Origin of the sequence: Phytoactinopolyspora halotolerans (assembly GCF_010550675.1) — a bacterium.
Taxonomy (GTDB): Bacteria; Actinomycetota; Actinomycetes; order Jiangellales; family Jiangellaceae; genus Phytoactinopolyspora; species Phytoactinopolyspora halotolerans.
Genome location: NZ_JAAGOA010000011.1, coordinates 1 through 57,671 on the forward strand (window position 1 = coordinate 1; position 57,671 = coordinate 57,671).

A 57,671-nucleotide genomic window follows, 5' to 3' on the forward strand; every position below is an offset into this window, starting at 1 on the left:
ACACCGGCAAGAAGAACGCCGAACGCAACGCCGCCTGCCGGGCCACCAGCTTGGACTGCAACACCGCCGCCAACACGAACGGCACCGGAACCAACACCAACAACGTCCCCGCCGTATACAACGCCGTATTCCGCAACGCAGTGAAGAACGTGCTATCAGAGAACAACCGGCGATAATTACTGAACCCGCTCCACTCACTGACACCAATACCCTCGATGTCCTGGAAACTCAGCACCACGGCATAACCCACCGCATAAACCCGGAACACCCCGAACAACACCAAAAACGGCAACATGAACACCAACGCCACCACCCACCGGCGATGGAAAAACGGCGTCTTGGGGCGCTTCGGACGATTGTGCTGCAGAGCTTGCTGCGTCGTGATTGTCGACATCGTGTGCTCGCTTATTCGTCGATCGACCGTACCGAATCGGTGGCGCGCTCCAGCGCTTCCTGGGGATCGGCTCCCTCTTCGATCACCTCGTACGCGACGTTCTCGCCGAGCTCGGTTGTCGCCTCCGGGTAGCGCGGGCCGGTGTACTCAGGCGCCAGCCGGTCGAACATGTCCAGCAGGTTTGTCATGACCGGCTCGTTGTTGAACCACGGGTCGGGCTCGGTCAGTGCCGGGTCGTCGTAGACGTCGTTGCGGAACGGGTCGAATCCGAGGTCGGTCCACAGCGCGACCTGCGCCTCCTCGGTGAGCTTCGCGAACCCCAGGAACTGCTTCGCCGCGTCGAGCTTGTCCTCATCGATCTGCGTGGTGATCGCCGTGCCGGTGCCACCGCCCATCGTGCTGATGTTCCCCCCGGGCTCGAACTCCGGCAGCGGACGGACCAGGATGTCGCCCTCGGTGTCCGGCATGAAGTCCTTGAAGCGGATCATGTACCACTGCGGCATCCACACCGAGGCGTATTCACCGTTGTTGAACGCCTCGTAATAGGTGGGTTCGTGGTTCTCACCGCCCGGCGTGGGTTCGGCGATGCCGTGCTCGTGCACCATGTCGGAGATCAACTGAACAGCCTCGACGTTCTGGGGGCTGTCCAGGATCAGCTCGTTGTTCTCGTCGTAGACACCGCCGCCGTTCTGCTTCATCAATCCCAGCAGCGTGCTGGCGGACGCCGGCTCCACCGAGGTCATCATCGCGTCCGTGTTCTCCACCACCTGCTTGCCGGCCTCGATGTAGTCGTCCCAGGTGACGATCTCATCGGCGTCGACGCCGGCCTCGTCGAGAACGGCCTTGTTGTAGTACATGACATACGTGCCGAGGTGGTAGTCGATCCCGTACTCCACGCCATCGGACTGGTAGGGCGCGAGTCGCTCCTCCACCAGCTGATCGCGATGTTCGTCCACGACGTCGGTGAGCGGATGCAGCTGCACGTCACCGCGGACGAAGGTGCCGAACCTGCCGATCTCGATATCCACGATGTCCGGCGCGCCGGCACCGGACTGCAGCGCGACCAGCAGCCGGTCGTGCATCTCCCCGAAATCGGCGATGGATGAGTTGATGACGATGTTGTAATCCGAGTTCTCCGCGTTGAACTCCTCCGCCCGCTCCTTCATGAAGTCGGCATGGGCGTCGACGAAGGTCCAGAACTCGAGCTCGATCTCCTCACCCTCATGCTCCGGGTCGGCCTCCATCGTGTCTTGTTCGCCTCCGCCGTCTTCGAGATCGGAGACGCTTCCGCCGCTGTCACATGCCGCGGCCAGCGTCGCCGTCGCGGTGAGGATGCCCAGCAAGGAGAGCTTCATCCTGCGTCGATGATTGGCGGTTCGGGTGAGCTGTGTTCCGGTACGTGTGGTCATCGCCTTTGAATCCCTTCGTCTGTGGCGCATGCGCGGAGCATGCAGATAGTGGGTCAATGAGTAGTGGCCTTCGGAGTGGTCGTCGGCCCGGAGATCTCCAGACCGACGACCGTCCGCGTCGCCGGTGCTAGCCCTGCTTGAACAGAAGCGGAGCGAAGTCGACGAGGTTCTTCTGCCACACATCCCAGCCGTGCGGGCCAGGAGTCGGACCGTCGAACTCGTACTCGATTCCGAGTTGGTCCATGGTCTCCAGCGAGGTCATGAACCCCGGATACACGAAGTCCGTGACATCGCCGACGTACAGCTTCAACAGGGTGGTGCCGTCGTTGATGGCGTCCGCGTCGACCCCTTCAGCGCTGCCGAAACCGGCTGAGAACACTCCGATGTACGCGAACTCGCCTGGATGCGACTTGAGCACGCCGTACGTCTGTCCACCGCCCATCGAGAGTCCGGCAAGGGCTCGCCGCGACGGGTCGTCGGAGACGTTGTAGTTCTCGTGTGTCGCCGGAACGATGTTGTCGAGTAGCTCGGCGGTGAAATTCGAGACGTTGCCGTTGCTCATCACGACCACCATCGGCTCGAGGTTTCCATCGAGGAAGTGGTTGTCGAGGATCTGCTTGGCACGTCCCATCTCGATCCAATCGGTGTAGTTCTGGCCGCCGCCGTGCTGCAGGAAGAAGACCGGGTAGGGCTCGTCGCGTCCGGGATCGTAGCCGGGCGGGGTCCACACGTAGGAGGTGCGCTCCCCGCCGGCGACGGAGCTGTGATAGGTCATCTCGTGCACGTCGCCACCCTGACCGTCGGGAACGTCGGTGAGCATGCGCGCCGATTCGCCAGGTACGAGGAAGGTGCTCCATGTCGGCTCCGACGTGATGCTCGTCGGATTCCCCGTGTCCTTGACCGCTTGCATGTCAACGATGAGGCGGTAGTGGTAGAAACCCGGTTCGAGCGGGCCCATGGTGCCACGCCACCGGTCACCCGCGCGGGACAACTCCACGCGAGTCCAGCTTCCTCCCGGCGCCCAGTTGCCCCATACGGTGACGTGCTCGGCGTCGGCGAACTCGGTAGTGGTCTCGAATGTGACGAACGTGTTGCCTTCGGCGTCCTCGCTGAGCCACGGTGTCGGGGTCGTGCCGGCCGGGGGAGTGGTGAACTCACTGTCCAGCGGCAGATGACCGGGGCTGGGGCCGTGGTCCGGCACCTCCCGGAACAGCCGTTGTGCGAAGTCGATCAGGTTCTCCTGCCACGCATCCCAGTTGTGACCGGCGTCCGGGTTGACCCCATCGAACTCGTACTCGACCCCGGCCTCGTCGAGCTCGTTCATGAGCCGGTAGTTCGCGTTGTACGCGAGATCGGTGACGTTGCCGGTGTACAGGCGGAGCAGTGTGGTGCCCTGGTTGATCGCGTTAGCGTTAACATCGCTGGCGTCGCCGAAGCCCGCGAACGAGCCCACGTAGGCGAACCTGCCAGGGCGATCGAAGAGGGTGCTCAGGGTCTGGTAGCCACCCATGGACAAGCCGGCGAGCGCCTGCTGGGAAGGCTTGTGAGAGATGTTGTACTCGTGGCGGGCCGCCCGCATGATGTTCTGGAACAGTTCCTTCTGGAAATCCTGCACGTTGCCGTTGCCCATCACCACGACCATGGGCTCCATGTCACCGCGGATCGTGAGATTGTCGAAGATCTGCTGTGCTCGCCCGACCTCGACCCAGTCGCGGTAGCTTTGACCACCGCCGTGCTGCAGATAGAGCACCGGGTAGGGCTCCTTGCGGGCGGGATCGTAACCCGGCGGAGTCCACACCAATGCGGACCGCGTCTCGCGCGCGCCCTTGCTCCGGTAGGTCATGGTCTCGACTGTGCCGCCTTGGCCGTCCGGAACGTCGGCCAGAAGCTCCGCGGAGTCACCGGCGATCAAGAATGTGCTCCACTCCGGCTCGGACTCCACGGTCGTGGGGTTGGTCGGATCCTTGAAGGTCTTCGTGTCGTCTGCTGTGATCTGGTAGTAGTACAGGCCTGGCTCGAGCGGGCCGATCACCGCCGTCCACGCGCCACCCCGTCGCGCGAGCCCCAGTTCCGCCCAGTTGGATCCCGGGCCGAAATTCCCCTCGGCGACGACCTGCGATGCGTCTCCGACAGTGTCCTGGACATAATCCGCGGGAACGCTGAATGTCGCGAAGCCGTCATCACTCACGCTGAGCCATGGCGTATCCGCCGCAGCCGGCCGCACTGCGATCAAGGTCGCGGCGATCACCAAGGCGGTGACGAAGAACGCTGCGACGCGCCGGTGCACAGCCGGCCGGCGTAATGGTCTTTGACGAGATGCGATCACCATTGACTTCTCTCCTTCTTCGTCCACCGTCGCGCGGCTGAACACGCCGTGCGCGGTGGGTACTTCTCGCCGAGAGAACAGTTCCCGGGCGAGCGGAACCGATCGGAGTGCCCGCGATGTTCAGGTGGTCCTTTCCATATCGGCTATGCAGGTCGTGTCGCGGGCGCGGTCGAGCTTTGGTGCGGCATTGCGGTTGTATTGCGTTACCTGCCCGGAGGTGCGGTTGAATCGCGAACCACGAGCTCGGTTGGAACGAATCGCTGCAGCGGTTGCTCGGCGGATCCGGCGACCAGCTCCTGTAGCAAGCGGGCCGCCTCGTATCCAAGTTGGTGCATGGATTGATCGATGGTGGTCAACGCCGGTTGTGCCAGCGCTGACTCCGGGATGTTGTCGAAGCCGACGACCGAGAGGTCGCCGGGGACGTCAAGGCCGAGGTCCCCGGCGACCTCGAGGACCTTCAACGCCATTCCGTCGCTTGCCGTGAAGATCGCCGTGGGACGGTCGTCCGAGTCGAGGAGCGTACGGGCTGGTGCAATCGCCGTCTCGGGGTGGAAGTCGCCTCTGCCGATGAGTGTCGGGTCGACGGTCAGACCCGCGTCGGCGAGGGCCGCGCGATAGCCTTCCTCGCGTGCCCAGGCCGCTGCGAGGCTCGATCGGCCGCCGATGAAGCCGATGCGGCGATGTCCGAGGGTCAGCAAGTGATTCACCGCGGTGACCGCGCCGGCGAGGTTGTCGGCGGCGACCGACGGCATGGTCGAATCACGTACTGGGTCGATGGCGACGACAGGCGTCCTGCTCTTGACCTCGGTCCACGGCGTGACCACGATGCACCCGTCGGTGAGTGTCCCCGACAAGCGGGTGAGATTCCGCTGTTCCCAGCCATGTGAGCGTGTTCCGTATGTGTCGCTGTTGGCGTAGACGATCAAGTCCAGGCCGGTACCGCTGAGCGCCTCCATGACGCCCTTGAGGACCTCGGCGGTATACGACTCGAAACTGTGGGTGACCAGCCCGAAGACGTTGGTACGGTTCCGCCGAAGGCTCGTCGCGACCAGGCTCGACTCGTAGCCCAGCTCCTCGATGGCGGCGCGGACCTGCTCCACCGTGCGGGAGCTGACGCCGTAGTGACCGTTAACAACCCGGGACACGGTGGCGATGGAGACGCCGGCCGATCGTGCGACGTCGCGCACCGTCACCGGACCTCGGACTTCGGTCATGTCACCACCCGTATGTAAACGTTACCGATTACGTTTTCATTGGATTTAACGTTCAACGTAGTGGGTAGCGTTTACATCGGTCAAGACCCTGCGGGGAATCAGCACGCCTGTGCTGGCCATGCTGGTCCGTCGCTCCGTCCTGGTACGACGGTGGCCGCAGATCGACGTCCCTCAGAACCTATCCGAGGGAGGCTTCGTAGGCCTCCTGGTGGAGCTCGAGGTAGCGTTCCAGGCCTAGTCCGTCGAGGTTCTGCAGGTAGCTCTCCCACTCTGCGTCGCTGTCGATGTCGTTGTCTCCGGTGATGAACTGCAGACTGGACTGGTTGACGAAGTCTTCGATATTCGTCTGCAAAGTGGCCAGTTCGCTGCTGACGTCAGGATCGAACCAGACGTTCCAGTACGGGTAGACCTGGTCCTCTGCCTCCTTGCCCTCGTACAGCTTCGTGGCCTCGAAGAGGCGACGTTCGAAACCGTCAGCCGTGTACACGTCCGTGTCGGCAACCTGCGAGTTGCGGAATTCCTCCGTGTCGTTGTACTGAGCCATCGGCCCCCATCCACCGGCTTCATTCGGCTCATCCGGATCCGGCGGAATGTACCTGAACGTCGGCTCCAGGCTTTCGTCGAGAGCGACCTCGCCCTCGGCTGCCGGCTCCCAGCCGATGCCTTCCTGGCCGAACTGCGCGAGAATGTGGCCTTCCTCGCTGAACATGTAGTCGAGGAGCTCGATCGCGGCGACTTGGGTTTCCTCGCTGGCCTCGCTCGTGATCACGAATGTCGCGCCGGCGATGCTGGGCAGGTTGTACGCCGCGTACTGTGCTCCGTCAGGGCCGGTCAGCGGTGGAACGGGGTCGTAGTCCTTGTCGCGGCCGTCCTCCTGATTGAGGGTGACGACGAGGCCGGGATGCTGCACGGTGGCGGCGCCGACGATGGGCGCGTCGGCGTTGTCGCCCTTGGCCAGGAGCGCGTCCCGGTTGTCGGTGAACGCGCCGGGGTCGATGAGGCCCTCGTCGAAGAGGGACGCGAGGTAGCGTAGCCCTTCCCGCCAGCCTTCCTGGCTAGCCTGCAGCTGTACGGAGCCGTCGTTGAGAGCGAGGGTCGACGAGTAGACGTCGGACGCCTGCGGGTTGTACAGGAATGCGTTCATGAAGTAGGGCAGCACGAGGTCCGACGTGCTGCCGGAGAGTGGGATCTCGTCGGCCTTGCCGTTGCCGTTGGGGTCCTCCGTCTTGAACGCCCGCAGCACATCGCGCATCTCTTCGGTCGTGGTCGGAACGTCCAGGCCGAGCTCGTCGAGCCAGTCGGATCTCATCCACAGCTTGGCGTTGTACGAGCAGTGGTAGCAGTCGTTCCACTGAGGCAAGCCGTAAATGCTGCCGTCCGGAGCCGTGGCGAGCTGCTCGAGCTCAGGTGTCCGCTCGAACTCCGCGGTGATGTTCGGGGCGTGTTCGGCGATCAGGTCGTTGAGCGGCACGATCACGCCTTGCTGGCCGAGCCGCTGCAACTCGGTCTTGGAGAACTGATCGACCCATGGGACCAGCATGTAGACATCCGGCAGGTCGCCGCTGGCGAGGGAGATCTGCCGTTTCTCTCTCGCCGCGTTGCCGTCGTATGTAGTGGTCTCGAACGATAACTCGACGTCTAATGTCTCCTCCACATGCTGGGTGAACCAGGCATCCTCTAGATCTCCGTTGGCTCCTTCAGGCGCGAATATCGTTATGGTGCCGTCGTCGGACCCTGCGCCGTCGCCGGAGCAGGCGGCCGGTAGGACGCCGACGAGCAGTGCGGCGAGTGCGACGATCGGTCTTCTGATGGTCGGGATCATGGTGGCACCTCGTTGTTCTGGACGGGACGGGGTGAGTGGTGAATCAGGGCCTCGCGTGCATGGCGAGAACCGGGTGTCGTGGTCAGCCCTTGATCGCGCCCATCGTCGCTCCCTTGGTGAAGTGGCGGGCGATGAAGGGATAGATGAGCAGGACCGGCACGGTGGAGATCACGATGAGTGAGTATTTAAGGAGGTCAGCCAGCTGGCGTCGTTCCATCATCGTGGTCGTGTCGGTACCGCCTTCGGTATTCAGGATCAGGATGTTGCGCAGTACGAGCTGCAGCGGGTAGAGGTCATCGCTCTTGAGGTAGAGCAGCGCATCGAAGTACGAGTTCCACTGGTAGATCGCGTACATGAGTGCGATGACCGCAAGCATCGGCTTGGCGAGCGGGAGAACGACCGACCACAACACCCGCAGGTCGCTGGCGCCGTCGATCTCAGCGGCCTCGAACAGCTCCTCGGGTATCGAATGCCGCAGGTAGGTCCGCGCGATGATCACCTGCCAGACACCTACGGCCTGGGGGAGGATCATCGCCCATCGGGTGTCGAGCATGCCGAGGGACTGGACCACCAGGTACGTCGGGATGACGCCGCCCGCGAACAGCATGGTGAACACGATGATGCGGGTGATGATGCCGCCGCCGACGAAGTCCCGGCGGGAGAGTGGGTAGGCGATCGCGACGGTCAGGCTGACGCTGATGAACGTGCCCACGCTCGTGTAGAAGAGCGAGTTCGCGAAACCGGTGATGACCTGGCTGTTGGACAGCGCCACTTCGTAACCGCGGATGGAGAATTCGACCGGCCACAGCGTGACCCGTCCGGACGAGACCGCGTTCGGACTGCTGAACGAGCTGGCCAGGATATGCAGTAGCGGGATCAGGACCACCGCGAGGAATGTCGACAGGAGCAGGTAGACCCCGAGCATGAACACGCGGTCGACGTTGCTCTCCCGGATCCGGCGACCGGACCGCCGGCGCCTCTTCCCCGTCGACACCATCGTCGGAGTGATCGCGCCGGAGCCGCGGGAGTTGCCGGTGCCGTCGTTCTGCACTGCGGTGGGATCGGCCATCACGGGTCCCCTCCTTTCGTCGGTTTCGATCACCACAGGCCGTGGCCGGACACGCGCTTGGCGATGAAATTGACCGCCACGAGCAGCACGAGATTGATCACCGAGTTGAACAGGCCGACTGCTGCGGCGAGGCTGAAGTCGGCGTTGAGCAGGCCGGTCTTGTAGACGTAGGTCGGGATGATCTCCGAATGGCTCAGATTCAACGGATTCTGGAGCAGGAACGCCTTCTCGAACCCGATGGCCATGATGTTGCCGACCCCGAGAATCAACAGGATGGCGGCCGTGGGCATGATGCCCGGGAGATCGACGTGGATGATCTTCTGTATCCGGGAGGCTCCGTCCACCTTGGCGGCTTCGTACAGTGAGGGATCGATCGCTGCGAGAGCGGCCATGTAGATCACTGCCGAATAGCCGGCGGTCTGCCAGACATCGCTCCATACGTAGATGTGCCGGAAGTAGTCCGGATTGCCGAGGAAGTCGATCGATCCGATGCCGAACAGGCCGAGCGCGTCACTGGCGAGTCCGATGCGCGGGGAGAGGAAGAGGATCGTCATCGACACGACGATCACGGTCGAGATGAAGTACGGCGCGAACGTCACCATCTGAACCGTCCGCTTGAACAGTCTGTGCCGTACCTCGTTGAGCGCGAGGGCCAAGATGATCGGGATCGGGAAGGCCGCGATGACGACGTATGCCGACAGGATGAAGGTGTTGCGGACGATCCTCCAGAACGCCGGGTTCTCGACGAACGATTGGAAGTTGTCCAGGCCGACCCAGGGGCTGCCCCATATCCCGTCCACGACGTTGTAGTCCTTGAACGCGATGACGCCGTTCACCATCGGCACGTACTTGAAGATGAGGAAGTACACGAGGGGCGCGAGGGCGAGCAGGTACAGCTGCCAATGCCGACGGATCTTGCGTATCGCCACACTCCGGCTTGATCGGTGTCCATTCGGCCGCAGTGGCTCAGACGTGGTCCCCACGTCGATGCGCGGGGTCACGGGTGCACCGGACGCCATTGAAGGCACCTCCTGGAGTTTCCTCAGTGCCGCTGCGGCATGGCGAACCGATGCCTGGCGGCGGTCCTGCGGGTCATCGGTGATCACCGCGCCAGCGGTACGCGTCGACGGATTCGGGTTTCATCTGCGCACCGATTCCAGGTCCAGTGGGGGCGAGGTACCTGCCATCGCGGATCATGACCGGCTGCACGAAGTGTTCGTGCAGGTGATCGATGTACTCGATGGCCCGTCCGTCGGTGCTGCCGCTGACCGCGACATAGTCGAACATGGCCAGGTGCTGCACCATCTCGCACAGGCCGACACCGCCGGCGTGTGGGCATATGGGCACCCCGTACTTGGCGGCGAGCAGTATGATCGCCACGTTCTCGGTGACGCCGGCCACTCGGCATGCGTCCAACTGGACGACGTCGAGGGCTCCTGCCTGCAGGAACTGCTTGAACATGACCTGGTTGTGGATGTGTTCGCCGGCGGCCACCTTGATGGGTGCCACCGCGTTCCGGATCGTCGCGTGGCCGAGCACGTCGTCCGGCGACGTGGGCTCCTCGATCCAGTAGGGCTCGAAGCGTGCCAACGGTTGGAGCCATTCGATCGCCTGCTGGACGCCCCAAGCCTGGTTCGCATCGATGGCGATCCGGGCGTCCGGCCCGAGTGTCTCGCGGGCCAGCCTCAACCGTCGTATGTCGGTGTCGAGGTCGGCGCCGACCTTGAGCTTGATGTGGCCGAATCCGTCCGAGACGGCCTCCTTCGAGAGCCGGACGAGCTTGTCGTCGGTGTAGCCCAGCCAGCCAGGCGTGGTCGTGTAGGCCGGATAACCCCGGGCGAGCAGGTCAGCCTGGCGGGCGGTGCGACCGGGCAGCGCGCGTTCCAGGATCTGCCGCGCCTCGGCGGGCGTCAGCGCATCCTCGAGGTATCGGAAGTCCACGAGGTCGACCAGTTGCTGTGGAGACATCTCGGCCAGCAAGCGCCACACCGGCTTGCCTTCGATACGGCCGAACAGGTCCCAGGTCGCGTTGACGATCGCGGCGGCCGCCATGTGGATGACACCCTTGTTCGGGCCCAGCCAGCGCAGCTGGCTGTCACCGGTGAGCATCCGGGAGAACCCGCCCAAATCAGAGAGCACGTCCGCCACACGTAGCCCGACGATCAGTGGTGCGAGTGCCTCGATGGCGGCCACCTGGGCGTCGTTGCCGCGGCCCACGGTGAAAGCGAGCCCGAAACCCTGCCGGTCGGCGCTGGTCCGGATCACCACGTAAGCCGCCGAGTAGTCCGGCTCCGGGTTCATCGCGTCCGAGCCGTCCAGGTCGCGTGACGTGGGAAAGCGGACATCGACCGCGTCGAGTGCACTGATGACCTCAGCCACGATCACACGCTCCTCGTAGGTCTGGACCCTGGTCGCCGCTGGTGCTGTGCCACGGTTCAGGTCTCCGATCTGTCATGCGGAGGACATCCCAAAGTAATGGGATGTATTTATAATGCTAGATCGCGGTCGTGTCTATACCTCGGAGGCAAGAACGCCACTGACCTGCATATATCGCCCATGATTGACGTTTGTATGTGGGGACTCAAGGACGTCGATTCTTCAAGACATGGGATGACGCCGGTCAGGCTTGCCGTATCGGATCGCCGGCCGGATGTGCTCCCGTTCTGTGCTGTTCCGCGCGAGGCGGCGATCTGAGTGCGTCGCTTCAGGCCAGGTCGATGGCCAGGCAGTTGAGGTCACCGGCCGGACCGGCGTCTGGTAGCCGGACATGCAGGCCTTGCGCGGACTGTTCCCACGGCACCGGGTCGGAGCCGAGGAGGCGAACCGATCGGACGTCGTCGGACGAGGTGAAGGAGCGGATCAAGGCCGAGCCGTCGGACGGCCAGCGCATCAGGAAGGCGTAGACGGTGCGGTCGCGCTGAGTGAACCGAACGTCCCGCGCCGTCCAGTCGACCCGGTCTTCTCTGAAGTGGTCGATGACCACACTGCTGGGCCCTTCTCCGAAGACCCGGAACGGCCGGGTGCCGAAGATGCCCTCCCCGCAGATCGCGACCCATCGTGCCATCTCGTCGAGCAGGTAACGGCATTCGTCGTCGATCGAGCCATCCGGACGCTGCGGGATGTTCAGCAACAGATTTCCGTTCTTGGCGACGATGTCGACGAGGATCTCCAGCACGTGCCCAGGGCGCTTGTACGTGGCACGCACGTCATAGAACCATCCGCCGACACAGGTATCGGTCTGCCACGGCTCCGGGCGGATGTCCGGCTCCTGGCTGCGCTCGATGTCCAGCACCCCCACGCGCGCCACCTGCGGTTCGCGCATCTTCTGGGTGTACACCGCATGGTTGACGCCGCCATGCGCGCGGGCACTCGTGTTGTACAGGTGAGCCACCGCCCGCGCTCCGGCCGCGCGGCCGTCGCTGTCGAAAGGTAAGGCGCCGTCGGTGTAGAGGAGATCCGGCTGGAACGTGTCGATCATCTCGGTGACCAGCTCGAGCCAGCGGCTGTGCCACTGCGGATCCGTCGTGTACCACGGTTCCGGGACACCACGACGAGAATCGGCTACGTGCTCGTGGTTGGGGAGGTAGAAGTCGAGGTGATCGGGGTCGGTCCCGTCGTACGGCACGCCCGCGTACGGGCCGGCGCTATCGGCGCCCTTGTTCACCGCCCACCACGTGAACGTGGCGCCGAGGTGTTCGCTCAGTCCGATCGGAAGGCCTCGCGCGACGGCGGCTTGTCGCCAGGCCGCGACGATGTCGAGGCCTGGCCCGACGTTGACCGAGTTCCAGCGGTGCAGCGCCGAACCATAGTTGAGGAAGTTGTCATGATGGACCGCTTGAGCGACGAAGTACTTCGCGCCGGCCGCGACGTAGCGATCCATCAGTTCCTCGGGGTCGAAGCGCTCCGCCTTCCACAAGGCCACCAGGTCCTTGTAACCGAATCGCGAGGGATGCCCGTAGGTGCGTAGGTGGTAGTTGTACTGGTCGGTGCCCTCGCGGTACATGTTGCGGGCGTACCAATCGCCGAAACGGGGGACCGACTGCGGGCCCCAGTGCGACCAGATGCCGAGTTTTGCGTCGCGGAACCAGTCCGGTACCTCGAAGCCGGCCAGCGAATCGACGGTGGGCTCGAACGGTGCTGTGCGTGGCGAAGTCACGGGCGGAGATCCTCCGATACGTCGGGAAGCTGCGGACGTCGGCTGCCGGCGCGTGCCGGTCATGGGATGTCTTTATACGTGGCGGTGGTGACCTTGTCCAGGGATGTGATGCAGCTCGTCAAGTATGCGCATGTAAAAGCATGCTCGAGCGGAGAGGTGTAGTGGGCGGTGTCGACTGATGGTCATAGACATGGGATGGCTTTAGGATGGTGCCGGATATCGACTCGCTTTCCCCGCCCTGACCACCCGGGGCTGACCAGGCAGGGGCGCCAATGTCGCTGACCAACAAGGCCATCGCGCGAATCCGTGAGCTCATCCAGTCCGGCGAGCTCGAACCCGGATCGAAACTGCCGCCCGAGCAGGAGCTGGCGGCTGAGCTCGGTTTGGGGCGCAACCTGCTGCGCGAGGCCGTTCAGGCGCTGGTAGCGATGCGCGTCCTGGAGGTGAGACGCGGCAGCGGCACCTACGTGACCAGCCTGGAGCCGAAGGAGTTGCTGCATGGCGTCGGCGGGGCTGTGGAGCTTCTCCGAGGGGACACGCTCCTCGAGGTCATCGAGGTGCGCCGCCTGTTCGAGCCGGTCGCCACCGCACTCGCAGCCACCCGTATCTCGCAGCAGCAGCTGGCCTCGGTCAAGGAACACCTCGATGCCATGCGTGCCGCGGCAGACGATGTCGAGTTACTCAACCGCCATGACGCGGCCTTCCATCGAGAAGTGATCGCGGCCACCGGAAACGAGACCCTGTCCGCCGTGCTGGAGGGTATCGCCGGAAGGACGGTGCGCGCCCGGGTCTGGCGAGGGCTGGTCGATGATCGCGCCGCCGGACGGACACTGGCTGAGCATGAGGCGATTTACAACGCGCTCGCCGCCGGTGATGCCTTCCTGGCCCAATCCGCGGCCATGATGCATGTCAATACGACCGAGACCTGGCTACGCGCACATCTCTGATCTTGATCAACCCTTCACGCATCCGTATCCGACCCCGCAGGCCAGCGGCCTCACGAGGTCAGGTGTCGGCGGGGTGCCCGAGTATCGCGCGCACCTGAAGATGGACATCGGGAAAGTCGCTCTCGAGCGTGTCCCAGACGATCTCGTAGTCGGTCACGTCATAGACATGGGTGAGGTGGTTCCGCATGTCCGACATCAGCGTCCACGGGATCTCGGGGTGCTGTTCACGCAGCGCGACGGGAATACGGGTGGCGGCGTCTCCGACCTTGATGATCAATGCCTCACACGCCAGCCGCGGGACCTCGTCCACATCAGCGTCATACCAGTCACGCCCTCGAGCCACGAGCCGGGCAGTCCTGGTCATGAACGTATCGATATGGACGAGCGCCTCCAGCACCCGCTCGCCGTGCTCGCGCGCGATCGTAGCTTGCGTCGCGAACGCCAGATCCTGGCCCGTCACACCGGCACCGCGTCCCGACGGATACCGGCATGACCCTCGCCGAGCCCGCGTTCAGACACAACATCGACGCGGACGCCGAGCACATCCTCGACTGCGCGCGCGAAGCCCATCAGCGCGAGCAGACCCTTCCCTCGCGGTACGCGAACCAGCAGATCGAGGTCACTTCCGGGACTATCGTCGCCGCGAGCGGCAGAGCCGAACACTCGCGGGTTCTCCATCCCGAAATCCCGCGCCAGCCGACGGACCTCGTCCCTGTGCGCAGCCAGGGCCGAGCTCGGCCTCGGCTTGATCGCCTCGAGAAGCCGCCGCACCATCGCTCGCGACGGCATGCGAGCGCCCGACTCGTAAGCGGCGATGTTGGGCCGCGCCACGCCCGAGACCTCAGCGAGCTCAGCCTGCGTCAGCCCTGCGCTTTCACGCGCCCTCCTGATTCCGTCAACCTCGTCAATGTATCATTTGATACATCTGTGCGTCGATGGAGAAGGTCAGCACCGCGCCACCGGCCCCGGGTAGCCCGGCGTTCGGCATCAGCGCGCGGCCGGAGCCGGGAATCACCGCGCGAGCGCGGCCGGCATCCATGCGCTGAGGGCGTGGCGGTGGCTCGCCGCGCGACGCGCAGCGAGCCACCGCCGGTCGGATGCTAGGGGATCCGAATCGGAGCGATCTCGAACTTGTCGAGGTACGGTGCCCATTCGCTGTCGAGTACGGGCATGCACGGCGACGGGCAACCCTCCGCCGTCGCGCTTTGGGCGGGGTCGTTGTAAAGGACCAGCGTGTTGGTGCCCTCCTGCAGGGTCACCGGGACGCCTCTGGCCCACCAGTTGCCCCAGGACCAGGTGTTCTTGAACCAGTGCCGGGTCGGTTCGTCGCCGTTGACTGAGATGTCGATCGGGCGGGAGATGATGTCGGCGTTGTACGGATGGCCGGTGTCCCGCTCGTCGTTGGCGTAATGGACGACAAGCAGATGCTCGCCGGCCTCCTCCGCCTCGACATCGAACGTCACGCGATTGTCCGGCCCTTGGCCCACCGATCCGACGTACTCGCCGCCGGACGCGTACCCGTGGCTCTCGACCTCCGCGCTGCCGCTCAGCATCGCGGCCTCCGCTTCCACCTCTTGGACCGGCATCGAGCCAGACGTGGCACGGGTCGCGGACACGTGATCGAGGCGTAGCGGGGCGCGGCCGGTCTGCTCCACCGTCACCCGGTTCACACCGGCGGAGAGGAACAGCCGCTCGGTCTGGGTGTGCCAGAACTCACCTCCCGGTGCGGCCCGCAGCATCGCGCCTTCGACCGGCCTACGGTCCAGGCTGATCTGGCCCACCTCCGAGCCGGGCCGTCCCGGTGCGGAGTAGCGGAAGTCCAGGTCGTAGTAGCCGTCTTGCTCCGCGTAGACGACGAACGTCGACTCGGCGCCGCGGCGCAGCGAGATGTGCCCGGCACCGGACTGCTGTGGGTGGTCGTAGCCGAGCTCGACCGCGCCGTCGTACTGTGCCAGTTCCGCCTCGTAGTGCCGCGTCACGGGGCCGTCGCCGGTGATGCGTTCGAGGTCTATCCGGTCCAGGGTCGCCTGCCCCTCGGCGGTGCCGAGGTCGGGGTGCGACTTCGCGAGCCGGATCTCGTTGTTCCCCTGATCCAATTCCACGACGACGTCCGTGCGGGTACGCCACGCCCAGTTCATTGTCGCCTGGTAGTCGACGAACTGGGCATCGTCGCCGTTGACGGTGAGTATCTGCTGGGACGGTTGACCGGTTTGGTTGGCGTACATGATGCTCAGCCGGTATTCGCCTGCCTCCGGTACTTCGACGTCGAACGTCACGGCGCTATCCGGCTGGTCGAGGGCGCCGACGTCCTGGTTGCCCGAGGCGGCGGGCGCGTTCCAGTTCTGCGGCGTGCCCCGGGTGTTCACCTGGCCGGCCGTGATGGTGGCGTCCTCGGCCTCATAGGCGGCCCGCCATGGCCGGTCCACCGTCTCTCGTCGGCCGGTGCCGCCCGGGGAGAGCACGATCTCGTACGCGGCCATCCGGTCGACGTTGGTTCCGCCGTCGCCGTGGACGTCGTGCCCGCGTACCGGCACGGTCACCGACCCATCATCATCGACCGCGACGTCCTCTTCCAGCAACACCTCGGGCGGCGGCGCGTCGGAGTTCTGCCCACTCCATGTGCTCGCCGCAAGGCGAACGTGCACCGTGTCGCCGAAGGTCTCGGGGTCGACGTTCTCGACCACGACGTCGAACGGATCCGCCGTACCGCCGGCGACGATGCGCGCCTGCCGGCGCTCGTCGTCGATCACCGCGATGGCCTCGAGTGCGTCCACACCGGCGACGGTGGCGATCGTCGCGTCGTTGCCGTTTCCGGAGGAGTCCAGCGCGGCAGCGCCGCCTGTTTCGTCGAACTGATACCAGGCCACATTGCCACCACCGGTCGTGCCGCCTGGCGAGTCGAGCAGCGAGGCGATCTCGTCCTGGGTCAGAGCCCGGTCGTAGATCTGGAACTCGTCCACCGCCCCATTGAAGAGCGGATCGGAGTACTGCGACCGGCCGATGTAGTTCTGCGTGGTGGTGCCCAGGTCGGCGGGGTCGAGGGTGACGTTGTCCGAGCTGGCCAGTTCTTCGCCGTTGAGCCAGATCGTGGCCGTGTCGCCCTGGAGCGTGACGGCGACATGCTGCCATCCGGACGGCAACGCCTCGGACGAGGTGACCCGCTGCTCACCGCCGGCGCCGTTGGTGGTGATCGCTAGCCGCAGCCCGTCGGGGCCGCCGACGTCGGGTGTCAGGAACATGTTGACGCTGGTGCCGGAGCCGAAGTCGAAGATCCTGGACCAGTTCTGGTTGCCGTTCCAGTTGACCCAGGTGGCGATCGTCATGTCGGTGAGCTCGTTCAGGACACCGTCGGGCATCTCGACGTACTGGTTGGGTTCTGGCCCCTGCGGCGCTATGGCGTTGCCGAACTGTCCCGGTACCCGGCTGACGGCGTGCCCGCCCTCGGTTGTCTCTACCGTGACGGTGTCGCCGCCGTGCATGTCGGCGTACATCTTGTAGAACCACCAGCCGGCGCCCGGCTTGTTGGTCTCGACCACGTCGCCGCCCAGCAGGCCGGCCGCGGTCCAGTAGGCCTTGCCGCCGGCGTCGACCTTCTTCTCCTCGAGCATCGACGTCCACTGCACGAGCTGCCCGGGCACCGTGAGGTCGCGGTTGCCGCCGTACTCGTTGATGTTGATCGGGATGGGGTCGATTCCCCGCTCCTGCTCCAGTGCCCGGTACTCCTCATAGTTGTCCCGGAAGTAGTTCGGGCTCGACGAGTCCAGGCTGTCGGAGTGCAGCTGGTGCCACGAGACGAAGTCCGGCAACACGTCGTTGTCCCGGGCGAAGGTGAGGAAATCGCCGTAGTTGCGGGTCCGGAAGGTGGCGTCGTTCGTCCCCATGACCCGGGCGCCTTCGTGATGCTCCCTGATGTACTCCACGGCGGTCTTCCAGTGGCTGAGGAAGGTGGCCATGTTCTGCTCGTAAGCGGCCTGGTTGCCGGTGCCCAGGTTGTACCAGATGCCGTCTGGCTCGTTGAACGGGACGTAGACGATGCGGTCGGCGTAGGAGCTGTTCGATACCTGGTCGACGACCCATGCCAGCTTCTCCATGTAGTCGTCGAAGCCGAGGTCCTCGTAGGTCCACTGCGCGTACATGTCTTGCACGTTGATCTGGATGTACTCACCGCCGGTGCGGAAGAACGAGTCCGCCACCACCAGCGCGTCGCCGTTCGGGTGCTGTGCGCCCGCGGGTGGCTTCTGATTCACGGTCGTCATGCGCAGCGGCTCGAGCGTGTTGTCGCTGGGGACTCCCTCGTCACTGAGCCCGTACAGCGCGCCGCTCGCGGCGCCACGGAACTCGCCGGTCCGCTCGCCGAGGTCGACGACGAGTTCCTGGACGTCTTGGTCCTGTGCGGTGGCGTCCTGGTCCTGGGCGCTCGTGGGAAGCAGAGCGCCGACGGTGAGCGCGGTGGCACTCAGGGCGCTGAGAGATACCGTCGACCACGGTAGCTTTCTCGATCTGTGTACTGTCGCCATGCCTAGTCTCCTCGTTGGTCTGAGGCTGGGAGGACAGGGACCGACGCCGGGCACGAATCCGGGGGAGGTCTCATGCCGGACGCCGTTCAGCTCGCGTGCGATTCACCTCCTCGACAGCGTCGTGATCAGTCGAACGAGCGTCGGCCTGGGTCGTCAGTCTTGGCCGACGTTCGGTATAAGTCCGCTTCGATCGAGCCCCTGAGAATGGCCGGCGGCTCGGGTCACGGGCGTCAACGCGATGATTCGCGCCGCAGGCGCGGCTCCCGGGCTGGTCACCGTGAGCAGGCCGTCCTCCGCTGTCCATGCCAGCTGCCAGGGTTCGAGCCCGGTCGGGTAGACCAGCGATGGCCGGACCGCCAGGCCGGCCAGGTGCGGGAACGCGAGCGACAACTCCGGGCCGGCACCCGGCCGGCGCCACATCATCAGATACGTCGGTTGGTCAAGGTCGTCGCTCGAAGGGCGTAATCCGAGGGCCACCCACGGGTCGGTCCAGCCGGGCAGACCGGCCGGCCAGAACGGCACGGCCCGAGGAAGAGCAGCGCGGAAGCCCCGGTATGCAGCAACCCCTTCGGTCACCAGCCGGAGCTCGTCGGCGGTCATCTTGTCCAGGTGTCCGGACAGGATCATGTGCCCGGTCATGCCGGTGACCATGCAGAAGGCGATCTCTTCGGCGGACATGCCAGGCTGGGGATATGCCCAGTTGCCCGCCTGCTCGGGGAGCACCGCCAACGGCGCGGCCGCGGTGATCGGCGGGTATCGCAGCGGGTTCTGCTGGTCGCTCGTGGACTGCACCTGGAGGCGGCCGAGCATCGCGTAGTCCATCCGCATCGCTCCGGAGGCACAGTTCTCGATCACCAGGCCGGGATGCCGCTGCAGCAGCCGGTCCAGCCATGCGAGGTGTGCCCGGTTGTGCTCGAGCAACCCGTCACCCGGAGCCGCTGCGCTCACATCGGTGCCGGGCCCGAAGTCCGCGTTGTAGTCGAATTTGAAGTAACCCACTCCGAACTCCCGGACCAGGCGGTCGATCACTCCGTCGAGGTGGGCGACGGCCGCCGGGTGACGCAGGTCAAGGTGGTAACGTCCGTCCTCGACCTGGCGCCGGCCGTCGCGCTGGAAGAACGCCGCGTCTGGCAGGTCGCGCGCCACCGGGCTGCGCACGCCGACCACCTCCGGTTCCAACCAGAGCCCGGGCACCATTCCGGCGGCGCGGATCCGTGCGAGGATCCCGGCCAGGCCGTCGGTGAAACGGGTGGTGGACGGCTCCCACGCACCGATCTCTCGGTACCAGTCGTGTGCTCGGGAGTCGTCATGCCAGCCGGCGTCGATGCAGAAGTACTCCGCGCCGGCCGTGGCCGCCGCATCGATCAGCGGCTCCAGAGCGTCGCTGGTCGGATCTCCCATGAGGGTGTTCATATAGTCGTTGAAGATCACCGGCAGGGCAGCGGTGCGGCCGGATGGCGGTCGGACGAGACACCGGCGGTATCGGGTCAGGGCAGCGGCGGCACCGGCGAGACCGTCGTCGGCGACCGCTATGCCCACCGGCACCGACGAGAACTCGCTGCCCGGAGCAAGCATGTGGCGCCATTGGTGATCGGTATCCGACGGACCGGCCGCGCTGAGGTATACACCGTCGCGGGACTCGCCGATCTCCCATCGCCAGCTGCCGTTGTGTTCGATCTGCCACGCCCAGGATCGGCCGGTCGGGCGATGGACGAGAGCACCGACCGGCAGCGCGTCCTTGGTCGACCAGGTGCCGGTGTTGGTGACCGCAAAGCAGCCTCGGGACCGGTAGCCGTGCCCGGCGAAGTCCAGGTCGGGCAGCCCGGCGTCGCGAAGCGGAGCAGCCCGCCACCGGCTCTCTGACAACCAGCCGCTGGGCGCCCAGTACAGGTCGACGTCGTCGACGCTGCCGCCGCCATGGAGGAACGCGCCGGAGGCGAAGGAACTCACCGCGTGTACGACGATCGGCTCGCGGTGTTCGTTGCGGATCCGGGTCCAGGTCCGGACGGCGGGCACGCCGTCCTGGGACTGGAAGACGACCTCGACCCGGAGGCCGGTCTCGACGTCGGTCGCGTCGATCCGCAACTGCCGCCACTGTCCCTCGTTGTCCTCGGCGTGGCCCGCGTAGCGCAGACGGCCGCCGACGCCGGTGCCGATGGAACGAGTCCCCGACCACGCACGCCCGTGGCCGGCCACCAGGATCTCCGCCATGGGCTGTGGTCCTGGAGCGGTGCTGGCCCGCGTGGTATCGACCGCATGGTCCGCGGCGACGTCGGTGCCATCGAGCTTGATCAGAGCGGGCGGCGCATCCACCGGGAGGTCGACCACCAGGGTGAGGGCGCTGTGTCCCCATCGCAGAAGTCGGTCGGTGGTGTGCGTGGAGCCGGCTGCCGGTCCCGTACGCTCAGTCGCGGTCACACCGTCATGATAAGGTTTTCAAAACTGCCGTCAATACCCGCTTTCGATCCGGCCTCGACGCCTCGAACTGGCTGAATCCGCCGGTGATCAGGGATGATGAGTGTATGTCTAACGCCGCCCGACGCGGCCGGGTCACCACCCGGGGACCGGCCATCACCGATGTCGCCCGGGTCGCAGGTGTGTCGGTGCCGACCGTGTCGCGCGTGATCACGGGCTCGACGCCGGTGCGGGCGGAGAAGCGGGAGCGCGTACTGGCGGCGATCGCACAATTGGGCTACCGGCCGAACGGTGCGGCGCGGGCTCTGGTGGCGGGGCATCAGAAGGCGATCGCTGTGCTCACCGGGGGGACCACCCGGTACGGGTACGCCAGCACCCTGCAGGGGATCGAAGAGGCCGCGCGGCTGGCCGGATACATCGTGATGATCACGGTGATCGACTCCGAGGAGCCCGCACTGATCTCGTCCACCGTCGACCTGGCACTGGCCCATCCGGTGGCAGGTGTCATCGTGCTGAAGTTCGACGCGGCGTCGGTCAAGGCGCTGCACCAGCTGCCGGCCGGGCTGCCCGTGGTGGCCGCATCCGGAGGGCGCAGCAGCGGCGTGCCGCATGCGGTTCTCGACGACACCGCCGCGGCTTCCCAGGCCACGGAGTACTTGCTGTCCTTGGGGCACCGCACTGTCCACCACGTTGCCATTCCGGCCGCCGGGCGCCGCAGCGGGCGGGTCGTGGGCTGGCGGAAGGCGCTTGAGCGGGCGGGGGCCGAGGTCCCAGAGGTATTGCAGTCGGACTGGGATCCGATCACCGGCTACCGGCTGGGCCAGCAGCTGGCGCGGCGGGAACGCGTGACCGCGGTGCTCTGCGGCAACGACGAGATCGCGATGGGCGTGATGCGCGGACTGCACGAGCAGGGACGCCGGGTACCCGACGACGTCAGCGTGGTCGGATTCGACGGCCACCCGCTTGCTGCGGTGGCCACGCCCGCACTCACCACGGTCGAGCAGGACTTCGTCGGGCTCGGCCGGCGCGCGTTCGACCTGCTGGCCGGTTTGGTCAACGACCAGCACCCCCCGCAGAACTCGCTGGCCACACCACGATTGGTGATCCGCGAGTCTAGCGGGCCACCGTCGGTCAGGTAACTATCCCGAAACTGTGGCGACGCAAACCGTTGACAGCGCGCTTGAAAACGTTATCATCCTGACACGCAGGTAAGTCGGCCTCCACCCCGTACGGAAGGAAGCCTGCCGATGGCGATCGTCTCCGCCCGCGCTGCACGTCAACACCAGCACAGAGCGTCGTCAGGCTGGCGGCGCCTGCGCCGGAGCCAGGGTTGGGTCGCGGCGCTGTTCCTGCTCCCGGCGGGTTTCGGCTTCGCGCTGTTCTACCTGTGGCCGGCTCTGCGGGCGCTGTGGATGAGTTTCACCGACTACAACCTGCTCCGCCGCTCGGGAGACTTCACCGGGCTGGAGAACTACCGGCAGCTCGTGGATGACCAGCTGTTCTGGCACTCGATGTGGGTGACGGTGCAGTACGTCGTCATCAACATCGGGATGCAGACCGTGCTGGCGCTTGCGATGGCCGTGATGATGGACCGGCTGACCCGATCGGTCATCGTTCGCGGCGTGCTCGTACTGCCCTGGCTGATACCGCAGGTCGTGGTCGGCCTGCTGTGGCTGTGGATGCTCGATCCACGACTGGGGCTCGTCAACCACCTGCTGGAGATGGTCGGCATCGGGGGCCAGGCGTTCCTAGGGTCGCCAGACCAAGCGGTTCCCACTCTGGCCGCCATCAACACCTGGAGGTTTGTGGGTTACACGGCTCTGCTGCTCTTCGCCGGTCTGCAGATGATCCCCAAGCAGCTCTACGAGGCGGCAGCCATGGACGGTGCTGGGGAGTGGCGGATGTTCTGGCGGGTCACGTTGCCGCTGCTGCGGCCAGTACTGGCGCTTGTGCTGGTGCTGTCCGTCGTGGGCTCCTTCCAGGTCTTTGACCTGGTGCAGGTCGCCACCGGCGGAATCGGTGGGCAGCCTGGCGGGCCGGCCAACTCGACCTTGGTGATCTACGTCTACATCTTCCGGCAGGCGTTCAACTTCAACCAAGCCGGCTACGCGGCCGCCATGTCGGCGGTGCTGTTCGTCCTGCTGGCGTGCGTCACGTTCCTCATCATGCGGTCCCTGCGGGGCTCGCGATCGGACCTGGCCTGACAAGGGGGGCTCATGTCGAAATCGCATCCGCCTGCCGCTCCGGCCGCACGGGGCCGGTCGACGGCCACACAACGTCGGTCGGCGGTCCCACCGCGTCGGCTGGCAGTTCCGTGGCGTCGGTGGCGGCCGTCCCGAGCGGCCGCCTGGCTGATCCTGATCGTCCTGATGCTGGTGACGCTACTGCCGTTCTACTGGATCGTGCGCACCGCCGCGACGACCAACAGCTCTCTGTTCACCGGCGACCAGTCGTTCCTCCCGCCCGAGCCCACCTGGGTCAACTTCGAGCGGGTGCTCGGCTTGAGCAGCACCGAGGAGGCCATGGCCGCGGGCGGCTCCGGTGCGGAGTTCGACTTCTTGCTGTACCTGCGCAATTCGGTGATCGTGTCGGTCCTGATCACGGTCGGGCAGGTCACGTTCTGCGCGATGGCGGCCTATGCGTTCGCCCGGCTGCAGTGGCGCGGTCGGGAGGCGGTCTTCTATGTGTTCCTCGCTGCGCTGCTGATCCCGCCGGTCTTCATCGTGATCCCGAACTTCGTCCTGCTCAATCAGCTCGGCCTGCTCGACACTTTCGCCGCATTGGCGGCGCCGTACTTCTTCGTCACTCCGTTCATGGTCTTCTTCCTGCGCCAGTTCTTCCTCGGTATCAGCACCGAAATGGAGGAGGCGGCCAGGATCGACGGGGCCGGCCATCCGCGGATCTTCCTGCAGATCGACGTACCGATCATGTCAGCACCCCTGTCCACGGCGGCGATCCTCGCCTACGTGATCGCGTGGAACGAGTTCATGTGGCCGCTCGTCGCCGGCTCCGACGAGAGCGTGCGGGTGCTGACGGTGGGGCTGTCGCTGTTCCGGGCCGGCCAGCCTCAAGCCGGCCCGGATTGGACCGGACTGATGGCGGCCACCTGCCTGGGTGCGGTCCCGGTGATCTTGCTCTTCCTAGTCATGGGTCGACGGATCGTCGACTCGATTCAGTTCACGGGCCTGCGATGACACGCCGACCCGAAATCGAGACATCACCACCCACACGAGAGAGGGAGACGATTGCGATGAGGCATCGAACCACGGGGCTCGCGGCGGCATCGACGTGTGCCGTGCTGCTGGTCGCCGCATGCGGCGACGGCGGTGGGAGCGACGGCAACAACGGCGGTGACACCGACGCCGCGGGCGTGACCATCGAGTACTGGCTGTGGGACTCCAACCAGCGGCCGCAATACGAGCAGTGCGCGGAGGCGTTCACCGCGGAGACCGGCATCGAGATCGAGTTCTCGGTCTTCGCGTGGGAGGAGTACTGGTCCAACCTCAACACGCAGTTCACGGCCGGCCGCGCACCGGACGTGTTCACCGATCACCTGGCGTTCTACCCGACGTTCGTCCAGGACCAGGTGCTGCTCCCGCTGGACGAGTACATCGCAGCGGACGACGTCGACATGGATAAGTATCTGCCCGGGCTCGCCGACCTCTGGGTGGGCCAGGACGGCAGCACGTACGGGTTGCCGAAGGACTGGGACACCATCGCCATGGCCTACAACTCCGCCATGGTCGACGATGCCGGGCTGAGTGCCGATGACATCAATACCGCCACCTGGAACCCGGACGACGGCGGCACGTTCGAGGACATCATCGCCCGCCTGAGCGTGGACGAGAACGGAGTGCGCGGCGACGAGCCCGGGTTCGACCCGAACAACGTGGCGGTGTACGGGCTGAGCTTCGAGAACCCGTCCAACTCCGCCTCCGGCCAGACCAGCTGGGGCAACTTCGCCCGCAGCCTTGGCTTCGAGCTGCTTGCAGACGGCAACCCGTGGGGCACCGATTACCAGTTCGACGACCCCAGACTCGCAGACACGCTGGACTGGTTCGCCCGGATGATCGAGGCGGGATACATCACTCCGCTAGGTGATCTTCAGGGCGTCGGCTTCACCGAGCTGTTCAACGCCGGTGACGTGGCCATGGTGACCAACGGATCCTGGGCGATCAGCGGACTGGTCGGCAACGAATCCATCGACGTCGAGTTCGCGCCGCTGCCGGAAGGTCCCGAGGGCCGATGGAGCATGTACAACGGGCTGGCGGACTCGATCACGGCCGATAGCGAGCACCCGGACGAGGCCTGGCAATGGGTGAATTACCTCGGCTCTGCCGAGTGCCAGGACGTCGTGGGTGAGCACGCCGTGGTGTTCCCGGCCGTCGAGTCGTCGTTGGAGATCGGCGAACAGGCCCGGGAGGACGCAGGCATCGATGTGAGCGCGTTCCTCACGTACATCGAAAACGACTCGACGTTCCTCTATCCGGTCACGACCAACTTCGACCAGGTCACGCAGGCGGTCGGCGCGGCAATCGACGAGATCCTGCTCGGCCAGCGCGACGCCGCCGAGGCGCTGACCGGCGCCCAGACACAGGTCGACCAGATCATGGGCCGCTGATAGTACCCGCGGGGCGGTGCGGAGACCCGTCGCTCAGGCTCTCCGCACCGCCCCCTCACTGGGGGCCGGCAGGTTCAACTCAGCGTGAGCCTGCCCGCAGGTCCAGCTCAGGGTGAACTTCGCCCTGGTTCGGCGACGTCGCGCGCTCATGTCCACCCGCGCGGGTAGGGAGGACGAGCTGGCCTGTAAGCCGGATTCTGTGCCTCCCGGCTTTCGCCGGGAGCGGCGACCATCCATCTGGGGCCGCCGTTACCGACGGCCTCGTGCGGTCTACCCGGGAACTCGGGCGGGCGACCCTCGAACGTTCCCTGTCTGACCTTGCTCCGGGTGGGGTTTACCTAGCCGTCCTGGTCACCCAGGACGCTGGTGGTCTCTTACACCACCGTTTCACCCTTACCCGCGCACCGTGGCACGCGGGCGGTTTGCTTTCTGTGGCACTGTCCCGCGGGTTGCCCCGGGTGGGCGTTACCCACCACCCTGCCCTGTGGAGTCCGGACTTTCCTCGGCGGCACGCATGGTGCCGACGCGGCCGCCCGGCCAGCTCATCCTCGTGTCTCGAGGATACCTTGGCTGAGATCACAGGTTGATGGTGACCTCGGCGTCCTCGCGGAGCTTGCCGACCAGTTCTTCCGCGGCGGCGGACTCCTTCTCCGCCTTGGCCTGCTCTTCAAGCTGCGGCTTGACCTCTTCGAACGGAGGCATCTCGGGTGCTTCCTCGCCCGCCTGCCCCTGCTGAGCCTCGGCCTGCTCGTAAAGCTCGCGCAATTCCTTCTCGGTCGGCTCCGTGTCGCCGGCCTCGTCGGCGATGAGCTCGTCGAGCTTGACCTGATTCTCAAGCTGAGCCATCACCTCGTCCTCGGCCATGCCCTGCTCTTCCAGCGCGGCGATGAACTCGTCCGCCGACTCGAGCCCGTTCTGCGTAGCGAGATCGTTCAACGTCTGGTCGATCTCCTCCTGCGAGGCGTCGACGTTGCGGTTGTCCGCTTCCTGGAGCAGCAGCTCGTTGCTGACCATGTTGTCGGCTGTCTGCTGCTTGAGTTGTTCCTCGTCGACGTCTTCGCCGGTCGCCTGCGCCTGCATAGCGAATTGCTGGAATTGGCTTTCGTAAGCGGGAACGAAATCCTCTTTGAGGATTTCTTCGCCGTTCACGACGGCGACAACGTCGGGAATGCTCTCCAAATCGGGTTCAGGCGCGGCGGGTTCCTGCTCTGCGCTGTTCTCGTCAGCGCTCTCGTCTGCGTCATCGTCGCTGCATGCCGCCAGGAAAGGTAGCGAGACAACCAAGCCGAGGCTAATGAGGAGTTTCTTATTCACCAGGGGGCCCTTCACTTCTCGTGCATAACCCCGGCCACGCTAGCACGGCGACCTCTGCGGTTGCCATGTTGCGTCATGCGAGACGCAATTCGATCGGTGGCCAGGGATAATGAGATGATTGCTCAGGCAATTGGTGCATGAAGGGCGAAGCTATTCGCGCCGTACATTCTGTCCGAACGGCTCACTGCGGGTGCGTCTCGGCGGCCAGCAGTGCAGCGCCGATGATGCCGCCGTCGTTGCGGAGCGCCGCGGGCACGATCGGCGTCTCCAGCTTCAGCCGCGGCAGGAACCGCTCCGATTTCTTGCTGATCCCGCCGCCGACGACGAACAGGTCGGGGGAGAAGAGGAACTCCAGATAGGAGTAGACCAGCTGCAGCCGGTCCGCCCAGTCCTCCCACGAGAGGTCTTCGCGCTCCCGGACCGACGACGCCGCGTAGTGCTCGGCTTCCAGGCCGTTCTCCAGGTAGAGGTGTCCGAACTCCGTATTCGGCTGCAGCACGCCTCGGTGCAGCAGCGCGCTGCCGATGCCGGTGCCGAGCGTGGTCACGATGACCACACCGTCGACCTCGGCACCGGCACCCAGGCGCGCCTCGGCCAGCCCGGCGGCATCGGCGTCGTTGATGGCGGTGACCGGCTGGCCGGTACGTTCGGTCAGCTCCTTCTCCAGGTTCACGCCGACCCACGCGTCGTCGACGTTCGCGGCCGAGCCGACCACGCCCCGCCGGACGACACCCGGAAAGGTGCAGCCGAACGGCTGCTTCCAATCGAAGGCCTCCAGTACCTGGAGCACCACCTCGATGACGTTCTGCGGCGTGGATTCGTCCGGCGTCTCGATCCGCACCCGCTCCTCGGTGAACTCACCGCGGCGCAGGTCGACGGGTGCTCCTTTGATTCCGCTGCCGCCGATGTCGATGCCGAAGCCGATCTCGTTCGTGGTCGCCACGCCACTAGCTTGGCCGATCCTCGCCGTCCTCGCCAGCGCGACGCAGCAGTATCGCGACCAGCGCGGCCATCGCCACCATGAGGGCGAGGTTGACCGCGCCGGCCACCTGCAAGCCCCGGGAGAACGCATCCCGTGCGACCTCCAGCAACTCCGAACCCGTCGGCGCCGGAAGACCGGCTGCCACGTCGAGAGCAGCGGGCAGCGTGTCGCCGGCCAGGTCGTGGGCGCTGGACTCGAGTCCGTCGGGCAGCGCATCGCCGGAGGTGCGGCCTCGGTAGACCGCCGTCGCGATACTCCCGCTGGCTGCGACACCCATCGCCAAGCCGAGTTCGGACGATGTCTCGGCCATGCCCGAGGCGGAACCGGCTCGCTCGGGCGGAGCGCTGCCGATGACGAGATCGTACGTGAGAGCGACGGCCGGATTGATCGCCAGCGAGATGATCGTGAACCCGAGCACCGCCGGGATGACACTGCTGTCCGGACCCGCCTGGGTGACGGCGACCAGGCCCAGGCCGCTGACCAGCATGCTCACCGCGATGACGGGCGCATGCCGCCACCGCCTCGCCAGCGCCGGTGCGACCAGGCTGGTGCCGATCGCGACGACCATGCCCGGGATGATCAGCAGCCCCGCGGTGCGGGCCGAGACGTCCAGGACGAGTTGCAGGTACTGGATGATCAGGAACTGCATGCCTGCGATCACGAGCAGCCCGGCGAGCTGCGCGCCGAGCGCCGTACTGAAGCGCCGGTCGCCCAGCAGCTTCAGATCCATCAGCGGTTCGGTCAGCCTGCGCTGCCGGCGGACGAACACCGCACCGACGACGAGCCCACCACCCAGGACGGCCAGGGCCGTCGATATCGATCCGCCCTTGGCGATCTCCTTCACGCCATAGACCACCGCGAGGATCGCCGCCAGGGACAATGCGACGCTGGCCATGTCGAGCCGTCCCGCGCCCGCGTTCCGGTACTCGGGCAACAGCGCGCGGCCCAGCACCAACAGAATCGCCATCGCGGGCGCACTGATGAGAAAGACCGAACCCCACCAGAAGTGCTCCAAGAGCAGGCCACCGATCAGCGGGCCGACGGCACCGCCGACCATGAAGTTGATCATCCAGACCGCGATCGCGAACGAGCGCTGACGCGGGTCCTGGAACATGTTGCTGATCAGCGAGAGGGTCGACGGCATCAACGTCGCCCCGGTGATACCGAGTAATGCGCGGGCGGCGATCAGCATCTCCGCGCTGGTCGAGTAGGCGGCCAGTACCGACGCGAGGCCGAACGCGGCCGCGCCGATCAGCAGCAGGCGTCGACGGCCGATCCGGTCCCCGAGGGTGCCCATCGTGATCAGGAAACCGGCGATGAGGAAGCCGTAGATGTCCGTGATCCACAGCAACTGCGAGCTGCTCGGTCGCAGGTCGGAGCTGAGCTCCGGCACGGCGAGATGCAGCACCGTCATGTCCAGCCCGATCAGCATCGTCGGAATGGCGAGTGTCGCCAGGCCGAGCCACTCGCGGCGTCCCGCCTTGGCCGGCGCGGAGGTGGTTGTCGTGTCCATGTCTCCCCTCGGAGTGTCGAACGTGTCGTCACCACAGGGGCGCTAGGTCGGATCTGGCCGTCGCCAGTTCCGACCTAGCGGATCGCCGGAGCTGTCCAGAGCGAACTTCGTCAGGGAGCTCAGTCAGCCGCGCCCGTCTCCGCTGTCTCCGTCCTCTCCGCCGGCTCAGTCGCCAAGCCGGACAAGCATCTTGCCGACGTTCGAGCCGTTGAGTACGCCGAGCAGGGCGGCAGGGGCCTGGTCCAGCCCTGTGTACACGGTCGTCTCAGTCCGCAGGCTCCCATCGACCAGCCAGGGCGCAGCCATCGCGACGTACTCGGGAAGGAGATGCAGATAGTCGGTGACGATCATGCCGCGCAAGGTGAGGCTCTTGAACTGCGCACGGAAGAAGTCGCGCGGGCCGGGGACCGGTCCGGTGGCGTTGTATCCGCTGATGGATCCCACCATCGCGATCCTCCCGCCGGCTCGCATAGCGCCGATAGCCGCCTCCAGGTGGTCGCCGCCGACGTTGTCCACGTAGAGGTCGATACCGTCGGGCGCGAGCTCGGCGAGCTGCTTCTCGATCGACCCGGCGCGGTAATCGATGGCCGCGTCGAAACCGAACTGCTCCACCAGCTTGGTGGTTTTCGCGGGGCCGCCTGCCGAACCGATGACTCGGGAGGCGCCGAACGTGCGTGCCAGCTGCCCGGCGATGCTCCCCACGGCGCCGGCGGCCGCCGAGACGAAGACGACGTCTCCGGAGCGGACCGGGGTGACCTCGGTGACGGCGGCGTAGGCGGTGAGCCCGGTCAGGCCGAGTGCGCCGAGATAGGCTTCGGCCGGCGCGATGGTCGTATCCAGCACTGTCGCGTCGGCGGCGTCGACGACGGCGAAATCTCGCCAGCCGAGGAAATGCGACACGGTGGCGCCGGCGGGTACGGCGTCGGACCTGGAAGCCACGACTTCACCGACCGCGCCACCTTCGAGCGGGGCGTCGAGCTGGAACGGCGGAAGATACGATTCGACATCGTTCATCCTGCCGCGCATGTACGGGTCGACGGACATCCATGTGTTGCGGACCAGAACCTGTTCGTCACCGATCGTGGGAATGTCGATGTCGGCGAGTTCAAAGTTGGCGAGCTCCGGTTCGCCCACCGGCCTGGATGCAAGCCGGATCTCTCTGCCAGCGGTCTGGGTGGTGCCGTCGGCGCTCAATGCCATGGCTGTTCTCGCTCCTTCGTAGACGGAAATCGAGCTGGGGGACGACAGTGCGGACGGTGCGTCGCGGACAGGGCGTCGTCCCGGTATGCCTCTAGCCAACCGTGGAATGTGCGACGGTGAAATGTCCTCGAGGCTCATCGAGATGTTCGCTCGTCTAAGATGGCGGCGTGGATGCGCTTGCCGGCATGATGCACGAGGTTCGATCGAGCGGATCCTTGTTCGGTCGCACGATCATGGGGGCGCCCTGGGCGATCCGGTTCGAAGACGGTGCACCGCTCACTCTCGTGACGATGGTGCGCGGGAACGCGTGGATAGTCCCGGACGGCGGCGAACCGGTACAGATCCGGCCGAAGGACACGGCGATCGTCGTCGGGCCGGAACCGTTCACCGTCACCGACGACCCATCCCGGCGCACGGTGCCGCTCTACGTGGTCCTGGCGCCTGACCAGTGCGTGACAGCATCCGGGAAGCCGGTCGAGGACGCGCTCGGGCTGACCACGCGGACCTGCGGTGACAGCCTGGACAGTCCGAACGTGCTGCTCACCGGAACCTACCAGGTCGCCGGACAGATCCCCGGCCGGCTGCTGAGCGCGTTGCCCCAGGTCCTGGTGGTGCCCGACGACGGCGGCCCGTGCCCGATCTTCGACCTGACGGTCGAGGAGATCGCCCGCGAGGACCCTGGCCAGCAAGCCGTACTGGACAGGTTGCTGGACCTGATCCTGCTGTCGACGCTGCGGGAGTGGTTCGCCCGGCCGGGGTCCTGTCCGCCGCCGTGGTACCGCGCGAGCAGCGATCCGACCGTCGGACCCGCGTTGCGTGCCATGCATGACGAGCCGACCCGGACATGGACGGTCGAGACGCTTGCCCGAGAGGCAGGGGTGTCACGAGCCACGTTCGCGCGGCGCTTCACCGAGCTGCTCGGTGAGCCGCCCATGGCCTACCTGACGGGCTGGCGACTGAGCATGGCGGCGGACCTGCTGCAACGCACCGACGCGACCGTGGAGTCCATTGCGCGCAAGGTCGGATACTCCAACGCCTATGCGCTCAGCGTGGCGTTCAAGCGCCACTTCGGGATCCGGCCGAGTGGGTATCGCGCCGGCGTCTCGGCCACCTTCGTCCCCGCCGCCTGACACCACCCCATGATCATGAACACTTTCCGTGCTATGTGCACGGTTAGTGTTCATGATCATGGGGTGGTGAGGATCTCCGCGCCGCTTTCGGTGATGAGGATGGTGTGCTCGAACTGGGCGGAGCGGCGCAGGTCCTTGGTGACGACCGTCCACCCGTCGTCCCACATCCGCCACTCGTGCGTACCGAGGTTGATCATCGGCTCGATCGTGAAGACCATGCCGGCCTCGATGAGCGTAGTGGAACCCGGGTCGTCGTAGTGCGGGATGACCAATCCGGAGTGGAACGCCTCGCCGACGCCGTGCCCGGTGAACTCGCGCACGACGCCGTAGCCGAAGCGCTTCGCGTAGGACTCGATCACCCGGCCGATCACGTTGATCGCGCGTCCCGGCTTGGCCGCCTTGATACCCCGCATCAGCGCCTCGTGCGTCCGTTCCACCAGCAGCCGGCTCTCCTCGTCGACGTCCCCGGCGAAGAACGTGGCGTTGTTGTCGCCGTGCACACCGCCGATGTAGGCGGTGATGTCGACGTTGACGATGTCGCCGTCGGCAATGACCGTCGAGTCCGGGATGCCGTGGCAGATGACCTCGTTCACACTCGTGCACAGTGACTTCGGGAAGCCACGGTAGCCGAGCGTCGACGGGTACGCGCCGTGGTCACAGAGGAACTCATGACCGATCCGGTCCAGCTCATCGGTGGTGACGCCGGGGGCGACGTGCTTGCCGACCTCCTGGAGCGCTCGCGCGGCGAGCTGTGCGGCCACACGGATGCGCTCGATGGTCTCGGCGTCCTTCACCTCTGACCCGGTGAACCTGGCCGGCTGCGGCTTGTCGACGTACTCGGGGCGGGCGATCGACTGCGGGACGGGTCGTCGGGGCGACACGGTGCCGGGAACGAGGTGACTCACAACAGGCCAGTCTAATTGCGTCAGTTGTGTGATCCACGTCCGTGCCCGGAACCGTGGGCGTCGGTGGGGTATGTGCACCTATCGTGGTCTTAGATCGGAAGGAGCCCGGGCATGAGCGGACCGTGGTATTGGTGCCTGATTCACGCACGCGTCGAGCCGGAGGCCGGTTGTCCGAACGATCGACGGCTCGGACCGTACGAGACGGAAGAGGAGGCGGCCCAGGCGATCGCCCGGACCCGCGAACGCACCGCCCAGATGGACGAGGCCGACCGGCGCGAACGTGAGTGGGGCAAAGGCTGGGAGGAGGGCCGCTAGGTCAGCCGGCCCGGCGAGCGCCTCAGGCGAGCGTCTCGGGCGAGCGCCTCGGGCAGCGGCCTGGCGGCGACCCCCGTTCGGTCCTCACGACGGCGTGGGTCGCGGGCTCGCACCTGACATGCCCGAACTCGGCCGGTGTTTCGGGCCGATGGCGTCGGCGACGGCCTCATGCAGGATGTCGTAGTCGGGATCAGCGGACGTCGAGCCCATGGTCGTCTGGAAGAAGTCATAGGTGAGCGGCATCGTCTCGATAGCGCCGTCCTGCACGTCGAACATCAGCTGGATCAGCGCCGGAAACAGCTGCTCGGGGATGTCGGTCTCGACGATGTCCCTGGTCGCCGTGGCGATACTCTGATACTGGGTCAGCATGGTCTGTGGATCCACCTGGTGTGCGATGGCGTTCAGCACGTACTGCTGGCGGACCATGCGGTCGTTGTCGTCAGAACCGCACCGAGATCGGGCGAACCACAGCGCCTGCGATCCGTCGAGATGCTGGTTCTCGCCTGCCTTGATGTATCCCCGAGGCTCGGTGCAGCCGGTGCCGTCTTCCTTGTTCTTGTTGCCGATCGGGATGTCGCGCGGCACATCGAGCGTCACGCCCCCGATCGCGTCGACGAGCACCTGGAACCCCTCGAGATTGACCATGACGAAGTAGTCGAGGTCGATGTCGAGCGCGCCCTCGACCGCGGCCTTCGTCGCGTCCGCGCCGGGGTTGTCGATCCCGTCGAAGACGTCGGCGTGGTCGCGGGGGACGAAGTCGTAAACGGCGTTGATCATCCAATCACGTGGATCTCCGGGACCGGTGAAGCCGTCCGGGTAGCGCTCGTGCAACGGGCTGCCGGCCGGGAACTCGAAGCCCACGAGGTTCCTCGGCACCGAGATCATAACCGTGTCACCGCTGTCGGTATCGACGCTGGCCACGATCAGGGTGTCCGGTCGATCGCCGGTTCGTCCATCGCCGGCGTCGCTGCCGAGCAACAGGAGATTGAGCCGGGACAGATCGGCCCATGGATCGTTGTGGTCCGCGATCTCGGGTGCGGTGAGGCTCTCGCCGCCCGAGATCGCTCCGATGAGACTGCGTTGAGTGAAGACGTTGTGTGCGGCCAGCGTGAGCGGTCCCACCACCAGGGACGCCGCGACGGTCACGGTGAGGACACCACCGAGCCGCTTCCGCACCGGCAATCCCACGGGCTCCAGCAATCGATGGCTGACCAGCGCGATCATCAGCCAGATCGCTGCAACCGAGATCAGGCCGACGCCGACGAGCAACAGCGCACTGCGATCACCGCCGTAGGCGAGCAGCCGCCGGTTCGGGATGAGGATGACCAGGAGCACCACGGTGAAGGCGCCGAGAAGGGTTGTGCCGAGCAGAAGGCCGCCGATGCGCCGCCTGCCTGCCGCCATGAGGCCGAGGCCGGGAAGAAGCGTGCCGGCCGCCGTCCGGACCAGGAACCGGCCGTATCGCTGCCGCCGCCGACTGCGCCGGGCGTGCCGGCGTGCGCCGCGGGGGCCGTGCTGGTGTCCGTGCGTGGCCACGACATGCACCTTTCGTCCGTCGTCGCTGGGCCACGGACGAGCTTAAGCGGTGAAGCTCCCGGCGGCGGACATCGGCTGTCATCGGTACGACGAGTCGCGAGAAAGCGCCGCCGTGCGGCGCCGGGTCGGTCCGGCCCGACGCCGCCCCGCGAGGCATCGACTGTGCCGCATCGCGATCAGCGGCTCAGTCGATCAGCGGCTCATTGTCTCGGCGACTCAGTGGTAGGTGTGCTCGTCGGCCGGGAACCGTCCGGCGACAACCTCGTCGGCGAACGCGTGTGTCGCCGCCGCGAGATCGCGGCGGAGATGGCCGAATGCCTTGACGAATCGGGGCGTCGGCGCCTCGTCCGGCCGCATGCCGGCCATGTCCTGCCAGACCAGCACCTGTGCATCGCAGTCCGGGCCCGCGCCGATGCCGATCACCGGGATGGACAGGCGCTTGGTGACCTCGGCTGCGACCTGCGCGGTGACCATCTCCAGGACGATGGAGAACGCGCCGGCCTCTTCCAGCGCCAGGGCGGACTCGATCAGCTCGTCCGCCTGAGCCCCGCGGCCCTGCACCCGGTACCCGCCGAGCGCGTTGACGCTCTGCGGGGTGAAGCCGGTATGCGCCATCACCGGAATGCCGGCCTCGACGATCCGGCGCACCGACTCGACCACGGTGCGGCCGCCCTCGAGCTTGACCGCTTGGACCCCGGTCTCCTTCATGACCTGGATCGACGTGGCCAGCGCCTGTTCCGGCCCGAGCTGGTACGAGCCGAAGGGCAGGTCGCAGACGATCAGTGCGCGCTTGGTGGAGCGTACGACGGCGCGCGCGAGCGGAACCATCTCCTCCACTGTCACCGGCACGGTGTCCGCATGCGCGTACACGTTGTTTCCGGCCGAGTCGCCGACGAGCAGCACGGGGATCCCCGCCTCGTCGAAGATCTCCGCCGTGTACATGTCGTACGAGGTGAGCATCGGCCAGCGCTCGCCGTTCTCCTTCGCGACGCGGAGGTCGCGGATGGTGATGCGCCTGCTCCGTTCACCGCCGTACAGCGGTGCCGTCTCAACGGCCATGGCAAGACTCCTTACGTCGTCTCGAGGCCCGCTTCTCGGGTCCCCTGACACCAGGAATTCTCCCACGCCTGCCGAGATCCATGCCTGCCATACGAACGAACACGTCCGGACCTCGGTGCGTGGCACGCAGGTGGGTATCCGAGAGCGCGGAGGAGTACGTGTCGGAAGGCGGAAGAGGGATTCGATGCCGCAGGTATGGGCCCGGAACGCGGTAGCCGAAGCGCTAGGCGCATTCGTGCTGACGTTCGTCGCGATCCTGACCGCGAGCACGGATGGCACGCTCACGCCGTACGCGTTGTCTCAGGGATTGGCGATCGCCGTGCTGGTAGCCGCGCTGGGGCACATCTCCGGCGGGCACTTCAACCCCGCTGTCACGCTGGCGATCCTGCTGAACCGCCGGATCGACCTGGTCGGGGCGTCGGTGTACTGGGCCGCACAGCTTGCCGGCGGACTGCTTGCCGCTCTGGCCGTGCTGGGCATTCTCAGTCAGGACGCGGTCGCCGCGGCGGCGCCTGATCCGAGCACAGGCGGGGACCTCAACCTGGCCGGGGCGGTTGCGTTGGAGGCGCTCGCCGTCCTGCTGGTGGTCGTGGCGGTGTTCGGCACCATCGTTGATCAGCGAGCACCGTTCTCGGCGTATCCACTGGCGATCGGATTCAGTTACGTCGCGGGCATCTACGCCATCGGCGGGCTGACCGGAGGTGCGCTCAATCCGGCTCGCGCGCTCGGACCGGCGCTCGTCGGCGCCGAGTGGGCCGGCACGGTGGCATGGCTGGCAGGCCCGCTGATCGGTGCGGTCGCGGCATGGGCCGTGTATGAGTTCGTCATCGGCGCGGGCATGAGCGAACCCGCCGCGGAACGGGAACCGGCGCCGGACGTCGCGGACGAGGAGGAGCTCGTCGCGGAGGAAGAGGAACTGGTCATTGAGCAAGCGGATCGGGGTCGGACCTCGGACGGGGCCCGGCTCTCGGAAGGGGACGGGGAGCCGGAGGGGGACCAAGGACCGGAGGAGGAGCCCGATCACGACCCCCTCGACGAGCCGGAGAAGCTGCCGGACGGGGAACCGGAACCGGATCGTGAACCGGAAACGGAGGGGGAACCGGAACCGGATCGTGAACCGGAACCGGGCCGTGAACCGCAACCACCGCCGGCGCCGGCATCACCCGGGGCGCCGACAGCACCTGGAGTACCGCCCCCGCCGCCTCCTCCACCGCGAGAGTGATCGGGCGCGCCCGTGCCCCGGCGCGACATGGCGTGTCAGGCCGCCACTCGGCGTGTCAGGACGGTGGCGGCGGTGGTGGCTGCTCGGCCGTGCCCAGCTCGTCCGCGGTCGGTGCGTGTTCGCGCCAAGTCGTAGTGATCGGCAGCCGCCGGTCCCGCCCGAAGTTGCGCTGCGTGATCTTCGGTCCCGGCGGGTACTGCCGGCGCTTGTATTCCGCCGCGTCCACCATCCGCAGCACCTTGGTGACCAGCTCCGGTGCGAAACCGGCCTGGAGCAGCTCGCTGCTGCCCCGATCCTGCTCGACGTAGTGGTCCAGGATCTCGTCGAGGAGCGAGTAATCGGGCAACGAGTCGGTGTCCAGCTGCCCCGGACGCAGCTCGGCGCTCGGCGGTTTGTCGATCGAGTTCTCTGGGATCGGCGGTTGCTGGTCGCGTTCCACGGCGACGGCGTTCCGCCAGCGGGCCAACTCCCACACCAGGGTCTTCGGCACATCCTTGAGCGGTGCGTAGCCGCCCACGGCGTCGCCGTAGATGGTCGAGTAGCCCACCGCCAGCTCGCTCTTGTTGCCGGTGGCCAGCACGAGGTGGCCCTCCTGATTGGACAGTCCCATCAGGGCCATCCCGCGCACCCTGGCCTGCAGGTTCTCCTCGGCCAGGCCGGTGAGCGGGAGATTGTCCAGGAATGACTGCACCATCGGCGCGATCGGAACGACGCGGTAGCGCAACCCGGTCCGCTCGGCCAGCTCGTGCGCGTCGTTCTTGGAATGCTCCGACGAGTACGAGCTGGGCATGGAGACGCCGTGCACGTTCTCCGCCCCGATGGCGTCGACGGCGACGGCGGCGCAGAGCGCGGAGTCGATCCCCCCGGACAGCCCGAGCACCACGGACGTGAACCCGTTCTTCCGGACATAGTCCCGCAGCCCTGTGACGACGGCCGCGTACACCTCGGCCGGATCGGACAGGACCGGCGCGATAGCGCCCGGCTCGGGCGTGTATGCGGGAAGGGCCTCCGTGGACAATGTGGTGCGCCGGACACGGAAACCCGCGATGTGTTCGTCCACCACCCCCCATGGCTCCGGGGCGGCCGCCGTCGCCGGAGGCAGGTCGAGATCGACGACGAGGCACCCCTCCTCGAACTGAGGCGCACGTGCCAGCAGCTCGCCGTTGGCGTCGACCACCAGGGAGTCGCCGTCGAACACCAGCTCGTCCTGGCCGCCCACCATGTTCACGTAGGCCAGCGTGGCCCGGGAGTCGGCGGCGCGCCGGCGCGCCAGCTCCAGCCGCGAGTCGTCCTTGTGGCGTTCGTAGGGTGAGCCGTTGATCACCAGCAGCAGGCTCGCGTCCGCCTCTCGCGCCACCGCCACCGGGCCGCCGTCCTGCCACAGGTCTTCGCAGATGGCGAGGGCGATGTCGATACCGTGCAGCCGGACGACGCCGAGGTGGTCGCCCTGCACGAAATAGCGGAACTCGTCGAACACGCCATAGTTCGGCAGGTGGTGCTTGGCCTGCCGGCCCAGCACGTGCCCGCCGTACAGCACCGCGACGGCGTTCTGCGGCGAACCCTTGGGGCGGCCCAGCTGCACGGTGTCGGCGGTGGCGTCATCGCGACCCAGGTACCCCACGACGACGGCGATGGATCCGAGGCCCTCGTCGTGGAGCCGTACCGCGAGCTTCTCCAGTGCGCCCCGCGACGCATCCACGAACGAGCGGCGCAGCGCCAGGTCCTCGATCGGATAACCGGTCAGCACCATCTCCGGGAACGCCACCAGGTGCGCGTGCTGGCCGGCGGCATGCCGGGTCATGCGGACGACGAGATCCGCGTTGGCGTCCAGCGCACCGACCGTCGGGTTCACTTGGGCGAGGGCGAGTCTGATCTGCGGCACATCAACGAGCGTATCTTGCGACCCGAGCAGTCGCTGGGAAGGCAAGCGTGAGGCACGAGCCGGGCCGGGGCGGCGATCTCGGGCACGCACTGGGCCGGGTCGGCGATCCCGGGCGCGCGCCGGGTCGCGGCACACGGCATGCGGCCGTCGTGCGCAACTGGCGCGCAACACGCGGAGCCGGTGCTGGCTATACGCCCGACACATGCGTGCGGCAGACTGGGGTGTCGTGGAGAAGCAGCAGGAGTTCGTCCTGAGGACGCTGGAAGAGCGCGAGATCCGGTTCGTGCGGTTGTGGTTCACCGACGTGCTCGGGTATCTCAAGTCGGTCGCCGTCGCACCGGCGGAGCTGGAGAACGCCTTCGAGGAAGGCATCGGCTTCGACGGCTCGGCCATCGAGGGCTTCGCGCGTGTCTACGAGGCGGACATGCTGGCCAAGCCGGACCCGTCCACGTTCCAGGTGCTGCCGTGGCGCGGCGGTACGGCCCGGATGTTCTGCGACATCCTGATGCCGGACGGCTCCCCGTCGTACGCGGACCCCCGCTACGTGCTGAAACGGGCACTGCGGCGGGCCGCGGATCTGGGCTTGACCTTCTACGCCCATCCCGAGGTGGAGTTCTTCGTCTTCGAGGAGCGGCCGGAGCCGGGCAAGGAGCCGGTCCCGGTGGACGCCAGCGGCTTCTTCGACCACACTGCGCACGGCGTGGCGCAGGACTTCCGGCGCGATGCCATCACCATGCTCGAGGAGATGAGCATCTCGGTGGAGTTCAGCCACCACGAGAACGCTCCCGGCCAGCAGGAGATCGACCTGCGATACGCGGACGCACTGGCCACGTCGGACAACCTGATGACGTTCCGGGCGGTGGTCAAGGAGGTCGCGCTGTCGCAGGGACTGTACGCGTCGTTCATGCCGAAGCCGTTCACCGAGCACCCGGGTTCCGGCATGCACACGCACGTCTCGTTGTTCGAGGGGGACCGCAACGTCTTCTTCGAGGCGGGCGCCGAATACCAGCTGTCCAAGACCGGGCGGGCGTTCATCGCCGGCCTGCTCAAGCACTCGCCGGAGATCACCGCGGTCACCAACCAGTGGGTGAACTCGTACAAGCGGCTGCAGGGCGGGGGAGAGGCGCCGGCATACATCTGCTGGGGGCACAACAACCGCTCCGCACTGGTGCGGGTGCCCATGTACAAGCCGGGCAAGGCGCAGTCGGTCCGGGTGGAGTTCCGATCGCTGGACTCCGCGTGCAACCCGTACCTGGCGTACGCGGTCATCCTCGCGGCCGGGTTGAAGGGGATCGAGGAGGGCTACGAGCTGCCGCCGGAGGCGGAGGACGACGTCTGGGCGCTGACCGACCGAGAGCGGCGCGCCCTGGGCATCGACCCGTTGCCGGCCTCGCTCGACGAAGCGATCCGTGCCATGGAGAGCTCCGAGCTGGTCGCGGAGACGCTGGGCGAACATGTCTTCGAGTTCTTCCTGCGCAACAAGCGTCAGGAATGGGAGATCTACCGTCGCCAGGTCACCCCGTACGAGCGGGAGACGATGCTGCCCGTGCTGTAGGAGGTGGCCCGCCCCGCGGGCGGGCGCGTGGACCAGCACGAGGTGCCGTCGCGATGTGTCGACATTGTCAAGGTCCTGGCTTAGACGATGTCGATAAGTCCGCGGATCACCGGAGCTACATCTCGAACAGTTTCGGCGACGCAGGGCCGCGGCGGTTCTGACGGCTATCGTGGGTTCGTGCGAGCGGTGTGGAAGCGTCGAGCTCAGGTGCTGGGAGCCATCGCCGCCGGCGGTGTCGTGGGTGCCGAGGCGCGGTACGCGCTGACCCTCCTCGGCGGCGATGACCCGCGGTTTCCGTGGGCGACGCTGGCCGAGAACATCACGGGCTGTTTCCTGATCGGTGTGCTCATGGCGGTGATCCTTCAGCTGACGGCTCCACACCGGCTGGTGCGGCCGTTCCTGGGCGTCGGGATGCTCGGCGGATACACCACCTTCTCTGCATACGCCGTCGAGGTGCGGGAGCTGATCGCCGACGACCGGGCCGCGGCGGCGCTGAGTTACCTGGTGATCACGCCGCTGGCAGCGTTGACAGCGGTCTGGCTCGGCGTACGTGGAACCGGGGCGGCGCTCGGCCGGCTGCGGCACCGTGGAACGTGACAGAGGAGACGACGATGACGCTGCGAGGGCCCGCGCGCAAGCTGACGATCGTCGTCGGCGAGTCCGACACGTGGCACGGCAAGCCGTTGTCCGCCGAGATCGTTCACCGCGCGCATGCCGCCGGACTGGCCGGGGCGAGTGTGTTCCGCGGCGTCGAGGGATACGGCGCGTCGAACCACATCCACACCACGCGGATCTTCAGTCTCTCCGAGGACCTTCCGATGAAGGTGGAGATCGTGGACACCGCGGAGAAGGTCGACGCCTTCGTCGCCGAGATCGAGCCGCTGATCGACGAGGGACTGATCACGCTCGCGGATGTCGACGTCGTCCGATACGCCGGCCGTCGTGGCGATCCGCACGGCGCGGACGACGACGCGGCGGACGGAACCGGGAACGACGCATCAACTCCGGACGGAACTACGGACGACGACGCGGCGGAGGGCCGGTGACGGTACTCCTGGTCGCGCTCGGTGCGGCCGTGGGTGCGCCGCTGCGCTACCTCGCCGACCGCTTCATCCAGTCCCGGATCGACGCCGTGTTCCCCTGGGGCACGTTGGCGGTCAACGTCGTCGGCTCGTTCGTTCTCGGCGTCGTCATGGCGTTGTCGGCCGACGGCGGCCTGGGCGACGACACCGTCGCCCTGGTGGGGGTGGGCTTCTGCGGCGCGCTCACCACGTACAGTACGTTCAGCTACGAGACGCTGCGACTGCTCGAGGACGGTGCCCGCTGGTACGCGCTCGGCAACGTGGCGGGCAGCGTCATTGCCGGCGTCGCCGCGGCGGCCGCCGGGTGGGCGCTGGCCTCGTAGCTCCTAGCGGCGCAGCGCTCCGTCCACCCGGCGCGGAATGCCCAGCGGGTTGCCGTCCTGCAGCGCCTGCGGAAGCAGGTCGTGCGGGAACGACTGGTACGTCACCGGCCGCAGCCACCGTCGGACCGCGGTCGGCCCGACGGAGGTGTGCAGGGAGTTGGTGGTGGACGGCCACGGTCCGCCGTGCTGCATGGCCCAGGCCACGGCGACGCCGGTCGGCCACCCGTTCCAGATCAGCCGCCCCGCCCGCGGCCGGAGCACGTCCAGCACGGGGGTGATGTTCTGCAGGTCCGACTGTTCGCCGTGGACGGTGGCGGTGAGGCTGCCTTCGACCGACTGCAGCGCGTTGATGAGCTCGTGCGTGCTGGCGTATTCGATGATCAGCGAGCTCGGGCCGAAGCACTCGGTGGCGAGCGTCTCGGCGGCCTCCGTGAACTTCTCCGCGGTGGTGACGAAGAGGGCCGGCACACCCCAGGCGCCTGGCTCGGTGTGCAGCCGCGGCGTGACGATGCTCCGCACCGCCGGGTACGCGGCGAGCTCGGCGCTGAACTTCGCGTACGACTCGGCGATGCGCGCGTTCAGCATCGGGGTCGGCTCCACGGCTCCGATCGCCTCCGCGAGCGCGGTGTCCAGGTTGTGCCCGGCGGGCAGGAACAGCAGCCCCGGCTTGGTGCAGAACTGGCCCGTGCCGAGGGTGAAGGAGTTCACGAAGCCGGAGGCGATCTCGGATCCGCGGGCGCGCACCGCGGCCTTGGTGACCACCGTCGGGTTGACGCTGCCGAGCTCGCCGTAGAACGGGATCGGGTCGACCCGGCCCGAGGCGAGGTCGAACAACGCGCGGCCGCCGGTGGTAGAGCCGGTGAAGCCGGCCGCCTTGATCCGATGGTCGACGACGGCATCCCGTCCAGCCTGCTGGCCGAAGATGACGGTGAAGATGCCGGCGGGCAGGTTGTGCTCGGCGATCACCGAACTGACGATCTCACCGGTACGGCGGGACAGCTCCGGATGGCCCTCGTGCGCCTTCACCACGACGGGACACCCGGCGGCCAACGCCGAAGCCGTGTCACCGCCGACGACGCTGAAGGCGAACGGAAAGTTGCTGGCCGCGAAGACCAGCACGGGGCCGAGCGGCTCGAGGACGCGGCGCAGATCCGGCCGTGGCACCGGCTTCGCGTCCGGCGCGGGCGTGTCCAAGGTGGCTTCCAGGAACGAACCCTCGTCGATCACCTGCGCGAACAGGCGCAGTTGGAAGGTGGTGCGGGCCAATTCCGAGGTCAGCCGCGGCTTGCCCAGGCCGGTTTCGGAGTCGGCGAGCGGGACGAGTTCTTCGGCGCGGTCGTCGAGCTTGTCGGCGATCGCCCGGAGCAGCGCGGAACGTTCGGTCAGCGGCTCGGTGGCGAACCGGCGGGCGGCCGATTTCGCCAACGAGAGGGTGGAACTCAGCTCAGCCGCGGGCGTCTCCGACACACCGGCACCGGCGGGCTCGCCTGTGCGTGGGTTCATGCTTTCTATCAGCTTCATCGAGTACTCCCCGTACCGGATCCAGAGCGGATCGAGCCGCCGACGATGTGTGGTTGGACGGCGGCTGTGGCGCAGGCCGGCGTCATCGTCGCGCCGACCATACTCAAATACATTCTGCCAGTCATGCGAAGCATGATCTTAATCGGTATAGCGTGCGCGCACTATGGTGCGTTCGGCTGAGTATCTCCCAGAATGCCCCTCGTTACTCGGTCCGGCCGCATGACCGGGCGATATGACCCTGCCGCGTGACCGCGTCGTGTGACCGGCCGGGTGACCGGTCGCGCTGCCTGGGCGTGTGCACGGGGCGCGCGACCGGGCCGCGTGACCGGGGCGCGTGACCGGGGCGCGTGGCCGGTCGTCCTGACCGGTCGTCCTGGCCGGTCACGGACGATCGACCTGGAGGCGGTAAGTTCGAAGGCGTGTATGCGCGACCTCCACGTCGTACTCAGAGCCGAGGCGCTGAGCTGGCGCGCTCTGGGTTCACCGACACGGAGGCGGCCATGCGTGAACTCGACCACCCACCGCTGAACGCCTTGGGCGAAGGTGAGCTCGTCGCCGCGCTCGCCCGGGTAGCCGATCCAGATCTGGCCCTGAGCGGACTGTCCCGGCTGCTCGGTTCCCTGGATGCGCCGTCGGACCGCGACGAGCTGGTGGACGCCGTCAAGCGTGGCGGTCCATGGGCCGAGCGGATCCTGGCGGTCCTCGGCTTCAGCTCGCCGTTCGTCGACCACCTCGTGCGTCACCCCGCGGACGTCCGTCGCCTGGCCGACCTCACACCCAGCCCGCGGCCGGACGCGGCTGAGCTGCGCCGCCGCATGCTGCGCGCGGTGGGCGCGGATCCGATGGCGGCTGCGCCGGTGGCCGACGGGGAGCATCGCCGGCTCCTGGACGATCTGCGGGTCGCGTACCGGCGACAATTGCTGGACCTGGCCGCGCTCGACCTCACCTGGGAGCTCGACATGCCCGCCGTCGGCACGGAGCTGGCGGACCTGGCCGGGGCGACGCTGGAGGCGGCGCTGGCCATCGCCCGCTCGCACCTGCCGGACGGGGCCGCTCCGTGCCGGCTGGCCGTCATCGGGATGGGCAAGTGCGGCGGTCACGAGCTCAACTACGTCTCGGACGTGGACGTGATGTTCGTCGCGGAGCCGGAGGACACCGACGCCACGGGCGACGTCACCGGCGATGTCGACGGCGACGCGGCCCTGCAGACGGCGGCACAGCTGGCGAACTTGACGATGCGTGCCTGTTCCGAGCGGACCGCGGAGGGGACGATCTGGCCGGTCGACGCGGCGCTGCGCCCGGAGGGCAAGGCCGGTCCGCTGGTGCGGACGACAGCGAGTTACCTGAAGTACTACGAGACATGGGCGAAGACCTGGGAGTTCCAGGCGCTGCTGAAGGCGCGACAGGTGGCCGGCGATCACGCCCTGGGCGCCGCGTTCGTCGAGGCGATCCAGCCGAAGGTGTGGAACGCCTCCTGCCGTGACGGTTTCGTCACCGAGGTGCAGGCGATGCGCCGCCGGGTGGAGGACAACATCCGGAGCCGGCACGCCGACCGAGAACTCAAACTCGGCCCCGGCGGCCTGCGCGACATCGAGTTCGCCGTGCAGCTGTTGCAGCTGGTGCACGGTCGAGCGGACGACGCGTTGCACCATCGCTCCACCCTGAACGCGCTGACCGCGCTGATCGACGGGGGATACGTCGGGCGTGACGACGGCGCCGTCCTGGATCAGGCGTACCGGTTCCTGCGGACGCTGGAACACCGCATCCAGCTGCGCCAGCTGCGTCGCACCCACGTGTTGCCGCAGGATGAAGCCGACCTGCGCGTGCTCGGCCGCGTGCTGGGCCTGCGCGGGGCCGACGAGCTCACCAGACGGTGGCGCGGCGAGACCCGCGAGGTCCGGCGGTTGCACGAGAAGCTGTTCTACCGTCCGCTGCTCTCGGCGGTGGCCGGCCTCCCCGGGGAAGGGGTGCGGCTCAGCCCCGAAGCGGCGCTGGCCAGGCTGGAGGCGCTCGGTTACACCGATCCGTCCGGTGCGCTGCGCCACATCGAGGCGCTGACCAAGGGGGTCTCTCGCCGGGCGGCCATCCAGCGGACGTTGCTGCCGGTCTTGCTGGCCTGGTTCGCCGACGGCCCGCAGCCCGACACCGGACTCTCCGGGTTCCGGCACATCAGCGACGCCCTGGGCGAGACGCCGTGGTACCTGCGCCTGCTGCGCGACGACGGGGCCGCCGCGGAACGGATGGCCAAGGTGCTGGCGTCCGGACGGTACGCCACCGAGATGCTCCAGCGGGCGCCCGAAGCGGTGACGATGCTCAGCGGCGACGCGGAGCTGGTTCCACGGGAGCGGGAACAGCTGACGTCGGAGGTACTGGCCGGGACTGCCCGGCACGAGGATCCCACCGCGGCGATCGGTGTCGTCCGGGCCATGCGCCGCCGGGAACTGTTCCGGACCGCCGTCGCCGATCTGGTGGGCCGGCTACCGGTACGCGGGGTCGGCGAAGCACTGACCGATATCGCCGACGCCACGCTGGCGGGAGCACTCGCCACGGCGGTCCGCGCCGTCGAGGCACAGCGCGGAACGGCGTTGCCGACCCGGATGGCTGTGGTGGCGATGGGGCGGCTCGGCGGCCGCGAGATGGGTTACGCCTCGGACGCGGACGTCCTGTTCGTGCACGCGCCGTTGCCGAGCGCGACCGATGAGGAGGCGGCGTCGGCGGCGACCGCGGTGGCGAACGAGATGCGACGGCTGCTGGCGCTGCCGTCTCCGGAGCCGGCGTTCACCGTGGACGCCGCGCTGCGACCGGAAGGCAAGGCCGGTCCGCTGGCACGCACGCTCACCTCGTACGCCGCCTACTACGAGCGGTGGGGTGAGGTGTGGGAACGGCAGGCGCTGCTCCGTGCCGCGCCGTGTTGCGGCGACCCTGAGCTGCTGCGCCGGTTCACCGCCCTGATCGATCCGTTGCGCTGGCCCTCAGGCGGGTTGACGTCGGCCCAGGTCCTTCAGGTGCGCCGGATGAAGGCCCGGGTGGAGGGGGAGCGGCTGCCGCGCGGCGCGGACCGTTCCATCCACCTGAAGCTGGGTCCCGGCGGCCTCTCCGACGTCGAGTGGTGCGCGCAGTTGATCCAGCTGCAGCACGCGGGCCGGATCGAGGAGTTGCGGACGACGGCGACCCTCGACGTGCTGGACGTCGCCGTGGAAGCGGGCCTGCTCAGCGACGCCGACCGGGGTGTGCTGCGCGACGCCTGGTGCCGCGCGTCCACCATCCGCAACGCCACGGTGCTGGTCACCGGGCGCGCGTCGGACGTCATTCCGGTGGATCCGCAGACGCTGTCCGCGGTCTCCAAGGTGATGGGGTACGCACCCGGCGAGAGCGCGGCCTTTCTCGACGACTATCGGCGCAGTTCCCGGCACGCCCGGGCGGTGGTCGAGCGGGTCTTCTACGACGACCCCCGCTAACTTCCCATGATCATGAACATTTCCCGTGCGATATGAACGGGAAATGTTCATGATCATGGGGCGGGTGGGGCGGGTGGGGCGGTCGAGTCGCGCACCACGGGCGTGCCGCTCAGGGTGACCGTCTCTGCTGCGATGCCCGGGTTCGCGATCCGGTGATGCAGCAACGTGATGGCGGTGTCGCCGAGCGCGGCCATCGGCGCCGCCACGGTGGTGAGGCTCGGGGTCACCATCCGCGCGAGCAGCACGTCGTCGCAGCCGACGACGCTCCGCTGCATCGGCACCTGGACATCGCGGGCGTCCAGTTCGGCGAGCACCCCGCACGCCATCACGTCGTCGAAAGCGAAGGCGGCCGTCGCCGCGGTGTCCAGCAGCGCTGCGCCGGCCCGGCGGCCGCCGTCGTAGGACGCGTCGAACGGGCCCAGTTCGACCAGCGAGACGCCGGCGTCCTCCTTGCGGTTCGCCCAGGCGCGTATCGCACGTGCTCGCTGTTTCGCCGCCCACGACGCCGACGGCCCGGACAACAGGGCGAACGTGCGGTGCCCGTGGCCGGCCAAACGGTCGCCGAGGTGGGCGAGCGCACCGCTGTTGTCGCACACCACGCTGGGCAACTCCTTGACCACGCGATTCACCAGCACACATGGCAGCTCGTCGATCGCTTCCGCCAGCGCCCGGGAGGAGGCCCGCGGGGACGCCAGGATCAGCCCGTCGACCTGCCCGTGCAGCTGGCCGATCAGCTGAGTCTCCGCGCCGGCGCTCTCCTCGGCGTCCATCAACGTGACCGAGCATCCGATGTCCGCGGCGGCCCGCTGCACCGCGCGGACCAGGGGCGGCATGAACGGGTTGGTGATGTCCGGCACCACGAGGCCCAGCATCGCGGTGCGGCCGGTGGCGGTGGCGCGGGCGGACCTGTTCGGCCGGTAACCCATGGCGGCGGCCGTGCTCAGGATGCGTTCCCGCACGTCGTCGCGGACCAGATCAGGCCGGGTGAACGCACGGGAGACGGTCGAAGAGGAGACGCCGCACGCCTGGGCGACCGAGTAGATCGTGCTCCGTCGCCCGGACGGATGAGTGTGTGCGGCCATCGGAGAAATCTAGAGCATGCCGGTCTGCTCGCGGGCGCGTTCGATGACCTCGATCTGGCGGCGAACCGAATCTGGGGTGACGAACAGCTCGGCGCCGTCGCGCAGTGTGGCCGCCAGGTGCTGGTAGTAAAGGACGGTGCGCCGGCCGCCGGGAGGATCGACCTGGATGGTCTCCTCCTGCCAGGCGATCTGTTCGCCGGTGCCGTACGCGCGCCCGGCCGCCGGGCCTTCGTCGGCGGCGAGTTCGGGCAGCGATACCGGATCGCACCAGCGCACCCGCAGCCCGCCGTCGTCGGTGCTGACCAGGCTGCCCGCCGTGCCGGCGACGAGCCAGGTAGGCTGCGGGAACGCGACGGCGGAACTGGACTCGATGTCGGCGGTGAGACCGGTCTTGGTCTTCAGCACGAGCTTGACGTGGTCCTCGGCGTCGCCGGCGGAGACCGTGCGGCGTAGGTCCGCGAACAGGTCCAGGGGCCCGTCGCCGAGCAGCAGCAACACCTGGTCGAGGAAGTGCGACGCCGTGTTCGGCAGCTCACCTCCGCCGAACTTGCGCAGCGTCTGCCAGTCCGCCCGGCGGGCGAATCGATGATGGGTGCGCCGGATCATGACCAGCTCGCCGAGGCGTCCGGAGTCCATCAGCTCGCGGATGGCCATGAAGGCCGGGTCGAACCGGCTGTTCTGAAAGCAGGTGAGGACCCGGCCGGACCGCTGCGCGGCCTCGGTCATGGTGTCGACCTCTGTGACGCTCTGCGCCATCGGCTTCTCGGCGACGACGTGCTTGCCGGCTTCCAGTGCGGCGACGGCGAGCGGCACGTGGGTGTGGGACGGCGTGGCGACGATGACCAGCTCGACCTGCGGGTCGACGATGGCGTCAGCCGGCTCCGGATAGGTGACGCAACCGAACCGGGCCTCGGCCTCCGAGCGGCGCTCCGCATCCGGGTCGGCGGCGGCGACGATGCGGTATTCGCCGGTCAGTTCCGCCAGGCCCGCCGCGTGGATGTTCCACCCGGAGCGGCCCAGCCCGAGGATGCCTACGCGGATCGGTTCGTTCGCCATGTCGATCGCTCTCCTTCTCGAGTGGTCTCCCATTGTCTCGGCCCGGCGTGCGGCCGGCTGCCCAGGGCCGGTCACAGCTGGGCGACGACGGTCTCCAGCAGCTGTACCGGCGGCAGTAGCTGCTCGTACGGCATCGGCGGGACGCCGCTGAGGGCAGCGTCGATGAACCGGGCGAGACCGCGGGCGTTGTAGTCGGCGCCGAGCTCAAGCTCCCGTGCGACGAGACCATGCCGGCCGGCGACCACCATGTGCCACGGCACCCGGCCGTGCGTGTCCGGGCGGACGAAGGAGAGCGACAGCTGAACGTCGCCGGCCCGAGCCGTGGCGGTCACGGAGTCTGCGGCGCCGAGCGTGTGCACGTCGGTGACGTCGGGGTTGCCGAGCAGTTCGAGCGCGGGCTCCACCACGTGCGAGCCGTAGAAGAACAGCCCGGCGTGCGGATCGTCGCGATCGGCCGGGCCCGTCACCGCCACTGTCTGGATATCGCCGAGGCCGGACGTGGCGGCGCGGATCTCGTCGACGGTGGGGGACAGGCGCACCGCCGACCACGACCCGAGCACGCCGCCGCCGCGCTCGGCGGCCGCGATGATCGCCTTCGTGTCGGCGACGGTCAAAGCGGTGGGTTTGTCGACGAAGACATGCTTGCCGGCATCCAGCAGGGGTTCCGCGTGTGAGCGGTGCAGGCCTCCGTGCCGGTCGGCGACGATCGCCGCGTCCACCCGATCGACCAGGTCCTCGGCGGTCTCGACGATGTCGTCGATCTGTCCCGCGACGGCGAGCTGACGGTTCTTCTCGGTGTCTCCGCCGGCGAGGACGACCACCCGGCAGCCCTCGTGTCGGCCTTCCACGTTCAGATGCCGCACGAAGTGATCGGTATGTGAGTTCTCTGTTCCGATGACGCCTATACGCAACACGGGACCGTCCTCAATGCAAGCGGTTGCAATCTTGGCATCCACTCTACACGCCGTGCTATCGGGAGAGCAGGCGACGTGCGATACTGGGATGCATGTGGGGAATCGTGCTGCTGCTCCTGGCGCTCTGGCTTGCCGTCTCCCTCATCGGCCTGCTGATCAAGGGCCTGATCTGGCTCTTTGTCATCGGTCTGGCGCTGTTCATCGGGACGTCGATCTGGGGTTGGATCAAGCGGGAGAGCGGCGGTTAGTTCTCCGCAACGCTGCCCAGGCCGAGCACGTCGGACATCAGCGCAGCCAGTTCCCGGTCGCGCCCGTGCGGGCTGGCGGCGAAGCTGTCGTGCACACGGTGCTGGATCTCGGCCGGCTTCTCCTGGCTCAGCTTGAACTGGCTGTCGACGCGTTCCGCCGTGATCTCGAATGCGGCGATGCCGGGGAGTATGCGTTCGATGTAATCCATCGATCCGGAGGGATCCCAGGCCGTGGGCGTGTGTGCCTCGGTGACGTCGATGGTCGCCATGATGGTGCGCAGAGCGTCGTCGGCGTCCTCGATGAGCCGGACCGGCCCGGTGATGTGCACGGCTGCATAGTTCCAGGTGGGGGCGGCAGGCGTGACCTGGTAGACGGTCGGCGAGACGTAGCCGTCCGGCCCGGAGAAGACCGCCAGCACCTGGCCGCCGTCGGTGAAGGACTTCCATTGCGGATTCACCCGGGCCATGTGCCCGATGATCCTCGACCCCTCCAGTGGCACGTCGTCGCTTGGCGGGCCGGCAGGTGTCGGCGAGCGAAGCATCGGAACATGGGTGGCCAGCGGTACTCCGTCGCCGTTCGCGCTGACGATCAGCCCGAACGGATTCTCCCTGATCAACCGGGAGATGCGCGAGGGTGCGCCGGCCTGATAGTGACGAGGCGTATGCATCCGCTCTCCTTACTGTATTAGTACAGATCGCCTACTGTAACGTAACGCTACGACGACGAGAACCGGCGAGTCGCGCAGAGGGCCCGTGCGCCACGCCGGTCGCAGGAGGGAAGGGGAATGCCGTGCAGCTGGATCTGCTGATCACCGGGTGTCGGGCGCTGACCATGGATCCCAGCCGGCCGACGGCGTCGTCGATCGGCATCTGGCGCGGACGCATCATCGGCTTCGACGACGAGCTCGGTGACCTGCCCGCGGCCCACGTCGTCCACGCGTCCGGCGCGGTCGTGCTGCCCGGCTTCATCGACGCCCACACCCACCTGACCTGGACCGGAGCCGCGAGTCAGCAGGTCGACCTGGCCGGCTGCCGCACCCGGGAGGCCATTCTGACCGCGGTGGCGGAAGCGGTCGCGGCGACGCCGGACGGACGCTGGGTCGACCTCGCGGGCTACGATCAGCGGCCGCTCGGCGCCCATCTGAGCTGGCGTGACCTGGAGGTCGTGGCCGCCGGGCGCAAGGTCTACATCACCCATGCCTCGGGGCATGCCTGTCTGGTCTCGCGGGCCGTGCTGGACATGATCGGCGACGACGAGCTGGCGGCCGCCGACGCCGGTGTGCTCACCGACGACGACGGCCGTCCCAGCGGCGTGTTCGTCGAGGAGGCGATGGACCTGGCCCGGTCCCGGCGGATGCCGTATCGGATGGAGGAGATCGCCGACGCGATCGAGATCGCTGCCCGGCAGGCGGCGAGCGAGGGCGTCACGATGTGTGCGGATGCCGGCATCGCGGTCGGGCTCGGTGGGTACTCACCCGTCGAGCTCGCGGCCTATCAGAGCGCGGTGGAACAGGGGCGGCTCCCGGTGCGGATGCAGACGATGGTTCCGGCCGCGATGCTGCATGCCTCCGGAGCCGACCCGGCAGACGGCATCCCGCGCTCGATCGACCTGGGCCTGCGGACGGGGCTGGGCGGTGACCGGCTGTCCGTGGGAGCGCTGAAGATGTGGCTCGACGGCGGGATGATGGCGCGGACCGCGGCGCTGACCGAGCCCTATGCCGACGGCGGGCTCGGCCAGCTCACCTATGACGACGAGGAGCTGGCCGAGCTGGTCCGGGACGCGCACCGGGCTGGCTGGCAGCTGGCGATCCACGCCATCGGCGACCGTGCCGTCGACCAGGCGCTGGACGCGGTGGCCCTTGCACAGCGCGAGACCCCGCGTCCCGACGCGCGGCATCGGATCGAGCACGCCGGCCTGGTCCGGCCCGACCAGCTGCCCAGGATGGCGGAGCTGGGCCTGACCGCCGTGATCCAGCCGACCTTCCTGCACGCGTTCGGCGACGACTACTCGCGGATCATGGGCGAGGAACGCAGCGCGTGGATGTACCGGGGGCGTGGCTTCGCCGACCACGGCATCGGTCTCGCCGGCAGTTCGGATCGGCCGGTCGCCGACGGGGCACCGCTGCGCGCGATTCAGTTCATGGTGGAGCGGAAGAGCTCGGGCGGATTGTCCGTGGGCGCGGGCGAGGCGTTGACCGTGAAGGAGGCGCTGGCGGCGTACACGACGGGGAGCGCGCGGGCTTGCCGGGTGGAGGAGAAGCAGGGCAGCCTGAGCCCGGGGAAACTCGCGGACCTGACGGTGCTGGCAGCGAACCCGCGGGACGTGCCGGTGTCCGAGCTGGCCGACATCCCGGTGCTGGCGACCGTCGTGGGCGGTGAGTTCGTGCACGGGAATCTCTGAAACGGGACCTCTGAAAACGCGCTCAACGGGTCTACAATCGACGCACACAACCGGGCCAGGCCTCGACATTCACCGCGATTCCTGGTCGTGAAGCGATCTGGAGCGCTGCGCATGCGGGCATGACCATGTCCGATCGGAGAGCCCGATGGCTGGACCGCACACGATCGAGCACGTGCCGACCTTCTGCCCCCTGTGTGTGTCGCGGTGCGGCGCGACGGCGACCGTCGCCGACGGCACGTTCACGGCGCTCGAGCCGGACCCCTCGCACCCGACCGGCCAGGCGTTGTGCATCAAGGGTAAGGCCGCGCCGGAGATCGTCTACCACTCGGAGCGTCTGCTGCATCCGTTGCGACGGGTCAGCCCGAAGGGCGCGGCGCGGCCTCGGTTCGCCCGCATCAGCTGGGACGAGGCTGAGGAAACGGTAGCCGAGCGGTTGACCGGGATCGCGCGGGAGAGCGGGCCGGAGTCGGTCGTGTTCGCCTCCGCCTCGCCGTCCACGTCGGCCATGTCCGACTCGGTGGACTGGGTGATGCGCCTGCGCCGGGCCTTCGGCAGCCCGAACTTCTGCGTGTACATGGAACTGTGCGGATGGGGCCGTTACCTCGCCCCGCTGTACACCTTCGGCGCACCCGTGCCGGGCGTCTACATGCCGGATCTGGAGCGGGCGGGCTGCATCCTGTATTGGGGATACAACCCGTCGGTCTCCCGGCTGGTCCATGCGACCAGTACGGTGGCCGCGCTGCGGCGGGGTGCCCGGCTGGTCGTCGTCGACCCGCGTCGTGCCGGCTTGGCCGGCAGGGCCGACCACTGGCTGCGGGTGCGTCCGGGCACGGACGGTGCGCTGGCACTCGCGCTGACTCATGTGATGATCGAACAGGGCTGGTTCGACCGCGAGTTCGTCGGTCGCTGGACCAACGCCCCGTTCCTCGTACGGTCCGACGACGGGCGGCTGCTGCGCGCGTCCGCGCTGGGGGCCGGAGCAGACACCGACGCGTCCGTGGCGTGGGACCGGATCGCCGGCGGGCCGGTCGTCGTCGATCGGGTGCGCGGCGGGGCCGCTGCGGACCACACCCGGCTTGCGCTGTCCGGCACGGTCGAGGTCATGACCGTCGACGGCCCGATCCGGTGCCGCCCGGTGTTCGACCTGGTCGCGGAGCGATGCCGCGCCATGGCCCCGGCTATCGCGAGCGAGATCACCGGAGTGCCCGCGCTCGACATCGAGCGTGCGGCGCGAACCTTATGGGAGTCGCGTCCGCTGGCGTTCTACACCTGGAGTGGGCTCGAGCAGCACGGCAACGTCACCCAGACGGTTCGTGCGATCCACCAGCTCTACGCGCTCACCGGATGCCTCGACGCGCCGGGAGGGAATGTCGCGTTCGCCGGCGTGCCGACCAACCGGATCGACGGCGTCGAGCTGCTCGCCCCCGAACAGCGGGCGAAGGCCCTCGGGGTGGCCGAACGGCCGCTCGGGCCGGCCCGGTTCGAGTTCATCACCGGTGAGGACTTCTACGCCGCCGCTCTGGACGGCCGTCCCTATCGTGCGCGTGCACTGGTCGCGTTCGGTGCGAACCTGATGATGGCGCACGGCCAGAGCGCCCGCGGGCGGGGCGCCCTGGCTGCGCTCGACTTCTTCGTCCACGCCGATATGTTCATGAACGCCACTGCCGAGCAGGCTGACATCGTGCTCCCCGTGACCAGCGCGTTCGAGTCCGAGGCGCTGCGGGTCGGGTTCGAGGTCAGTCAGGAGGCGCAGTCGCTGGTGCAGCTGCGCCGGCCGGTGGCGCCGCCGCGCGGTGAAGCACGGTCGGACATGCAGATCATCTTCGCGTTGGCGAGGCGGCTCGGGCTCGGCGACCACTTCTTCGGCGGCGATATCGAGGTGGCGTGGCGCTATCAGCTAGCGCCAAGCGGAGTGACCGTCGAGCAGTTGCGTGCTCAGCCGGAGGGAGTCCGGGTGCCGCTGCGGACCGTGCACCGCACGTACGCGATGGACACTGGCGGAGTGCCGCGGGGATTCGACACGCCATCCGGCGTGGTCGAGCTGTTCTCGGAGGAACTTGCCGACCACGGATACGCGCCGATTCCGGAGTTCACCGAGCCCGGTATCAGCACCCGGTCTCGCCCCGATCTCGCGTCGCGGTTCCCGTTGACGCTGTCCTGCGCCAAGTCACTGTGGTTCTGCGAGACTCAGCATCGCAACCTGCCGGGCCTGCGCAGCCGTGCGCCGGATCCACAGGTGGAGATCCATCCCGACACGGCGGCGAGCCGGGGGATCGCCGCGGGGGATTGGGTACGGATCGACACCCCGGTGGGTAGCGCGCTCGCCCGCGCCAAGCTCACCGCCGGTCTCGATCCGCAAGTGGTGTTCGGCCAGCACGGCTGGTGGCAAGGGTGCGCCGACGGCGGCTTTCCGGGGTATCCACCCGTGGGGCAGGGGAGCGCGAACCTCAATGCGGTGCTGAGCCTGACACCGAGTGATCCGATCAGCGGCAGTTCGCCGCTGCGAGCGTCCGTGTGCGAGGTGCGGCCGGCGGATCCGGTAGGCGCGTGAGGACTGCTCGCACGCCGTCGGCGTGTCATTTGGCGTTCGAACACAGTTTCGGTATAGCGTGGCGGTTGTCGAGACGGAGCAAAGTTATCCACAGGTTGAGGATTGATCTCGACCTTGTCGGTGGCACGGCGTAACGTCTCGATCGATGACGAAGAAAGCTCAGGGCCGCGGCGCGGCCCGTCAACCCCAGGCGGTAACCATGGCAGCTCCCGCAGACCGCGAGAAAGCCCTTGAGACGGCGCTGGCGCAGATCGAGCGCGCGCACGGCAAGGGCTCGGTAATGCGCTTGGGCGAGGAAGCCCGTGCGCCGATCGAGGTCATCCCTACCGGATCGATCTCGCTGGATGTCGCACTCGGCATCGGCGGCTTGCCCCGAGGCCGGGTCATCGAGATTTACGGCCCAGAGAGTTCGGGTAAGACCTCGATCGCTCTCCATGCAGTGGCCAATGCACAGAAGGCCGGAGGCGTGGCGGGTTTCATCGACGCCGAGCATGCTCTCGACCCCGAGTATGCGAAGGCGCTCGGCGTAGACACGGATTCGCTCCTGGTCTCCCAGCCGGATACCGGAGAGCAGGCGCTGGAGATCGCGGACACTCTGATCCGCTCGGGCGCTCTCGACATCATCGTCATCGACTCGGTCGCCGCGTTGGTCCCGCGCGCTGAGATCGAAGGTGAGATGGGGGATAGCCACGTGGGTCTGCAGGCCCGGCTGATGAGCCAGGCGTTGCGGAAGATCGCCGGAGCGCTGAGTCACTCCAAGACGACGGCGATCTTCATCAATCAGCTCCGGGAAAAGGTCGGAGTCTTCTTCGGCTGCTTCAACTACAGCACTCGTGTCAACCTGGCCGACGGCACCACGGAGAAGATCGGCAAGATCGTCAACCAGAAGATGGACGTCGAGGTGCTCTCCTATGATCCGGAGACGGGCCAGGTGGTCCCACGTCGGATCGTCAACTGGTTCGACAACGGCAACGCCGAACGCTTCCTCCAGTTCACGGTGGAGAAGTCCGGCGGCAATGGCCGATCCCAGTTCGCCGCCACGGAAAACCACTTGATCGGTACTGCCGGTGGCTGGCGCCATGCGGGCGACATCAAGGTGGGCGAGCGCGTGATGGTTTCCGAACCGATGTGCCTAAGTGATCAGCAGTGGCAGGTGATCCTAGGCAGCGTCATGGGAGACGGTCACCTCGCCCCGAATCGCCGGGACCGCCACGGGGTCCGGTTCCGGATGGGGCACGGACCCAAGCAGGTCAATTACCTCGACTGGAAGGGCTCTCTGCTCGGAAACATCACGCAGACGCGGCGTACTGATGAACGGGGTTCGGCGTGGATCGATTTCACCCCATTGCCGGAGCTCGGCGAGCTATATGACGCCGTGTACTGGGGCGACGGAAGGAAGCATCTATCGTTTGAGTATCTGAAAAAGTTGACGCCGTTGGCGTTGGCCATCTGGTATATGGACGATGCTTCGTTCAGCATCCGCTCCAAGGGTGTGCAGGAGCGCACTAGAGGCGGGACGGGACGTGCCGAGATCTGCGTCGACGCGATGGGTACAGGGACGCAGGAGCGTCTGGTCGAGTATCTGAACGACACTCTGGGAGTCGCATGCGCCGTCCGCAAGCGCGGTAGTCGTCGGCAAAACGTTCTTCAATTCACAACGGCGGGGACCGCGAAGCTGCACGAGCTGATTGCGCCATATGTTCATCCCTCGATGCAGCACAAGTTACTTCCGCAATTCCGCGGCCAGTTCGACGTCACTTCGGAGTTCGTGGAAGAGCGGCTAGAGCTCATGCCTGCACGCGTGCTCGACATCCACGTCAAGCCGCCGACGCGCTCGATGCGCAGGTTTGACATCGAGGTCGAGGGGAATCACAACTACTTCGTCGACGGCGTGATGGTGCACAACAGCCCGGAAACCACCACCGGTGGCAAGGCACTGAAATTCTATGCCTCTGTCCGCTTGGATATCCGTAGAATTGAAACTCTGAAAGACGGAACCGACGCAGTCGGAAACAGGACTCGGGTTAAAGTGGTCAAGAATAAGGTAGCGCCTCCATTCAAGCAGGCAGAGTTCGATATTCTTTATGGTGAAGGAATCAGTCGAGAAGGCAGCTTGATCGATCTGGGCGTTGAGCAGGGCATCGTCCGGAAGTCCGGCGCCTGGTACACCTATGAGGGCGATCAGTTGGGGCAGGGCAAGGAGAACGCCCGTAACTTCCTGAAGGAGAACCCGGACATCGCGGAAGAGGTCGAGAAGAAGATCAAGGAGAAGCTGGGCGTCGGCCCCAAGATTGACGTGGCAGCCGAGGAGCCTCCGGTCGACTTCTGAGTACGTATCTCCGCCGAATGAGTTGATAGTGGTGACTGACAGGGCTGGTGCTGGCCGCTCCCGTAGAGCGGCCAGCGAGGACGCAGAGGCTGATCCTGAAAGCATTGCGCGGGAGATCGTGCAGCGTCGGCTTGCCGCTGCTCCGCAGACGCGGGCCCAGCTCGACCAAGCGATGGCGAAGAAGGGCGTGCCGGATGATGTCCGGGAGCGTGTTCTGGACCGGTTCGCCGAGTTGAACCTCATCGACGACGCAGCCTTCGCCGAGGCATGGGTGGAGTCGCGGCACGTGGGTCGAGGATTGGCCCGTCGCGCGCTCGGTCATGAGTTACGTCAACGCGGCGTCGAGCCGGCACTGGTCGACGAGGCCGTCGCGGCCCTGCCGACGGAGCGTGAGGAGGAGACAGCTCGTGAGCTGGTGGCCAAGCGGCTGGCGGGCACGAGGCGACTCGAGCCTCAGGCTCGGATGCGGAGGCTGATGGGGATGCTTGCACGCAAGGGGTATCCGCAGGGCCTCGCCTATCGGGTAGTCCGCGAGGCGCTGGAGTCAGACGGAGCCGACGGCGACGACCTACCCGAGCCGCAGCTCGAGTGAAGGTAGCGGGAACGTGAACGCACGGTTGCCGCTTCCTGTCCGGCGCGAAGAGATCTGACACTCTGGCGAGACGATCTTGATCCGGACGCACGAGGGCGGGTAGCGTGCCGTCCGTATCGTGTGTGGGGAACCACGTTGAAGGTCTAAACCGTGCGGCAGATGAGGCACGGTAAGGTAACCCTGCCTTGACCACGACTTCGCCTTTACGTAGCCTCGTCCTAAAGGTGGAATGTTCTCCGCGACCGCGGATCGACATAGCTACAGCGCAACGGGTACGAAATACAGGACTCCCGTCCTCATAGGGTGGCGAGCTGGCGCATATGTGATGGTGGCCGGGCGTAGACACGTCTAGCTGAGTGCGCCGGGCGAATGGGCGATGCAACGCGTCGGCCATGGAGTGCCCAGGGCGATGTGGTGCTGCCATAGTGGTCGCAGAACGGTTCCACCGAGGCAACGCCCAACTCGGGCGTCGACGTGAGGGAGCCGACGATGGACACTGCCACTGCCATCCTCGTCGTCGGCGCAGTTCTTGCCCTCGTTCTGGCCATTGTCGCGATCGGGCTGTTCCGGCGAGCGAACCATCGTCAGCAGCTCGAGCACGCGCGCGCGGA

Annotated in this window: 45 protein-coding genes and 1 other RNA gene (1 of these 46 running past the window's edge); 19 read left to right on the top strand and 27 right to left on the bottom strand. The window is 67.1% G+C overall.

Annotation, left to right across the window (positions count from 1 at the left end; genetic code table 11):
• The 9 genes from G1H10_RS16075 to G1H10_RS16115 all read right to left on the bottom strand — a co-directional run.
• A partial coding sequence (locus G1H10_RS16075) for an ABC transporter permease (protein WP_163739599.1) occupies nt 1–394 on the bottom strand: 394 nt, incomplete at its 3' end.
• An 11-nt stretch (nt 395–405) separates the two neighbouring features.
• Nucleotides 406–1,803: an ABC transporter substrate-binding protein gene (locus tag G1H10_RS16080; protein WP_163739600.1), complete on the bottom strand. Its 1,398-nt coding sequence runs from the start codon at nt 1,801–1,803 to the stop codon at nt 406–408.
• A gap of 127 nt (nt 1,804–1,930) precedes the next feature.
• A complete protein-coding gene (locus G1H10_RS16085; protein ID WP_163739602.1) occupies nt 1,931–4,132 on the bottom strand; it encodes an alpha/beta hydrolase-fold protein in 2,202 nt (733 codons plus the stop codon).
• 200 nt (nt 4,133–4,332) lie between these two features.
• The gene (locus G1H10_RS16090) at nt 4,333–5,343 is read right to left on the bottom strand and encodes a LacI family DNA-binding transcriptional regulator (protein WP_163739604.1); all 1,011 of its coding nucleotides are present in this window, start codon (nt 5,341–5,343) and stop codon (nt 4,333–4,335) included.
• A gap of 178 nt (nt 5,344–5,521) precedes the next feature.
• Nucleotides 5,522–7,165 carry an extracellular solute-binding protein gene (locus G1H10_RS16095; RefSeq protein ID WP_163739606.1) on the bottom strand — a complete coding sequence of 548 codons (1,644 nt, stop codon included), beginning with the start codon at nt 7,163–7,165 and terminating at the stop codon, nt 5,522–5,524.
• 82 nt (nt 7,166–7,247) lie between these two features.
• Nucleotides 7,248–8,162, bottom strand: a complete 915-nt coding sequence (locus G1H10_RS16100) for a carbohydrate ABC transporter permease (protein WP_163739895.1) — start codon at nt 8,160–8,162, stop codon at nt 7,248–7,250.
• A 101-nt stretch (nt 8,163–8,263) separates the two neighbouring features.
• A complete protein-coding gene (locus tag G1H10_RS16105; protein WP_163739608.1) occupies nt 8,264–9,253 on the bottom strand; it encodes an ABC transporter permease in 990 nt (329 codons plus the stop codon).
• Nucleotides 9,254–9,326: 73 nt separating this feature from the next.
• A complete protein-coding gene (locus G1H10_RS16110; protein ID WP_216853327.1) occupies nt 9,327–10,613 on the bottom strand; it encodes an enolase C-terminal domain-like protein in 1,287 nt (428 codons plus the stop codon).
• Between the two features lie 325 nt (nt 10,614–10,938).
• Nucleotides 10,939–12,390: an alpha-L-fucosidase gene (locus G1H10_RS16115; RefSeq protein ID WP_216853328.1), complete on the bottom strand. Its 1,452-nt coding sequence runs from the start codon at nt 12,388–12,390 to the stop codon at nt 10,939–10,941.
• 272 nt (nt 12,391–12,662) lie between these two features.
• Between G1H10_RS16115 and G1H10_RS16120 the strand changes: the two genes are divergently transcribed.
• On the top strand, nt 12,663–13,337 hold the full coding sequence (locus G1H10_RS16120; RefSeq protein ID WP_163739612.1) for a FadR/GntR family transcriptional regulator: 675 nt from the start codon (nt 12,663–12,665) through the stop codon (nt 13,335–13,337).
• Nucleotides 13,338–13,395: 58 nt separating this feature from the next.
• Here the strand turns inward: G1H10_RS16120 and G1H10_RS16125 are convergent, their stop codons facing one another.
• The 4 genes from G1H10_RS16125 to G1H10_RS34575 all read right to left on the bottom strand — a co-directional run bounded on the left by G1H10_RS16125 (nt 13,396) and on the right by G1H10_RS34575 (nt 20,272).
• Nucleotides 13,396–13,797, bottom strand: a complete 402-nt coding sequence (locus G1H10_RS16125; RefSeq protein ID WP_163739614.1) for a HepT-like ribonuclease domain-containing protein — start codon at nt 13,795–13,797, stop codon at nt 13,396–13,398.
• The gene (locus G1H10_RS34570; RefSeq protein ID WP_312856598.1) at nt 13,794–14,246 is read right to left on the bottom strand and encodes a helix-turn-helix domain-containing protein; all 453 of its coding nucleotides are present in this window, start codon (nt 14,244–14,246) and stop codon (nt 13,794–13,796) included. The genes G1H10_RS16125 and G1H10_RS34570 overlap by 4 nt, the downstream gene beginning before the upstream one ends.
• 191 nt (nt 14,247–14,437) lie before the next feature.
• Nucleotides 14,438–17,854: a LamG-like jellyroll fold domain-containing protein gene (locus G1H10_RS16135; protein WP_163739616.1), complete on the bottom strand. Its 3,417-nt coding sequence runs from the start codon at nt 17,852–17,854 to the stop codon at nt 14,438–14,440.
• Between the two features lie 153 nt (nt 17,855–18,007).
• Nucleotides 18,008–20,272: a glycoside hydrolase family 36 protein gene (locus tag G1H10_RS34575; protein ID WP_163739618.1), complete on the bottom strand. Its 2,265-nt coding sequence runs from the start codon at nt 20,270–20,272 to the stop codon at nt 18,008–18,010.
• A 104-nt stretch (nt 20,273–20,376) separates the two neighbouring features.
• On the opposite strand from G1H10_RS34575, the gene G1H10_RS16145 reads away from it, so the two are divergent.
• From G1H10_RS16145 to G1H10_RS16160, 4 genes are all read left to right on the top strand, one after another.
• On the top strand, nt 20,377–21,408 hold the full coding sequence (locus G1H10_RS16145; protein WP_163739620.1) for a LacI family DNA-binding transcriptional regulator: 1,032 nt from the start codon (nt 20,377–20,379) through the stop codon (nt 21,406–21,408).
• Nucleotides 21,409–21,516: 108 nt separating this feature from the next.
• A complete protein-coding gene (locus tag G1H10_RS16150) occupies nt 21,517–22,473 on the top strand; it encodes a carbohydrate ABC transporter permease (RefSeq protein ID WP_163739622.1) in 957 nt (318 codons plus the stop codon).
• 12 nt (nt 22,474–22,485) lie between these two features.
• Complete coding sequence (locus G1H10_RS16155; RefSeq protein ID WP_163739624.1) at nt 22,486–23,463, top strand: carbohydrate ABC transporter permease; 978 nt, start codon at nt 22,486–22,488, stop codon at nt 23,461–23,463.
• Nucleotides 23,464–23,519: 56 nt separating this feature from the next.
• A complete protein-coding gene (locus G1H10_RS16160; protein ID WP_163739626.1) occupies nt 23,520–24,890 on the top strand; it encodes an ABC transporter substrate-binding protein in 1,371 nt (456 codons plus the stop codon).
• Nucleotides 24,891–25,060: 170 nt separating this feature from the next.
• Here the strand turns inward: G1H10_RS16160 and rnpB are convergent.
• From rnpB to G1H10_RS16185, 5 genes are all read right to left on the bottom strand, one after another.
• Nucleotides 25,061–25,435: RNase P RNA component class A (rnpB, locus tag G1H10_RS16165), an RNA gene on the bottom strand.
• A 31-nt stretch (nt 25,436–25,466) separates the two neighbouring features.
• Nucleotides 25,467–26,219 carry a SurA N-terminal domain-containing protein gene (locus G1H10_RS16170; RefSeq protein ID WP_216853330.1) on the bottom strand — a complete coding sequence of 251 codons (753 nt, stop codon included), beginning with the start codon at nt 26,217–26,219 and terminating at the stop codon, nt 25,467–25,469.
• Between the two features lie 166 nt (nt 26,220–26,385).
• On the bottom strand, nt 26,386–27,147 hold the full coding sequence (gene ppgK / locus G1H10_RS16175; RefSeq protein ID WP_174264418.1) for a polyphosphate--glucose phosphotransferase: 762 nt from the start codon (nt 27,145–27,147) through the stop codon (nt 26,386–26,388).
• Nucleotides 27,148–27,151: 4 nt separating this feature from the next.
• The gene (locus tag G1H10_RS33060; RefSeq protein ID WP_163739629.1) at nt 27,152–28,699 is read right to left on the bottom strand and encodes an MFS transporter; all 1,548 of its coding nucleotides are present in this window, start codon (nt 28,697–28,699) and stop codon (nt 27,152–27,154) included.
• A gap of 165 nt (nt 28,700–28,864) precedes the next feature.
• On the bottom strand, nt 28,865–29,899 hold the full coding sequence (locus tag G1H10_RS16185) for an NADP-dependent oxidoreductase (RefSeq protein WP_163739631.1): 1,035 nt from the start codon (nt 29,897–29,899) through the stop codon (nt 28,865–28,867).
• A gap of 167 nt (nt 29,900–30,066) precedes the next feature.
• Between G1H10_RS16185 and G1H10_RS34580 the strand changes: the two genes are divergently transcribed.
• Entirely contained in the window at nt 30,067–31,029 is a 963-nt protein-coding gene (locus G1H10_RS34580) for an AraC family transcriptional regulator (protein WP_163739633.1), read from the top strand.
• A 56-nt stretch (nt 31,030–31,085) separates the two neighbouring features.
• Here G1H10_RS34580 and map read toward each other — a convergent pair whose 3' ends face one another.
• Nucleotides 31,086–31,934, bottom strand: coding sequence for a type I methionyl aminopeptidase (gene map, locus G1H10_RS16195; protein WP_163739634.1), 849 nt, complete (start codon nt 31,932–31,934; stop codon nt 31,086–31,088).
• Between the two features lie 111 nt (nt 31,935–32,045).
• On the opposite strand from map, the gene G1H10_RS16200 reads away from it, so the two are divergent.
• Complete coding sequence (locus G1H10_RS16200; protein ID WP_163739636.1) at nt 32,046–32,249, top strand: hypothetical protein; 204 nt, start codon at nt 32,046–32,048, stop codon at nt 32,247–32,249.
• A gap of 84 nt (nt 32,250–32,333) precedes the next feature.
• On the opposite strand, the gene G1H10_RS33065 is transcribed toward G1H10_RS16200, so the two are convergent.
• Nucleotides 32,334–33,785 (bottom strand): LCP family protein, encoded by a 1,452-nt coding sequence (locus tag G1H10_RS33065; RefSeq protein WP_163739638.1) that lies wholly within the window; start codon nt 33,783–33,785, stop codon nt 32,334–32,336.
• A gap of 216 nt (nt 33,786–34,001) precedes the next feature.
• Nucleotides 34,002–34,844: a 3-methyl-2-oxobutanoate hydroxymethyltransferase gene (gene panB, locus G1H10_RS16210; RefSeq protein WP_163739641.1), complete on the bottom strand. Its 843-nt coding sequence runs from the start codon at nt 34,842–34,844 to the stop codon at nt 34,002–34,004.
• Nucleotides 34,845–35,028: 184 nt separating this feature from the next.
• Between panB and G1H10_RS16215 the strand changes: the two genes are divergently transcribed.
• The gene (locus G1H10_RS16215) at nt 35,029–36,066 is read left to right on the top strand and encodes an aquaporin (RefSeq protein WP_163739643.1); all 1,038 of its coding nucleotides are present in this window, start codon (nt 35,029–35,031) and stop codon (nt 36,064–36,066) included.
• Nucleotides 36,067–36,121: 55 nt separating this feature from the next.
• On the opposite strand, the gene G1H10_RS16220 is transcribed toward G1H10_RS16215, so the two are convergent.
• Nucleotides 36,122–37,948: an NAD+ synthase gene (locus G1H10_RS16220; RefSeq protein ID WP_163739645.1), complete on the bottom strand. Its 1,827-nt coding sequence runs from the start codon at nt 37,946–37,948 to the stop codon at nt 36,122–36,124.
• A gap of 226 nt (nt 37,949–38,174) precedes the next feature.
• Here G1H10_RS16220 and glnA point away from each other — a divergent pair, with 226 nt between their 5' ends.
• The 4 genes from glnA to crcB (G1H10_RS16240) all read left to right on the top strand — a co-directional run bounded on the left by glnA (nt 38,175) and on the right by crcB (G1H10_RS16240) (nt 40,908).
• Nucleotides 38,175–39,503 carry a type I glutamate--ammonia ligase gene (gene glnA / locus G1H10_RS16225; protein WP_163739903.1) on the top strand — a complete coding sequence of 443 codons (1,329 nt, stop codon included), beginning with the start codon at nt 38,175–38,177 and terminating at the stop codon, nt 39,501–39,503.
• A 177-nt stretch (nt 39,504–39,680) separates the two neighbouring features.
• Entirely contained in the window at nt 39,681–40,100 is a 420-nt protein-coding gene (gene crcB, locus G1H10_RS16230; RefSeq protein ID WP_216853331.1) for a fluoride efflux transporter CrcB, read from the top strand.
• A gap of 14 nt (nt 40,101–40,114) precedes the next feature.
• Entirely contained in the window at nt 40,115–40,549 is a 435-nt protein-coding gene (locus G1H10_RS16235) for a DUF190 domain-containing protein (RefSeq protein ID WP_163739649.1), read from the top strand.
• Nucleotides 40,546–40,908: a fluoride efflux transporter CrcB gene (crcB, locus tag G1H10_RS16240; RefSeq protein ID WP_163739651.1), complete on the top strand. Its 363-nt coding sequence runs from the start codon at nt 40,546–40,548 to the stop codon at nt 40,906–40,908. Before G1H10_RS16235 ends, crcB (G1H10_RS16240) begins: the two co-directional genes overlap by 4 nt.
• 3 nt (nt 40,909–40,911) lie before the next feature.
• On the opposite strand, the gene G1H10_RS16245 is transcribed toward crcB (G1H10_RS16240), so the two are convergent.
• A complete protein-coding gene (locus G1H10_RS16245; protein ID WP_163739653.1) occupies nt 40,912–42,429 on the bottom strand; it encodes an aldehyde dehydrogenase (NADP(+)) in 1,518 nt (505 codons plus the stop codon).
• A 419-nt stretch (nt 42,430–42,848) separates the two neighbouring features.
• Here G1H10_RS16245 and G1H10_RS16250 point away from each other — a divergent pair, with 419 nt between their 5' ends.
• Complete coding sequence (locus tag G1H10_RS16250) at nt 42,849–45,887, top strand: bifunctional [glutamine synthetase] adenylyltransferase/[glutamine synthetase]-adenylyl-L-tyrosine phosphorylase (protein WP_163739655.1); 3,039 nt, start codon at nt 42,849–42,851, stop codon at nt 45,885–45,887.
• A 53-nt stretch (nt 45,888–45,940) separates the two neighbouring features.
• Here G1H10_RS16250 and G1H10_RS16255 read toward each other — a convergent pair whose 3' ends face one another.
• The 3 genes from G1H10_RS16255 to G1H10_RS16265 form a co-directional block, all read right to left on the bottom strand.
• Complete coding sequence (locus G1H10_RS16255) at nt 45,941–46,969, bottom strand: LacI family DNA-binding transcriptional regulator (protein WP_163739657.1); 1,029 nt, start codon at nt 46,967–46,969, stop codon at nt 45,941–45,943.
• Between the two features lie 9 nt (nt 46,970–46,978).
• The gene (locus G1H10_RS16260; RefSeq protein WP_163739659.1) at nt 46,979–48,025 is read right to left on the bottom strand and encodes a Gfo/Idh/MocA family protein; all 1,047 of its coding nucleotides are present in this window, start codon (nt 48,023–48,025) and stop codon (nt 46,979–46,981) included.
• 71 nt (nt 48,026–48,096) lie between these two features.
• Complete coding sequence (locus tag G1H10_RS16265; protein ID WP_312856590.1) at nt 48,097–48,981, bottom strand: Gfo/Idh/MocA family protein; 885 nt, start codon at nt 48,979–48,981, stop codon at nt 48,097–48,099.
• Between the two features lie 50 nt (nt 48,982–49,031).
• On the opposite strand from G1H10_RS16265, the gene G1H10_RS32150 reads away from it, so the two are divergent.
• Nucleotides 49,032–49,187: a hypothetical protein gene (locus G1H10_RS32150; protein WP_174264421.1), complete on the top strand. Its 156-nt coding sequence runs from the start codon at nt 49,032–49,034 to the stop codon at nt 49,185–49,187.
• Here G1H10_RS32150 and G1H10_RS16270 read toward each other — a convergent pair.
• Complete coding sequence (locus G1H10_RS16270; protein ID WP_163739662.1) at nt 49,184–49,855, bottom strand: FMN-binding negative transcriptional regulator; 672 nt, start codon at nt 49,853–49,855, stop codon at nt 49,184–49,186. The genes G1H10_RS32150 and G1H10_RS16270 overlap by 4 nt on opposite strands.
• 122 nt (nt 49,856–49,977) lie before the next feature.
• Between G1H10_RS16270 and G1H10_RS16275 the strand changes: the two genes are divergently transcribed.
• The 5 genes from G1H10_RS16275 to rny all read left to right on the top strand — a co-directional run.
• Nucleotides 49,978–51,588 carry an amidohydrolase gene (locus G1H10_RS16275; RefSeq protein ID WP_216853333.1) on the top strand — a complete coding sequence of 537 codons (1,611 nt, stop codon included), beginning with the start codon at nt 49,978–49,980 and terminating at the stop codon, nt 51,586–51,588.
• Nucleotides 51,589–51,733: 145 nt separating this feature from the next.
• The gene (locus G1H10_RS16280) at nt 51,734–54,139 is read left to right on the top strand and encodes a molybdopterin-containing oxidoreductase family protein (protein ID WP_163739664.1); all 2,406 of its coding nucleotides are present in this window, start codon (nt 51,734–51,736) and stop codon (nt 54,137–54,139) included.
• A 199-nt stretch (nt 54,140–54,338) separates the two neighbouring features.
• A complete protein-coding gene (recA, locus tag G1H10_RS35050) occupies nt 54,339–56,468 on the top strand; it encodes an intein-containing recombinase RecA (RefSeq protein WP_163739906.1) in 2,130 nt (709 codons plus the stop codon).
• Between the two features lie 31 nt (nt 56,469–56,499).
• Complete coding sequence (locus tag G1H10_RS16290) at nt 56,500–57,060, top strand: regulatory protein RecX (RefSeq protein WP_216853334.1); 561 nt, start codon at nt 56,500–56,502, stop codon at nt 57,058–57,060.
• 489 nt (nt 57,061–57,549) lie between these two features.
• On the top strand, nt 57,550–57,671 hold the start of the coding sequence (gene rny / locus G1H10_RS16295) for a ribonuclease Y (protein ID WP_163739666.1). The gene runs 1,471 nt beyond the window's last position; the window shows 122 of its 1,593 coding nt (coding positions 1–122); its start codon is at nt 57,550–57,552; the stop codon falls past the right edge of the window.

Excerpts from the sequence above, each read along its gene's own strand:
- G1H10_RS16085 (WP_163739602.1), bottom strand. The coding sequence starts at position 4,132 with ATGGTGATCGCATCTCGTCAAAGACCATTACGCCGGCCGGCTGTGCAC.
- G1H10_RS16105 (WP_163739608.1), bottom strand. The coding sequence starts at position 9,253 with ATGGCGTCCGGTGCACCCGTGACCCCGCGCATCGACGTGGGGACCACG.
- G1H10_RS16260 (WP_163739659.1), bottom strand. The coding sequence starts at position 48,025 with ATGGCGAACGAACCGATCCGCGTAGGCATCCTCGGGCTGGGCCGCTCC.
- G1H10_RS16270 (WP_163739662.1), bottom strand. The coding sequence starts at position 49,855 with ATGCATACGCCTCGTCACTATCAGGCCGGCGCACCCTCGCGCATCTCC.
- G1H10_RS16145 (WP_163739620.1), top strand. The coding sequence starts at position 20,377 with ATGTCTAACGCCGCCCGACGCGGCCGGGTCACCACCCGGGGACCGGCC.
- G1H10_RS16090 (WP_163739604.1), bottom strand. The coding sequence starts at position 5,343 with ATGACCGAAGTCCGAGGTCCGGTGACGGTGCGCGACGTCGCACGATCG.
- G1H10_RS16245 (WP_163739653.1), bottom strand. The coding sequence starts at position 42,429 with ATGAAGCTGATAGAAAGCATGAACCCACGCACAGGCGAGCCCGCCGGT.
- G1H10_RS16100 (WP_163739895.1), bottom strand. The coding sequence starts at position 8,162 with ATGGTGTCGACGGGGAAGAGGCGCCGGCGGTCCGGTCGCCGGATCCGG.
- recA (WP_163739906.1), top strand. The coding sequence starts at position 54,339 with ATGGCAGCTCCCGCAGACCGCGAGAAAGCCCTTGAGACGGCGCTGGCG.
- G1H10_RS16200 (WP_163739636.1), top strand. The coding sequence starts at position 32,046 with ATGAGCGGACCGTGGTATTGGTGCCTGATTCACGCACGCGTCGAGCCG.
- G1H10_RS16255 (WP_163739657.1), bottom strand. The coding sequence starts at position 46,969 with ATGGCCGCACACACTCATCCGTCCGGGCGACGGAGCACGATCTACTCG.
- G1H10_RS16160 (WP_163739626.1), top strand. The coding sequence starts at position 23,520 with ATGAGGCATCGAACCACGGGGCTCGCGGCGGCATCGACGTGTGCCGTG.
- G1H10_RS32150 (WP_174264421.1), top strand. The coding sequence starts at position 49,032 with ATGTGGGGAATCGTGCTGCTGCTCCTGGCGCTCTGGCTTGCCGTCTCC.
- G1H10_RS33060 (WP_163739629.1), bottom strand. The coding sequence starts at position 28,699 with ATGGACACGACAACCACCTCCGCGCCGGCCAAGGCGGGACGCCGCGAG.
- G1H10_RS16185 (WP_163739631.1), bottom strand. The coding sequence starts at position 29,899 with ATGGCATTGAGCGCCGACGGCACCACCCAGACCGCTGGCAGAGAGATC.
- G1H10_RS16080 (WP_163739600.1), bottom strand. The coding sequence starts at position 1,803 with ATGACCACACGTACCGGAACACAGCTCACCCGAACCGCCAATCATCGA.
- G1H10_RS16235 (WP_163739649.1), top strand. The coding sequence starts at position 40,115 with ATGACGCTGCGAGGGCCCGCGCGCAAGCTGACGATCGTCGTCGGCGAG.
- G1H10_RS16135 (WP_163739616.1), bottom strand. The coding sequence starts at position 17,854 with ATGGCGACAGTACACAGATCGAGAAAGCTACCGTGGTCGACGGTATCT.
- G1H10_RS16155 (WP_163739624.1), top strand. The coding sequence starts at position 22,486 with ATGTCGAAATCGCATCCGCCTGCCGCTCCGGCCGCACGGGGCCGGTCG.
- G1H10_RS16150 (WP_163739622.1), top strand. The coding sequence starts at position 21,517 with ATGGCGATCGTCTCCGCCCGCGCTGCACGTCAACACCAGCACAGAGCG.
- G1H10_RS16215 (WP_163739643.1), top strand. The coding sequence starts at position 35,029 with ATGCCGCAGGTATGGGCCCGGAACGCGGTAGCCGAAGCGCTAGGCGCA.
- panB (WP_163739641.1), bottom strand. The coding sequence starts at position 34,844 with ATGGCCGTTGAGACGGCACCGCTGTACGGCGGTGAACGGAGCAGGCGC.
- G1H10_RS16280 (WP_163739664.1), top strand. The coding sequence starts at position 51,734 with ATGGCTGGACCGCACACGATCGAGCACGTGCCGACCTTCTGCCCCCTG.
- G1H10_RS16120 (WP_163739612.1), top strand. The coding sequence starts at position 12,663 with ATGTCGCTGACCAACAAGGCCATCGCGCGAATCCGTGAGCTCATCCAG.
- G1H10_RS16095 (WP_163739606.1), bottom strand. The coding sequence starts at position 7,165 with ATGATCCCGACCATCAGAAGACCGATCGTCGCACTCGCCGCACTGCTC.